This is a genomic window from Ruminococcus sp. AM31-15AC, assembly GCF_003462045.1.
Taxonomy (GTDB): domain Bacteria; phylum Bacillota; class Clostridia; order Oscillospirales; family Ruminococcaceae; genus Hominimerdicola; species Hominimerdicola aceti.
Genome location: NZ_QTYG01000022.1, coordinates 1 through 40,578, shown reverse-complemented (window position 1 = coordinate 40,578; position 40,578 = coordinate 1). Strand labels below are relative to the sequence as shown.

The 40,578-nt window shown below is 44.6% G+C and carries 39 protein-coding genes, 4 tRNA genes and 1 pseudogene; 11 read left to right on the top strand and 33 right to left on the bottom strand.

The annotated features are described in order from the left end of the window. Positions 1-324: 324 nt before the first annotated feature. Positions 325-927: a sensor histidine kinase gene (locus tag DW793_RS07960; protein ID WP_181988322.1), complete on the top strand. Its 603-nt coding sequence runs from the start codon at positions 325-327 to the stop codon at positions 925-927. Positions 928-1,267: 340 nt separating this feature from the next. Here DW793_RS07960 and ppdK read toward each other — a convergent pair. The 18 genes and pseudogenes from ppdK to DW793_RS07875 all read right to left on the bottom strand — a co-directional run bounded on the left by ppdK (position 1,268) and on the right by DW793_RS07875 (position 16,315). After that, positions 1,268-3,894, bottom strand: a pseudogene (gene ppdK, locus DW793_RS07955) (pyruvate, phosphate dikinase). 406 nt (positions 3,895-4,300) lie between these two features. Then, complete coding sequence (locus tag DW793_RS07950; RefSeq protein WP_118157573.1) at positions 4,301-5,527, bottom strand: class I SAM-dependent rRNA methyltransferase; 1,227 nt, start codon at positions 5,525-5,527, stop codon at positions 4,301-4,303. A 256-nt stretch (positions 5,528-5,783) separates the two neighbouring features. Next, positions 5,784-6,005, bottom strand: a complete 222-nt coding sequence (locus DW793_RS15360) for a peptidoglycan DD-metalloendopeptidase family protein (protein ID WP_252969742.1) — start codon at positions 6,003-6,005, stop codon at positions 5,784-5,786. Beyond that, the gene (locus DW793_RS07945; protein WP_252969741.1) at positions 6,002-6,451 is read right to left on the bottom strand and encodes a hypothetical protein; all 450 of its coding nucleotides are present in this window, start codon (positions 6,449-6,451) and stop codon (positions 6,002-6,004) included. The genes DW793_RS15360 and DW793_RS07945 overlap by 4 nt, the downstream gene beginning before the upstream one ends. A gap of 270 nt (positions 6,452-6,721) precedes the next feature. Further along, positions 6,722-7,111, bottom strand: coding sequence for a hypothetical protein (locus tag DW793_RS07940; protein ID WP_118157572.1), 390 nt, complete (start codon positions 7,109-7,111; stop codon positions 6,722-6,724). Further along, complete coding sequence (locus DW793_RS07935; RefSeq protein ID WP_118157571.1) at positions 7,090-7,734, bottom strand: helix-turn-helix domain-containing protein; 645 nt, start codon at positions 7,732-7,734, stop codon at positions 7,090-7,092. The genes DW793_RS07940 and DW793_RS07935 overlap by 22 nt, the downstream gene beginning before the upstream one ends. Before the next feature lie 297 nt (positions 7,735-8,031). Beyond that, positions 8,032-8,107, bottom strand: a tRNA-Gly gene (locus DW793_RS07930). A 3-nt stretch (positions 8,108-8,110) separates the two neighbouring features. Beyond that, positions 8,111-8,186, bottom strand: a tRNA-Phe gene (locus tag DW793_RS07925). A gap of 7 nt (positions 8,187-8,193) precedes the next feature. After that, positions 8,194-8,270: transfer RNA gene (locus DW793_RS07920), tRNA-Asp, on the bottom strand. Between the two features lie 101 nt (positions 8,271-8,371). Further along, a tRNA-Val gene (locus DW793_RS07915) sits at positions 8,372-8,447 on the bottom strand. Between the two features lie 273 nt (positions 8,448-8,720). Then, positions 8,721-9,743 (bottom strand): hypothetical protein, encoded by a 1,023-nt coding sequence (locus DW793_RS07910; RefSeq protein WP_118157570.1) that lies wholly within the window; start codon positions 9,741-9,743, stop codon positions 8,721-8,723. 127 nt (positions 9,744-9,870) lie between these two features. Continuing rightward, a complete protein-coding gene (locus tag DW793_RS07905) occupies positions 9,871-11,124 on the bottom strand; it encodes a transglutaminase domain-containing protein (RefSeq protein WP_118157569.1) in 1,254 nt (417 codons plus the stop codon). 48 nt (positions 11,125-11,172) lie between these two features. Then, positions 11,173-12,525 (bottom strand): hemolysin family protein, encoded by a 1,353-nt coding sequence (locus DW793_RS07900; RefSeq protein WP_117927671.1) that lies wholly within the window; start codon positions 12,523-12,525, stop codon positions 11,173-11,175. 197 nt (positions 12,526-12,722) lie between these two features. After that, positions 12,723-13,214, bottom strand: a complete 492-nt coding sequence (locus DW793_RS07895; protein ID WP_022288084.1) for a hypothetical protein — start codon at positions 13,212-13,214, stop codon at positions 12,723-12,725. A 16-nt stretch (positions 13,215-13,230) separates the two neighbouring features. After that, positions 13,231-13,734, bottom strand: coding sequence for a pantetheine-phosphate adenylyltransferase (coaD, locus tag DW793_RS07890; RefSeq protein ID WP_022288083.1), 504 nt, complete (start codon positions 13,732-13,734; stop codon positions 13,231-13,233). Then, entirely contained in the window at positions 13,734-14,288 is a 555-nt protein-coding gene (gene rsmD / locus DW793_RS07885; RefSeq protein ID WP_038670722.1) for a 16S rRNA (guanine(966)-N(2))-methyltransferase RsmD, read from the bottom strand. The genes coaD and rsmD overlap by 1 nt, the downstream gene beginning before the upstream one ends. A 176-nt stretch (positions 14,289-14,464) precedes the next feature. Then, positions 14,465-15,355 carry an NPXTG-anchored protein gene (locus tag DW793_RS07880; RefSeq protein WP_118157568.1) on the bottom strand — a complete coding sequence of 297 codons (891 nt, stop codon included), beginning with the start codon at positions 15,353-15,355 and terminating at the stop codon, positions 14,465-14,467. Positions 15,356-15,550: 195 nt separating this feature from the next. Beyond that, positions 15,551-16,315 carry an SDR family NAD(P)-dependent oxidoreductase gene (locus DW793_RS07875; RefSeq protein ID WP_118157567.1) on the bottom strand — a complete coding sequence of 255 codons (765 nt, stop codon included), beginning with the start codon at positions 16,313-16,315 and terminating at the stop codon, positions 15,551-15,553. A gap of 233 nt (positions 16,316-16,548) precedes the next feature. On the opposite strand from DW793_RS07875, the gene DW793_RS07870 reads away from it, so the two are divergent. From DW793_RS07870 to DW793_RS07835, 9 genes are all read left to right on the top strand, one after another. Next, complete coding sequence (locus DW793_RS07870) at positions 16,549-17,076, top strand: hypothetical protein (protein WP_118157566.1); 528 nt, start codon at positions 16,549-16,551, stop codon at positions 17,074-17,076. A gap of 50 nt (positions 17,077-17,126) precedes the next feature. Beyond that, complete coding sequence (locus DW793_RS07865; protein ID WP_118157565.1) at positions 17,127-18,035, top strand: nucleotidyltransferase; 909 nt, start codon at positions 17,127-17,129, stop codon at positions 18,033-18,035. A 213-nt stretch (positions 18,036-18,248) separates the two neighbouring features. Further along, entirely contained in the window at positions 18,249-18,575 is a 327-nt protein-coding gene (locus tag DW793_RS07860; protein ID WP_118157564.1) for a hypothetical protein, read from the top strand. Further along, entirely contained in the window at positions 18,572-19,111 is a 540-nt protein-coding gene (locus DW793_RS07855) for a GDSL-type esterase/lipase family protein (protein ID WP_118157563.1), read from the top strand. The genes DW793_RS07860 and DW793_RS07855 overlap by 4 nt, the downstream gene beginning before the upstream one ends. A gap of 17 nt (positions 19,112-19,128) precedes the next feature. Further along, positions 19,129-19,278 (top strand): hypothetical protein, encoded by a 150-nt coding sequence (locus tag DW793_RS15355; RefSeq protein WP_252969739.1) that lies wholly within the window; start codon positions 19,129-19,131, stop codon positions 19,276-19,278. A gap of 29 nt (positions 19,279-19,307) precedes the next feature. Further along, on the top strand, positions 19,308-19,643 hold the full coding sequence (locus tag DW793_RS07850) for a DUF4358 domain-containing protein (RefSeq protein ID WP_252969744.1): 336 nt from the start codon (positions 19,308-19,310) through the stop codon (positions 19,641-19,643). A 13-nt stretch (positions 19,644-19,656) separates the two neighbouring features. After that, complete coding sequence (locus tag DW793_RS07845; RefSeq protein WP_118157561.1) at positions 19,657-21,072, top strand: MBOAT family O-acyltransferase; 1,416 nt, start codon at positions 19,657-19,659, stop codon at positions 21,070-21,072. A gap of 15 nt (positions 21,073-21,087) precedes the next feature. After that, a complete protein-coding gene (locus tag DW793_RS07840; RefSeq protein WP_118157560.1) occupies positions 21,088-22,221 on the top strand; it encodes a DHHW family protein in 1,134 nt (377 codons plus the stop codon). Positions 22,222-22,318: 97 nt separating this feature from the next. After that, entirely contained in the window at positions 22,319-22,747 is a 429-nt protein-coding gene (locus tag DW793_RS07835) for an acyl-CoA thioesterase (protein WP_118157559.1), read from the top strand. A gap of 75 nt (positions 22,748-22,822) precedes the next feature. Here DW793_RS07835 and DW793_RS07830 read toward each other — a convergent pair whose 3' ends face one another. Both DW793_RS07830 and DW793_RS07825 read right to left on the bottom strand, forming a co-directional pair. After that, the gene (locus DW793_RS07830; RefSeq protein ID WP_117903958.1) at positions 22,823-23,254 is read right to left on the bottom strand and encodes a DUF1284 domain-containing protein; all 432 of its coding nucleotides are present in this window, start codon (positions 23,252-23,254) and stop codon (positions 22,823-22,825) included. Then, positions 23,235-23,810 (bottom strand): biotin transporter BioY, encoded by a 576-nt coding sequence (locus tag DW793_RS07825; protein WP_022288072.1) that lies wholly within the window; start codon positions 23,808-23,810, stop codon positions 23,235-23,237. The genes DW793_RS07830 and DW793_RS07825 overlap by 20 nt, the downstream gene beginning before the upstream one ends. Before the next feature lie 636 nt (positions 23,811-24,446). Here DW793_RS07825 and DW793_RS07820 point away from each other — a divergent pair. After that, positions 24,447-25,745, top strand: a complete 1,299-nt coding sequence (locus DW793_RS07820) for an O-acetylhomoserine aminocarboxypropyltransferase/cysteine synthase family protein (protein WP_022287991.1) — start codon at positions 24,447-24,449, stop codon at positions 25,743-25,745. Between the two features lie 201 nt (positions 25,746-25,946). On the opposite strand, the gene rpiB is transcribed toward DW793_RS07820, so the two are convergent. The 13 genes from rpiB to rny form a co-directional block, all read right to left on the bottom strand. Beyond that, entirely contained in the window at positions 25,947-26,384 is a 438-nt protein-coding gene (rpiB, locus tag DW793_RS07815) for a ribose 5-phosphate isomerase B (RefSeq protein WP_022287992.1), read from the bottom strand. Between the two features lie 12 nt (positions 26,385-26,396). After that, positions 26,397-27,086 (bottom strand): tRNA (adenosine(37)-N6)-threonylcarbamoyltransferase complex dimerization subunit type 1 TsaB, encoded by a 690-nt coding sequence (gene tsaB, locus DW793_RS07810; RefSeq protein ID WP_118157558.1) that lies wholly within the window; start codon positions 27,084-27,086, stop codon positions 26,397-26,399. After that, a complete protein-coding gene (gene tsaE, locus DW793_RS07805) occupies positions 27,067-27,522 on the bottom strand; it encodes a tRNA (adenosine(37)-N6)-threonylcarbamoyltransferase complex ATPase subunit type 1 TsaE (RefSeq protein WP_022287994.1) in 456 nt (151 codons plus the stop codon). Before tsaE ends, tsaB begins: the two co-directional genes overlap by 20 nt. 4 nt (positions 27,523-27,526) lie before the next feature. Further along, complete coding sequence (locus tag DW793_RS07800; protein WP_118157557.1) at positions 27,527-28,324, bottom strand: C39 family peptidase; 798 nt, start codon at positions 28,322-28,324, stop codon at positions 27,527-27,529. Further along, positions 28,324-29,502, bottom strand: coding sequence for a DUF3810 domain-containing protein (locus DW793_RS07795; RefSeq protein WP_252969738.1), 1,179 nt, complete (start codon positions 29,500-29,502; stop codon positions 28,324-28,326). Before DW793_RS07795 ends, DW793_RS07800 begins: the two co-directional genes overlap by 1 nt. A 670-nt stretch (positions 29,503-30,172) precedes the next feature. Continuing rightward, positions 30,173-31,843 (bottom strand): formate--tetrahydrofolate ligase, encoded by a 1,671-nt coding sequence (locus DW793_RS07790; protein WP_117927656.1) that lies wholly within the window; start codon positions 31,841-31,843, stop codon positions 30,173-30,175. A gap of 205 nt (positions 31,844-32,048) precedes the next feature. After that, a complete protein-coding gene (locus DW793_RS07785; RefSeq protein WP_118157556.1) occupies positions 32,049-33,509 on the bottom strand; it encodes an SPFH domain-containing protein in 1,461 nt (486 codons plus the stop codon). 96 nt (positions 33,510-33,605) lie between these two features. After that, the gene (locus tag DW793_RS07780; RefSeq protein ID WP_118157555.1) at positions 33,606-34,283 is read right to left on the bottom strand and encodes a hypothetical protein; all 678 of its coding nucleotides are present in this window, start codon (positions 34,281-34,283) and stop codon (positions 33,606-33,608) included. 17 nt (positions 34,284-34,300) lie between these two features. Beyond that, positions 34,301-35,401, bottom strand: coding sequence for a hypothetical protein (locus tag DW793_RS07775; protein ID WP_118157554.1), 1,101 nt, complete (start codon positions 35,399-35,401; stop codon positions 34,301-34,303). A 15-nt stretch (positions 35,402-35,416) separates the two neighbouring features. Continuing rightward, the gene (locus DW793_RS07770; protein ID WP_038670690.1) at positions 35,417-35,701 is read right to left on the bottom strand and encodes a hypothetical protein; all 285 of its coding nucleotides are present in this window, start codon (positions 35,699-35,701) and stop codon (positions 35,417-35,419) included. A gap of 198 nt (positions 35,702-35,899) precedes the next feature. After that, positions 35,900-36,769, bottom strand: a complete 870-nt coding sequence (locus tag DW793_RS07765) for a prohibitin family protein (RefSeq protein WP_051706308.1) — start codon at positions 36,767-36,769, stop codon at positions 35,900-35,902. A gap of 408 nt (positions 36,770-37,177) precedes the next feature. Beyond that, positions 37,178-38,677 (bottom strand): O-antigen ligase family protein, encoded by a 1,500-nt coding sequence (locus tag DW793_RS07760; protein ID WP_118157553.1) that lies wholly within the window; start codon positions 38,675-38,677, stop codon positions 37,178-37,180. A gap of 174 nt (positions 38,678-38,851) precedes the next feature. Beyond that, entirely contained in the window at positions 38,852-40,417 is a 1,566-nt protein-coding gene (gene rny / locus DW793_RS07755) for a ribonuclease Y (RefSeq protein WP_038670686.1), read from the bottom strand. Positions 40,418-40,578: the final 161 nt, after the last annotated feature.

Here is a 40,578-nt window from a genome sequence, read left to right as displayed (position 1 = left end):
AGCGTCCCTTTGGGGATGCACAGCTCATCTGCTGCTGCCTTGGTGCCAATCTCCTTTGCGAGCTTTATTGCCTGCTTTTTAAACTCTTCATCATATTGTTTTCCTGTTCCCATTGATGACACACTCCTTTGTTTTTATTATACTTTGATTGTTTTGTATGTGTCAAGTTTTATTATACAGGATTAGTTATTCTATGATAATAGAATAAACAGTTTCTTGACAGTACTGACCATTATAGCTTTTTTAACAATTATTATTTCATTTGTATTCAGCAGTATTTCACGTCAATACTATGAAAGCATATCAAGAATAATGGAAAAACAGATGGCAGGTCAAGTTGAACATTACCAAAAGATCAATAAGCTTACAGACGATTTAAGAGAATTTCGTCATGATTATAAAAATCATATGATATGTTTGCAGGCAACGCTTGAGAAAAGACAGCTTGATGAAGCACTTGACTATGTAAAAAGTATAACCAAGCAGGAGATAATTGATGCAAATAAGTTTTCAAGCGGAAATCAGATCGCTGATTCGATACTTTCGGAGAAAAGCGAATCAGCAGCATATGTGGGTTCGCAACTTAAATTCAGCGGTTTCATTTCCGATGAGATCCCTGCTGTTGATCTTTGCACGATGCTTTCCAATGCCTTGGATAACTCTATCGAGGCTTGTGAAAAACTCAGCTCATCCGATTCTGCTATTATAGCGGTGAAATGTGCAGTTGTACAGAATGTTCAGGTTATTAAAATATCAAATCCAACTTTGGATAACAAAAATTTCGCAGAGACTTCTAAGCATGACAAAGATAATCACGGCTTTGGGTTATACAACATTCGCAGGGCTGTCGAAAAACTTGGTGGTGAAATGAAAATTCCAAAACAGTTTCCAGAGTTTATTCTGGAATTGGAGTTTCCGATCAAATGATAAAAGCTGTTGTATGATTATGATGACATACAACAGCTTTGTAATAGCTCCTATTCGGTTTATCTTTATTTTTCTGCGTTAATGGCATAACGCAAGCAGATCATCTTTAATATAAAAAGACTTCACTTGACTATCTTTGCCTGACCTTCACACACTATAACATAAAACCTCCGCAGTTAAACTACGGAGGTTTTATCAGCATATTTATACATTCACCCAAACCTTAATGGTCAAATCTTCCCATTGGTTTCGTCTGAGATACGATCCCTGTGCTTTTCGGTAGTGCTGAGTTTCCTCAAAGCCAAAGGTGTACTCATATAAGGGCAGTTGTAAATTTCGCTTATTTCTGTGCGATAGCAGCCTGAGCAGCAGCAAGTCTAGCAATTGGAACTCTGAATGGTGAGCAAGATACATAGTCAAGACCGATCTTGTTGCAGAACTCAACAGATGTTGGGTCGCCGCCGTGCTCACCGCAGATACCGCAGTGAAGCTTTGGATTAACTGGCTTACCAAGTTCAAGAGCCATTTCCATAAGCTTGCCTACGCCGTTCTGGTCGAGCTTAGCAAATGGATCGTTCTCGTAGATCTTTGCATCATAGTAAGCATTGAGGAACTTACCAGCGTCATCTCTTGAGAAACCGAATGTCATCTGTGTAAGGTCGTTTGTACCGAAGCAGAAGAAGTCAGCTTCCTTAGCGATCTCGTCAGCTGTAAGAGCAGCTCTTGGGATCTCGATCATTGTACCAACCTCGTACTCAAGGTCAGAACCAGCAGCCTTGATCTCAGCGTCAGCAGTCTCAACAACGAACTTCTTAACATACTTAAGCTCCTTGATATCATTTACCAGTGGGATCATGATCTCAGGCTTAACTGTCCAGTCTGGGTGATTCTTCTTAACGTTGATTGCAGCCTTGATAACAGCCTTTGTCTGCATCTTAGCGATCTCAGGATATGTTACTGCAAGACGGCAGCCACGGTGACCCATCATTGGGTTGAACTCGTGGAGTGAAGCGATGATAGCTTGATAGTCTCAACAGGCTTGTTCTGTGCCTTAGCAAGAGCCTCGATATCAGCCTCTTCTGTTGGTACGAACTCGTGAAGTGGTGGGTCAAGGAATCTGATAGTAACAGGGTTACCCTCAAGTGCCTCATAAAGAGCCTCGAAGTCAGCCTGCTGCATTGGCTCGATCTTAGCAAGAGCAGCTTCTCTCTCTTCAACTGTGTCTGAGCAGATCATCTCTCTGAATGCAGCGATTCTCTCAGGATCAAAGAACATGTGCTCTGTACGGCAAAGACCGATACCCTCAGCACCCAGCTCTCTTGCCTTCTTAGCGTCAGCAGGAGTATCTGCGTTTGTTCTAACCTTCATTGTTCTGAACTTGTCAGCCCAGCCCATGATCCTGCCGAACTCGCCGGCGATAGTAGCGTCAACAGTTGGGATAATACCATCGTAGATGTTACCTGTTGAACCGTCGATTGAAATATAGTCACCCTCGTGGAACTCCTTGCCTGCGAGTGTGAACTTCTTGTTAGCCTCGTCCATAACGATATCTGAGCAGCCAGATACGCAGCATGTACCCATACCACGAGCAACAACGGCAGCGTGTGATGTCATACCGCCTCTAACTGTAAGGATACCCTGTGAAGCCTTCATACCTGTGATGTCCTCAGGTGATGTCTCAAGTCTTACGAGAACGACCTTCTCGCCTCTCTCGTTCCAAGCCTCAGCGTCATCAGCTGTGAATACGATCTTACCACAAGCAGCTCCTGGAGAAGCGCCAAGACCCTTGCCCATAGGAGTAGCAGCCTTGAGTGCCTTTGCGTCAAACTGTGGGTGAAGAAGTGTATCGAGGTTTCTTGGGTCGATCATTGCAACAGCCTCTTCCTCAGTTCTCATGCCCTCATCAACGAGGTCACAAGCGATCTTAAGAGCAGCCTGTGCAGTTCTCTTACCATTTCTTGTCTGAAGCATATAAAGCTTACCGTGCTCAACAGTGAACTCCATATCCTGCATATCTCTGTAGTGATCTTCAAGTGTCTTACAAACCTTGTTGAACTCAGCGAATGCCTCTGGGAACTTCTGCTCCATTTCAGAGATGTGCATTGGTGTACGAACACCAGCAACAACGTCCTCGCCCTGTGCGTTTGTAAGGAACTCACCGAACAGACCCTTAGCACCTGTAGCTGGGTCTCTTGTGAATGCAACACCTGTACCGCAGTCGTCACCCATGTTACCGAATGCCATGGACTGAACGTTTACTGCTGTACCCCATGAATAAGGGATATCGTTATCTCTTCTGTATACGTTAGCTCTTGGGTTATCCCATGAACGGAATACAGCCTTGATAGCTCCCATGAGCTGCTCCTTAGGATCAGTTGGGAAGTCAGAACCGATCTTAGACTTGTACTCAGCCTTGAACTGGTTAGCCAGTTCCTTAAGATCCTCAGCGTTCAGCTCAACGTCCTGCTTAACGCCCTTCTTAGCCTTCATCTCGTCGATAAGCTCTTCAAAATACTTCTTACCAACTTCCATAACTACGTCAGAATACATCTGAATGAATCTTCTGTAGCAGTCCCAAGCCCATCTTGGGTTACCAGACTGAGCAGCGATAGTCTCAACAACTTCTTCGTTAAGACCGAGGTTAAGGATTGTATCCATCATACCAGGCATTGATGCTCTAGCACCTGAACGTACAGAAACGAGGAGTGGGTTCTCCTTGTCACCGAACTTCTTGCCTGTGATCTCTTCCATCTTTACAATGTACTCGTTGATCTCTGCCATGATCTCAGGATTGATCTCACGGTTGTCCTCATAATACTGAGTACAAGCTTCCGTTGTGATCGTAAAGCCCTGAGGAACAGGGAGACCGATATTTGTCATCTCAGCAAGGTTAGCACCCTTACCGCCGAGAAGCTCTCTCATGTTGGCATTACCCTCAGAGAAAAGATAACAATACTTCTTTGCCATTGGTTTTTTACCTCCAAAAATTTTTTGAATTCCGAAGCGTGCGGACACAATTATCCCGTCGCCCACGGTTACATATATATTATAACAGATTTAAAGCCAAATTACCATAGGTTTTTCTCACTTTTATACATAAAATCTTATACAATATTTGCTCACTTTTTATGTGCAATATGACAGTTTTTAAATACCAACACATAAAAAAAGCCCTGCTGAAATCAACAGGGCTGAAATGTCTATTTTGTCGGTGGAAGCAGCTGCCTCTGCAGAAAATACCTACTTATGTCCGATACCGCAGACAAACGGCAATATATCACAAGCCGTACATTTATAATGCGCTGAACGGGGTGCGCCACGCTTATTTCTAAGCCACCTATATCATACCATATCCGCAAGCATTTGTCAACACCTACACCACCTGAAAAAGATAAAATTTCAGATAATCCGTTTCAGGCACATTGAGAAGTATCGGGTGGTCAGGGGCTTGCTGTCTTGCTTCAATAAGCTTGAGCTGAACGCCTGCGTCCTTTGCAGCATTCATTACCATTTTCACAAACAGCCTGTTCTCCATAAAATGCGAACATGAGCAAGTGGCAAGATATCCGCCCCTTGGCAGAAGTCTCATTGCCCTGTAGTTTATCTCCTTGTATCCCCTCTCAGCGCTTCCCACTGTCTTTCTGCTCTTTGTGAAAGCAGGCGGGTCAAGGATTATCATGTCATAATCAGCCTTTTCTTCAAGAAGCTTCGGGAGCAGGTCGAAAACGTCTGCACAAAGAAAATCCATTCTGTCCGTCAGACCGTTTCTCTCAGCATTCTCCCTAGCCGTATCAACAGCAAACTGTGAAACGTCCACCGCCGTAACGTGCCTTGCACCGCCCATTGCCGCATTGAGTGCGAACGAACCTGTGTGGGTAAAGCAGTCAAGGACCTTCTTGCCCTTTGCTATCTTCGACACTGCAAGTCGGTTATATTTCTGGTCAAGGAAAAAACCCGTTTTCTGACCGTTCTCAACATCGACCTCATAGCGTATGCCATTCTCCGTTATCTCAGTGATATTTGACGGTGGCTCAGGGAGAAATTCAGCCCTATACCAGCCCTTGTACTGCTCCAAGCCCTCCAGCTTTCTGATAGCGACATCGTTACGCTCCATTATGCCCGAAATTTTAACTCCGTCTTTCTCAAGTTCTTCAACAAGAAGCCTGAATATCATATCCTTTATCATATCCATGCCGTAGGAAAGCACCTGCGAAACAAGTATATCTCCATACTTGTCGATAGTAAGCCCCGGCATGCCGTCAGCCTCACCAAAAATAAGCCTGCAAGCCGAAAAATCGTCCCCCATAACAGTTTTTCTGTAATCTATAGCATAGCGGATACGTCTGCGGAAAAAGTTTTCCGAGAAATTTTCATTTGCGTTGTCAGATAAGATCCTTATCCTTATCTTGCTGTTAAGGCTGAGAAAACCCGTTCCCAAATATGAGCCTTTTTCAGAGAAAACATCGCAAAGCTCGCCGTTTTTCAAGCCCTCAGGCTCGTTTCTCAATTCGTCACAATACACCCATGGGTGACCGTTTTTCAGAGACATTTCCCCTTTTTTCGATATAGTGAACGCAGGATAGATTCTTTTGCTTTTCATTATTATACCTCACAATAATTTATACATTATCCACACAATATAAAACAGACCGCAGGGGACGACGCCCTCGGCGTCCCGCCACTCTATGTTCTGTGTAAAAACATCAGCAATATTGCCTTAAAGTATAATTATAGCACAATTCTCTCAATTCTGCAATACATATGTATCGCCGCACCCGAAAATTTTCAGATGCGGCGTTATATGGGGGATTATAACATCAGCACTTTGTATTACAAAGCGCCAAAATGAAGAAAGCTTATTTGTCCGCAGGGTCAATAAACTCGATAGGGTCTATCCACTGACCGTTCTTTTTCAAGCCAAAGTGCAGATGAGAAAGCTCTGCCACTTCCGCCTGAGCAGTGTCGCCCACAGCACCTATGACCTCCCCTGCATTCACCTCGTCGCCCTCCTTGACGGACATTTCTTTTGACAGATTGTAGTAATGTCCTACAATGCCGTTTCCATGGTCGATAGTCATGCAGTTGCCCCACAGAGGGTCGTCCCATATTTTTGTGACAGTACCTTGTTCATCGCCTTGACAGGCTCGCCAAGGTCAGCTTTGATATCAACTCCATCATGGGTTTTCCAGTAGCCGAGAGTTTCCGACTTCACAAGCTCGCCATTAGAAAACGGCTCTAATATCTCACCGTTCACAGGCATAACATTAGGCTGCGTCTGAATGTCCACATCCGTCTTGGAGCTTTCGTCCTTTTTAACGTCCGTTTTCTTGTTATCAGCCTGCTTTGGCGCAGTGCTGTCAACGCTCGAAATGGTCAGATTGTCGGTGATATCCTCCATAGCCTTGTTATATGCAGCTATACCCGCACCGCCAAGAGCCAGCAGACACGCCGCAAGTGTAATGTAAACACCCTTCGCTCCCAGAGCCTTGCCTGCGTGTGAATTTCTGATACTGAATTTTTTCATACACACAAAACCTTTCTCCGATATGATTTCCGCAGCCACTGTTGCGCCCACGGCAGTCTTATGCTATCGGCGGCATAAGTCCTCTGGCATTATTTTTGACATATACGGGTAAAATATTCACAGCAAAATAAAAATACCGCACCCAAGCTTTCACCCAAGTGCAGTATTTTCTATTTCCGAACACATTTATGTAGGGGACGGCGCCCTCGACGTCCCACAAAGTCCAAATTATCCCTATCCGTTTTGTATCTTTCTTTTATCTCCTCAGCACTACCTATCCTGCGACCTCTTTCTCGCAAACTTAAACACTACCCCTGCGATACCAAGCACCGCCGCAACTCCCGCCAGACAAAGGCAGACTATAACATCATAGCGGCTGTTATCAGCACCTTTCAGTGAAATTATGTCAGACAGTTCCATGCCGTTCCACGCATTGCTCAGCACAGTCATTGCCGCTACCCAAACCGCAGATGCCGCAAAGCAAAGCGCCCCCTTGAAAAAGCCATTCACTTTTAGATACCTTATAATAAGGAACACTGCCCACACCAACGCCACACAAGTTACCGTTGCGACCATGCCGTCACGAAGGTCTGCCACGTCACCATATTTCAGAGTACCATAAATAACGCAAGCAAAGGTCAGCACAGAATCCGCTGCCATGCAAATAAGCCCCTTGCAGTTCCTGCATACTTTTCAAACACATCACTCCTCAGTACAAAAGGCAGAAACACGATAGCCTCCCCAAGAAGCGTTCCAAGCACCGCCATAACAAACCAATCCCCGTGTGAATAAACGCACCCTGCGGCATAAAGAAGCATAAGCGAAACTGTTGAAGCCCCAAGCGTCCACAGCGCCCTATTCTCCTTCACAAGCACAGGCACATTGATGAAAGAAAACGTTAGCATCAGCGACGTGATAAGCACCATGAACCAACCTATACCGCCATGAGCCACATTATAAATAAAGCTCGGTATTATCGCCGCAAGATAGCCTATTCCAGTTATAATAGTGTACCCCCGAACAAAGCGTTTATAGCTTTTCACCATAAGGTCGGATTCCCTCTGCTGACGATCCTCGCTTGCAGTGCAAAGCTCATGCTCAGAAATGTGCAAGACCTCGCATATGCCTGATATCATGGTTATGTCAGGATAAGAAATACCACGTTCCCACTTTGACACAGCCGACTCTGTAACATAAAGCGCCTTTGCAAGCTCTTTCTGTGATAAGCCAAGTTCTTTCCTTTTTGTCTGAATAAATTTCCCCAGTGTAGATTTATCTTCCATTTTCATCGTCACCTTTCAGCATAATTCAGAGTGCGCTCTCTATGGTCAACATTATAGCCCACGGCTTTGAAAAAGTCAACAAAATCGAGCTGGACTGTCAGTCAAGCCGCCTATTTACGCACTTTGCAGCACCTCCGCCAACACGCAGGAATAAAAAATCGCCCTGCTAAAAAGCAAGGCGTTACTGGAGCGGGTCAGAGGGGTCGCACCTCCATCTCCTTTCAGGAAGAAAAGTATTCTGGTAATTGAAATAAACCCGCAAAAATATGAAGTCCTTACTCATCGTAAGGACTTTTTTGGAGCGGATTACGAGGCTCGAACTCGCTACCTCCACCTTGGCAAGGTGGCGCTCTACCAGATGAGCTAAATCCGCATTTGGTGCTTCCGGACGGAATCGAACCATCGACACGAGGATTTTCAGTCCTCTGCTCTACCGACTGAGCTACAGAAGCAAAACAATGGCGACCGGAATGGGGCTCGAACCCACGACCTCTAGCGTGACAGGCTAGCGTTCTAACCAGCTGAACTACCCGGCCATTGAAAAAAATAACTTCAAACTTTTCGAGTTCAGCTCTCCGAGAATGAAGAATAATTATTATCGTTGACAGGCAAATCTCTTTACCTGTCACGAAATAATTGGTGGGAACAACAGGGCTCGAACCTGTGACCCTCTGCTTGTAAGGCAGATGCTCTCCCAGCTGAGCTATGCTCCCTTTTAGCTGGTTTGTTGTTTTCAGGACTTTGTTTTGTTGTGTCCCTCACAACAGTATCTATTATACACTATCCCGCCCTGTTTGTCAACACCTTTTTTGATATTTTTTATGTTTTGTATCATTTTACAATGCTAGTCCGATATTTTTAAAAACTTATGTGCATTTGCAACATCAAAGCCGCACTTTTTGCCTTGAAATGGGCTTTTTTCATCAGGCTTTCCCCCAAAAAAATCCGCCGAACCACACGCCCGACGGATAAATTTTTTTCAAGAATTATTTTTTATCAAGCTGTTTTTTGAGCTTTTCCTGCTCCTGCTCCATAAGCTTCATAAGTTCCTCCAAGGAAGCTGACGCTGTCTTTGTCTGCTGTGCAGGCTTTGCCGCAGGTTTTGCCTTTGGCACAGGTTTTTTCTCAGACTCAGGGGCTACAGTGCCCTCAGTTGAAGCCGCCTCGTCAAGAAGCTGTGAAGCTCTCTCGTAGTAAGAACGGTCTATCTCAGCACGCTCTTCCTTTTCCGCAGGTCTTTCAAATATAGTTTCCTCGACCTCTTCTACTTCCTCGATAACTTCCTCCGTTTCAGCCTTCTCTTCACCCTCAGGCTCAGCCTTGTGGTGAGAAGCTATCTCGTCGTCAACGTGCTTGCGATGTTTTGCGATCTGCTCGCCCTCATTCTCGCCGCCGAACAGGAAATCGTCAAGAGTAACGCTCTCTGCAGGTTCTTCCTCGTCATCGTCCTCTTCCTCATCATCTGAAGAATGAGTAGCGATAGCAATTATAAGCTCGATAACAACGAGCAGGAATATAGGAACAACAGCGCACACTATCATGCCGAATGTTGACGACATAAACGTAAGCACCTTGCCTGCTGTCATGTAATATGTAGAAGCTACGCCCACAACGTTCTTTGAGCTTATCTCATAAAGCTTTGCAGGGTCTTTTTCCTGATAAACAGTGTAAACAACGCCGTTGTTATCGTCAGTTGAAGTGATGTCATAAAGCCAGAACACGCTTGTTCCAATATCAGGCACGTTCTCGCACACAACTGCCTCGCCTATCTTGTCTGTGCTAGGGGTCATGTTCGATGTGATAACAAGTGAGCCGTCAGGAACTCTGTCACCCATGCCGTCACCATTCATTATGTACAGGCTGTAGCCTGCAATGCTCGGTGTAACGTTCTTGTTTTTGAAAACACGTCCCACTCCCACAACGATAAGCATTTCCAGAATAATAAAAACAATAAAGAATATCAGCACGTTCTTGCCTGCTGATGACTTCTGCTTAGTAGCACTGCTCATACTAAAAATAACATTCCTTTCCAAGATATATCCAAAATATCATATTTTATCGCATTAATACATTCATTATATCACAAAGCGCCGCAAATTTCAACACATTTGAGCATATTTTTTGCTTTTGAGAAAATTATTCATTTTTGTAAAGTATTATTGTGATAGTATACAGTTCATCATTTTTTATGACTGCATATTTCGAGGTAGACCAATCTCCCCCAGCCTGACTGTACGCACGCCTCAGCACGTCAAAGATAACACCGCTATTCTCATCAAAGAGAGTATCCACAGCCTTGTCATACATTTCACTGTCAGCACATTTTAACCTTGCATATCCACTGTCAGTCATTGCTTCCGCCACAGAACGGCACATCATCTGAACGACATCATCACCGCTTTGAGCATACAGACCGTTTCTTCTGTAATAATTTGCCCCCGTGGAAAATGCCTCAGGATAGTTCAAAAACTTGTTGTCGTCCGCTGTATGGTCTTTTGCACACTCGGCGTCAGTGATGCCAAAATAGTCATAGCGGATATAGTCCTCCCCTGCGTCTGTCACAGGATCGTCCCAAGTGAGGTCAACATTCGTCCATTCACCGTCTATCATGACCTTGTTCCACAAATGTGGCTGAACAGCTCCGCCGTCATAGGCTTTGCCTGCCACAGGTATACACTTTATACCCGCCTTGGTACAAAGTATCTGCATAGCCTTTGCATACCCCTCGCACACAGCCTTGCCCTCTACAAGACAGCCATATGCAGAATAGCAATTTTTTGCTGTATCGTCATAGTTACACTCAAGAATTATGCTGTCGTGGAAATACAGCACCTTGTCATAATCCGACCAGCCCTGCTCAATGCCTGCAAGTATCTCCCCGACCTTTTTATCCAGCTTTTCTTTCTCAGCCTGCGCTTCCTCAGCGGTCTTGTCATATGTGACCTCCACAGATGTCACATATCCATCTCCGTCAATGCAGATAGTATACTGTGAACCCATATAGTCGATATAAGGACAAGCCGAAGTAAGCATGGAGATAAACGCGCCGATATCGTCCTTGCTTATAACTCCCTCAGCCAGCTCCACAGAGCTTTCAAATCCGCTCAGCCCTTTGTAAAGCTGTGAAAACACACGTTTTTCGTCAGCACAAAGAAAATCGGCGATATACTCTGCCGTGTCAGGTATCTCAAGTGCCGTAAAACTCTCGTTTCTGCTGTCAAGCCCTGTTTCAGTATGTCTTTCCGAACTGGCTTCAAAATACGCATGAGTGTTCACAAAAGTATTTTTTGAACGGTTTTTATTTTTCTCTCCCGTTCCGCCTAAACTGCACCCCGATGTGCAGATAAGCACTGCCGCTGTAAGTGCGGCGACCATTTTCTTTTTTTTCAATTTTTGTCCTCGATTTTTACACAAAATTCTGTCTGTATCTTTCAGCCCTTAGTCCGTGACCTCTTCATTATCTCTTTTTATCACAGCCCTGAGCCGTTCTATTTTCTTTTCATGTATCGACAGCACCTTGAACTCCACGTTTTCCCAATGCACCGTCACCTTTTCGTTATCCTCAGGCACATGACCCAGCAGGTCCATAACAAATCCACCGATAGTGTCATAATCCACCTCGCCGTGATACTCCTTGCCAAGAGCCTCCATAACGTCGTCAAACGCTGCTGTGCCTACCATATCATAGCAGTCAGAAGATACCTTCTGTATCTCCTCCGTTTCGTCATCATATTCGTCCTGAATACTACCCACGATAGTTTCAAGCAGATCCTCCATAGTAATGATACCGGCTGTTCCACCGTAATCGTCCACCACAACTGCTATCTGTGTCTTATCTTCAGTGAACTCTTTGAAAAGCTCACCACACTTGTTGCTTTCAGGCACAAAGGTTATATCTCTCATAAACTCCTTTACAGGACGTTCTTTTTTATCCTCTTCAAAAACCAGCCTGAGCAAGTCCTTTGCGAATATAACACCACTTATGTTGTCGGCATTGTCGCAGTAAACAGGTATTCTCGAAAAGCCCTCGCCTATAACAAGCTTCACAGCCTCCGAAAGCGTGGAATTTTCTTCTATGGCAACCATTTCTGTGCGGTGTGTCATAACTTCACGAACTTCAATATCGTCAAAATCAAAAATGTTGCTTATCATTTCCGCCTGACTTTCCTCGATGCCGCCCGTTTCGTTTACAGCGTCCACCATCATGAGTATCTCTTGCTCAGTGACAGAGTCTGCCTTGTTTGTGGACTTAATGCCGAACAGCCTTAAAATTCCTGCCGAAACCGCTCCGCTCACAGCAGCCAATGGGCTGAATACCGCAAGAAACACTTTGTATACGCCGCAGTTGTTTAAAATGAACTTCTCGCCCACCTTGCCTGAAATGCAAAGCTTTTTCGGTATGCCTATGCCAAAAGTGCATATAACAAGGGCAAGCAGACAGCTTATTATAACAAATGAACATATGCCGCTAACATAATACGGTGCCTGATAGTTAAAAAGCGTATAAAGCCCGTCAGAAATCGGCTCGTAGAAGAATATGACTCCCACCACCGAAACTACGATTATCATAATAGAACGTGCAATGAGGTTTGTTGCAACTACCCTGCCCGTTCTTTTCAGCAAAGCCGCAAGTTTTATAGCTTTCGGGTCTTTGTCCTCCTCAGCCATTTTCTTTAGCTTAGCGTCATTGAACTCCACAGCCGCATTTTCGCACAAGGTAAGAAAAGCCATAAGCAATATTACCGCCGCACAAACACCTATTCCCGTCCACAGTCGCCCGACATCGTCCATAAAAAAAATACCGTCCCTTTCACATAGGCGAAAAAGCTCGCCTTTTTATCATACACTATTTATTATAGGCAACATATGCTTCTTTGTCAATAGATATTGTCACAATTTTTCACATTCTGCCTGAATTTCATATGGGCAATTTTAGTTATGAAAAAAGCAGACAAGCCGCAAAGCCCATCTGCTTACATCAAACAATATTATTTCTCTGCCGCACCTATCTTGGAAACTGCGTCCCTAGTAGTGTTTACGTCCTTAAGGCTCTTTGTAAGCACCTCAGCCGCCTCAGAAAGCGACTTGTTAAGATTTTCAGAAAGTGCCTCACGAATAGCCTTGTCCTTAGCCTTAGCCTGCTCAACGATATCAGCCGCCTGCTTGTTAGCCTCTGCAGCTATCTGCTTTGCATAGTCAGCCGCCTGCTTGATGATCTCCTCCTGAGCCACAAGCTTCTTAGCCTCGTCCTTAGCCTTCTTTACGATCTCCTCGGCTTCCTTGTTGGCCTCAGTAAGGATATTTTTCTTATCTCTTGTCATATCCTTTGCACGCTTTATCTCACCCGGAAGGTTAAGTCTTATGCTGTCGATGTATTCACGCATCTGCTCAACATCGATCATTTTTTTCTGTGAAAACGGTACGCTTGAAGACTTGTCAAGCAGTTCGTCCATAAGTTCAAGTATTTCCTCTACCGTCATTTTAAACACCCTTTCATTACTGATCTATATTATTGGCAGGCTTATAGAGCCTGTCAGTGATCTTGCTCTGTATCTGTTTCGGCACGAAGCCTGTGATATCTCCGCCGAAGCTCGCGATCTCCTTTACAACGCTTGACGAAAGGAACATATTCTCTCCCGTAGTGGTGAGAAACACCGTTTCAGCGTCATTGTAAAGCTTTTTATTTGCAAGAGCCATCTGGAACTCATACTCAAAGTCAGACACAGCCCTAAGTCCCTTTACGATAGCATTAGCACCCGTCTTTTGCAGATAATCCGCCAGCAGACCGTTATAACAATCCACCACCACATTATCAAGGTGCTTCGTGACTTCAATTATCATTTCCATTCTTTCTGTAGGTGTGAAAGCAGCCCTTGATTTATTAGCATTAAAGGACACCAGTACTATCACCTTATCGAAAAGCTTTGAAGCTCTGTCGATTATATCCAGATGGCCCAGCGTAACAGGGTCAAAGCTTCCCGGGCAAACAGCGATACGCATCAATAGTCCACTTCTTTCATTGGTATCTTATAGACCGTCAAAGCGGTCTTACCGTATTTATATCTCTTATGAAGCTTAAGTCTGCCGTAGCTTTCTCCAAGCTCAAGCTCCTTTTCATGCTCGCACACAATGATAGCACCATCATTGAGCTTGCTCTCCACAAGCTCCAAAGCCTTTTCAACTATGCCCATTCTGTAAGGCGGGTCGATAAAAACTATATCAAGCCCGGCTTTGGCAACTTTAAGATATTCCAGACTATCCATGCAAAGCACACGGGATTCCTTATTGAAACCGCATGAATCCACATTATCCTTGACGATAGCCACAGCCTCAGGATTGCTGTCCACGAAAACGCAGTGACTAGCCCCACGGCTGAGAGCCTCTATACCCATTTGACCGCTGCCTGCAAAAAGGTCAAGCACCGAGCTTGCGGGTACATCAAACTGAATAATGGAAAAAACAGCCTCTTTTACCATATCTGTAGTTGGTCTTGTATCCAACGACTCCAAAGTTTTAAGCTTTTTTCCTCTGCATGAACCTGTAATAACTCTCATAAAAAATAACTCCAAAATAAAAGTATACAATCATTATACTATATTAATTACCATTTGTCTAGACTATTCGCCGATATTTTTTTATTTTTTATACCACACACAAAAAGGGACTTCACAGTGGAAGTCCCTTTAGTTATTTTAATTATGTACCCTAAGAAACAAGTCCTCAGTTAAGATTACTTTCTCTTAGAAACTACGATAGCTGCACCTGCGAGAGCGATACCTGCAAGAGCGATACCTGCTGTTGCGCCTGTAGCTGCTGTTTTGTCAGAAGCTGCATTTGAAGATGTAGCAGTTGTTGTGCCTGTTGTACCAGTCTTTGAAGAAGTTGTTGCGGCTGTGCTGTTAGCCTTTGAATCAGTCTTGCTGTCAGACTTGCTGTCTGCTGTTGAGTCAGTCTTGCTGTCAGTGCCGCTTGATGTGTTATCTCCGCCCTGATCCGGGAATGTCAGACCAACTGTGTACTGACCATTGCCTGTTACCTTTGCAAGTGTGAACTGAGTTTCTGCAGGGTTAAGATCTGAGCCATCCTGCCAGAATGTTGTGTTGAATGCAGCACCATCAAGTGAGAAACCGCCGCCGAGATATGCCTGACCAGTTGTAGACTTGTCACAAGCAGCTGCTGAAAGATCGCTTGTAAGTCCGCTGATAGTAAATGTTACTTCAATTGACTTAGCCGGCATTGTTGAAAAGAGCTGATCGTTCATTTCCTTCTGCTCACCGTAAACGTCTGGATTGTAAACATTAGCAAGTTCAAGCTTAAGCTCGCCGCTCTGCCAATAAAGGAGCTTTGGCTGATCGTTGATAGTTGCATCCTCACCATCGATCTTTACACCGTCAACAGTAACTGTGATAGGGAGTGAAGCCCAATCATCCGGACCCTTGCCGTTCTCATCTAGAATGCCATTAGCCTTAGCCTCATCCTCTGTCATTGGGATATAAATGCCAAATACAGAAACGCCATTTGATCCGTTAGGGCCCTTATCAGCTGCGAAAGCTGTTGTTGCCATAGCTGTTGCAGCTATAGCTGCTGCAGCCATGCCTGCGAAAATCTTTGTAAGTTTCATTTCTAAAACTTCCTTTCTTAAATAACTTTACTTACATTGTACTTTATTTTCCGAAAAAATTCAATCGGCCGATTTACCAAATATGATAACGTTTTCTTATGCAATCACAACAATTTGTACTATTGATTTTTAGAAGTATAGCCCAATTTCCGCACTTTACAAAACTTTTTTATCTTATGTAAAAATACTAAACCGTCATTTATCAAGCTTTTTCTTCTGCACCTTTCCAGTCATTTTCAGTACGATACCTCTAGGAGCAAATTTAGCCCCTGCATAAAGTGCCTTTATAGACTTCTCAGGGATAATGATGAGTTTTCTGCCGAACATTCCCTCAAGAGCCTTTTTTGCACAAAACTGTGGTGTTATGGAGCTTACGCCGAACTTGCAGTTTGCAACGTCATTGAACTCCGTATCCACAGGACCCGGGCATACCGCACAAACGTGTACCCTGCTGTTTCTCGCCCTCAACTCCTCATATATTGCGCTGGTAAGGCTCACAACATAAGCCTTTGAAGCATAGTATGTTGCCATCATAGGGCCACCATACATAAGCCCTGCCGAGGAAGCTATATTCATTATATAACCCCTGTCAGCGGCAACAAAGTCTTTCAAAAACAGCTTTGTAAGCATATGCACCGCCGTAACGTTGGTGTCTATCATTTTAAGCTCAGTGTCCAGAGGAAGCTCATCAAAGCTGCCCACTGCTCCAAAGCCTGCACAGTTAACAAGCACCGATATTTTCTCGCTCTTTGTTTCCTCATAAAGCCGCAGACATTCTTCCCTGTCGGAAACATCGCAAACTATCACCCTTGTGTTGTCACCAAGCTCCGACGCAAGATCTCTGAGCCTTTCCTCACGTCTTGCGCTGAGTATCACACGAAAGCCCCTTGCAGACAGATCTCTCGCTATCTCTCTGCCAATTCCCGAGCTTGCGCCTGTTACCAAAGCCGTCTTAGCCATTTATATCATCCTCCGCCCTTTTCAGGGATATTATTTGATTTTTGTCATATCAGTATATCACATTAGTATCACCCTGTCAAGTGTAAGAAAGTTGTAAAATACGCAGAAAAGCATTGCAAAAAACTGAATAAAAATGTCAAAATCTCTTGACATTTACTTTAAAGTATGGCATAATGTTAATATAATTTTAAGAAATAGAATAAAATTTAACTTGAAAGTTGTAGGGAGAATTTATGAATAACTATCAAACGGGCAATATAAAGCTCGAAAAGCTCGCAAAAGAAAATTCAGCTTTTCAAAACTGTCAGCCCGATATGTCTGACGTAAACTTTGAGATAGGCAAAAGCAGCAGCACAGTTAAAATATTTGCCGCCATAGCAGCTTTCGCACTGATATATGGCATAAGATTTTTCTTACGCCGCTATGTTGGAAACCCGAATGGGTCGATGTCTGCCGGAGATATCGTTTTTTGGTGCTTTATAGGCTTGATAATCGTCCTTGTAGTTGTGACAACGGTCAAGGAAAAGAATAGTCCCACTATTTCAGTTATGGGCAAAAAACTGTTCTATAAAGGAAACTGTTGGTCAAGCGATGAGATATCTCATGTTAAATGCACAAAATGGTTAGAGAGAGTCGAAGTGTATTCATCAGGCAAAAAAGTCCTGACTTTCCCATGGGAAAAGGATAACTCCGAGCTTTTTATAGCTTGGGTGAAAAAGTGCGGGATAAAATTTGAAGATAACCGTATGCACTTATTCTGATAAAAATCAAATAAAAAAATATAAACCAAAGAACAAGGAGATAAAAAATTATGAGTTGTACCCTTTGCATACTTGCCGCAGGTCTTGGAAGTCGCTTCAAAGGCGGCATAAAACAGCTTGAACCTTTCGGCCCAAACGGCGAGATAATAATGGATTATTCTATCTATGACGCCGTTGAGGCAGGCTTTGACAAGGTCGTATTCATTATAAGAAAGGATATCCGTGATGCCTTTGATAAAATGATAGGCGACCGTATCTCAAAATACGTCAAGATAGATTACGTTTATCAGGAGCTTGACTGTCTTCCGGAGGGCTATTCCGTTCCTGAGGGGCGTGTTAAGCCATGGGGTCACGGTCACGCAGTCTGCTGCTGCAAGGGCGTTATAAATGAGCCTTTCGCAGTAATAAACGCTGATGATTTTTACGGTAAGGAAGCTTTTGTGAAGCTCCACGATTTTCTCTGCAATGAAAACTCAGATCGCAAAAAACTTCATCTCGGCATGGCAGGCTTCATACTGAAAAACACTCTAAGCGACTTCGGTGCAGTGAACAGAGGCGTCTGCGAAGTGAAAGACTCTATGCTCACAGACGTTGTTGAAACCTACAATATCCGCCGTGAGAATGACGGCGAGGTCTATTCAGGCAAGGAAGAAACAGCCGAGCTTGACGAGAACTGCTATGTGTCAATGAATATGTGGGCTTGCCCTGACGGCTTTATAGATAAGCTCAATGGTATGTTCACAGACTTTATGAAAGAAAATAAAGACAGCCTGACAGCGGAGTTTCTCCTCCCTGCAGGTATCGATACAATGATAAAAACAGGTGTTGCAGACTGCAAGCTTCTGGAAACTCACGATAAGTGGTTCGGCGTTACATATAAAGAGGATAAGCCAACCGTTAAAGCCGATATCGCAAAGCTTATAGAGGCTGGCGTTTATCCTGAAAAGCTTTGGAAATAAAACTTTTTCAAACAAATAAAACAGAATAATTTGTCAACAATAAGTCGGGCAGAACAAATTCTCCCGACTTTTTTGCGTCTGTTTGTAAAAAGTGAAGAAAATCCTTAATTCGACTAAAAAGCACTTGAAAAAGGCTGTAAAATGTGTTATGATAATCTTTGAAACGGATCTGCTTTTTTGCAGGTCAGGAGAGATAATATAAGAGGTAGTATAATGGAGAGCCAACACGGTAGCAATTTGAAAAATATAAGAAAAAAAAGAGCCACAGCACAGCAAAGCATAGTGTCATTGAGTTGTCTTGTGTGCATAGCATTTGCGGCAATATGGGGCTTCCATGCAGGAAGCGGCAACAGCAGGGCTGTGGAAGCAAAGAAGATGTCAGCTTCAAGCTCTGTGGCAGAGAGCGAAAGCTCCGAGAGCAATGCAGACAACTCTTCTCAGGCAGAAAGCATGGTCGATGAGAGTGGCATAGATGAAAGCCTTACTGACAGCTCAGTTACCCATGATGACGCCGACGACCTTTCCGACGCAGTTTCATAGGCGACTCGCGAACAGTTGGTCTGCAAAACAACTGCGATAAACCAAAAGCAACATTCCTTTGCTCTGTGGGAATGCACATCGACACCGTTATGACAGACCAGAACATCACCCTTTCAAACGGCAATGCAGGCACTGTTATCGACGCTCTTGGAGAAAGACAATATGGCAGAGTGTATATAAACCTCGGAACTAACGAGCTTGGCTGGCCTTATATCGACACCTTCAAGGATTATTATACACAGCTTATCACAAAAATTCAGGAGATACAGCCTGACGCTGTTATCTATGCTGAATCTATCCTCCCTGTAACAGCTTCAAGAAGCTTACAGGGCGACGCCATAAATAACACAAATGTAGCCACATTCAATCAGGCTATCTCAGAGGTGGCACAGCAGACAGGTATAAATTATCTTGACTGTACCTCTGCTGTAGCAGGCGCAGACGGCACTCTTCCGGAGGAAGCCTCCTCAGACGGAATACACCTTATGAGCGAATACTGCGACAAGTGGCTCAACTATATAATCGACAACACATAAGAAAGGAAAGAAGAATTATGAAAACAAAGAAGATACTCTGCACTCTTATGGCAGTTATGTGCATTGGCACAGCAGCACTTACAGGCTGCGGCTCAGGCTCCGACAGCAGCACAGCAAGCTCCGCAAATTCAGCGGCAGCCGCTCAGACAAACGAGGCGTTGACGTAACAGCCGTTGCTGACAAGCTCAAGGACGGCATAGAGTTCAAGGACGAGCTCGCAGAGCTTGACGAAGCAAAGATAGAAAAGATAATCGGCATATCAGCAGACAGCTATACAAAGGCTAAGGTCTATGTAAGCTCGTCAGGAGGAACAGCCGAGGAGATAGACTGCTTTGAAGCCAAGGACGCGGACAGTGCAAAGGCTATCACAGATACACTTACAGCAAGAGTTGAAAGCCAGAAAAAGGTTTTTGAAAACTATGTCCCTGAGGAAATGACAAAGCTTAATGACCCTGTTCTTGTAACCAACGGCAATTATGTTTACCTCTGTCTTTCAAACGACAACGATAAAGCAAAAGAGATAATAGGCTAGGAGTAATAAATATATGCTTTTTTCAAGTACAACATTTCTGTTCGCTTTCCTGCCTATTGTACTGATAACGTATTATATCGTCCCACGCATAACACGCAATCTGGTGCTGTTTATTTTCAGCCTTGTGTTTTACGCATGGGGCGAACCTGTTTATATCGTCCTCATGATAGCTTCCACTATCGTTGCGTATATAACAGGACTATTGGCAGACAAACAGCGTAAAAACGCAAAAAAATACACTCCGCTCATCGCAATGATAGGAGCGGTGGTGTGGAACATCGGGCTTCTTCTGTTTTTTAAATATACCGACTTTTTCATCGGTGCAGCAAACAGCATTTTCGGCACGCAGATAAAGTCCTTGGGTCTTGCCCTCCCTATCGGTATCTCATTCTACAGCTTCCAGACCCTTTCCTACGTTATCGACGTTTATAAGGGCGAAGTAAGAAGTCAGAAGAACTTCCTTGACCTTGCCACCTATGTTGCCCTTTTCCCACAGCTTATCGCAGGTCCTATCGTAAGATACATCGACGTTGCGGAACAGCTCAAAAAGCGTAACGAGAGCATAGAGCATTTTGCACAGGGCGTCTGGAGATTTTCCATAGGTCTTGGCAAAAAAGTCATTCTCGCAAATACTATCGGCGAGCTTTTCGACACTATCTCAAACTCAGCACAATCCGAACTGAGCGTTGCCGCAAGCTGGCTGGGCATAATAGCCTATACCTTCCAAATATACTTTGACTTCTCAGGCTATTCCGATATGGCGATAGGTCTTGGCAAAATGTTCGGCTTCGACTTTCTTGAGAACTTCAACTACCCTTACATCTCCACCTCTATCACAGATTTCTGGAGACGCTGGCATATGTCACTTTCAAGCTGGTTCAGAGATTATGTCTATATCCCTCTTGGCGGCAACCGCAAGGGCAAAGCAAGACAGTGCCTAAACATTATGATAGTGTGGTTTCTCACAGGCTTCTGGCATGGTGCAAACTGGAACTTTATGCTATGGGGCGTGTACTTCGGTGTGATACTCCTATGTGAAAAGCTTTTCTTGGGCAAAGCCCTGAAAAAGATACCTGCATTTTTCCAGCACCTCTATGCACTTCTTTTTATAGTCATAGGCTGGGGAATATTCTCCTATGAAGATTTCGGCAAGCTCACACAGAACTTCAAAAATATGTTCGGCGCAGGGGGACTTCCTCTCATAAATCACCAAACAGTGTTCTGGCTCGCACAGTATGCAGTAACAATAGTGATACTTGTGATAGCTTCAACACAGCTTCCTAAAAAGCTCGCCTTGAAGCTTCAGATCAAGTGTCCTGAGATATGCGGCTGTATACTCCAACCGCTGTTCGCATTAACACTTTTGGCAGTTTCCACCGCCTACCTTGCAGGTAATTCATTCAATCCGTTCCTGTATTTCAGATTTTAAAGGAGGACGGCAGATATGAAAAAACAACTTAAAAACTATATTATAATAGTGTGCTTTCTGCTGTTCATATTCGGATTTGCAGTGGCAAGCTTTATTTCCGAGGACCGTGAGTTCTCCGAAAATGAGAACCGCTATCTCCAGCAAGCCCCTGAGTTTTCGTGGAAAAAGCTTGAAAAAGGCGAGTTCACATCGGATATCGAAAGCTATATGTCCGATCAGATATTCATGAAAGACCAGCTTGTGAGTCTTAAAACAGTCACCGACCGCACGCTTCTGAAAAACTATCAGAACGGCGTATATTTCGGCAAGGACGGCTATTATCTCCAAGACTATCAGGAAAACAGACCTCTTATCGAGAAAAATATAAGCTGTCTTAACGATTTTGCTGACAGCCTCGATAAATCCGTCGACGTAAGCTTTCTTCTTGTGCCGAATGCAGTTTCCGTTATGTCAGACAAGCTCCCTGCGGTCACACAGACCGACGATCAGCTTGAAAGCGAAAAGTATATAAGCTCTATCCTCAGCGACAGGATAAACCTCTGCTTCCCATATGACCAGCTCAAAGACGCTGCAAAGTCCACGCAGGTTTTCTATAAGACCGACCACCACTGGACAGCCGAGGGCGCAAAAGTGGGATTTGACGCACTTATGACAGCCATGAATGAAGATATCCCACAGGTATCCTACAATATAGAAACTGTAAAGGACTTTCATGGCACACTTTATTCAAAAGCCCCAACAGACTTCTCCGCTGCTGACGAAATGCACTTCTACACAAATCCTGACAACAGCGTAAAGGTAAATTATGTTGAAGAAAGCAAACAAACAGACACCCTTTTTGACGATTCATTCAAGACCAAAAAGGATAAATACTCCACATTCATGGGTGGAAACTTCGCCCTCACGGAAATAGAAACAAACGGCGAAAGCGATGAACACGTCCTTATTATAAAGGACAGCTACGCAAACACAGTTATGCCATACTTTGCCGACAAGTATAAGCACATCACAATGATAGATATGCGTTATTACCACATCATGGATAAGACCGTCAGCGAGTATGTAAAAGACAACGGCATAACAAAGGTCATTTTCCTTTATAATATGGACTTTGTGAACACCGATAACAACTTCATATGGCTTGAATAACTCAGCAACAATTAGGGGCGGCCATTGGTCGCCCGCTATTTTTATCACACCCATATATAAAACGTCAACGTCAAACCCACAGAAAGAAGGACATAAAATGACACTTACCCCCTACAAAAGAAAAGCCTTTTATTATGAAACAGACCGCATGGATATAATCCACCATTCAAATTACGTCCGTTGGCTTGAGGAAGCCCGTGTTGACCTTATGGAACAGCTTGGCTGCCCTTTCCACCAAATAGAAGAACGTGGCATAGTTTCTCCTGTCCTCTCTGTTGAAACACACTATAAATATCCCGTCCGTTTCGGAGATGAGTTTGAAGTGCGCTGTAAGCTGTCAAAGTTCAACGGCTGTGCCTATGAGCTTGACTACGAGATCTTTGACCTTACCACTCAGAAAACAGCCTGCCTTGCCCACACCTCCCACTGCTTCACCACCTCCGACCTTAAGCCTGTAAGACTAAAAAAACATTATCCCGATATCTACGAGAAATTCCTATCCGCATATCAGGCAAGTGAAGAATAAGCAAAAAAATGTACAGCTCCCGAGTTTCTTCTCAGGAGCTGTACTTATGTGTAAAAAAATGACAGACGTGACCTGTCACGAAGAAAGCAATCCATCAACGCCCTCACGCCACTTTTCAAAGCTGCACAAACCAAGCTTTGCCCAGCGGCATTCCGAGCATAGTATATCAAATGCCTTTTTATCCATTTTGCTTCTCAGCCTTGTCAGCGCACTGCGATAATTCTCCACTGAGTGACATTTTATCTCAGAAAGTCTGCAAACCTCGCTGTCTTTCTGTGCCACCGTTCCGCCACAGCCGTCAAGCAAACAACCGTCCTCCGTCCTGTTTGGGCAGTGCTGACATATCATATCTCCGCTGCACACAAACCGCACCGCAGTGTCCTCGCTCTCCAATCTGTCTTTCACAGACTGCATATTCACCGAAAAACCGTCACTGTAGCCTTTTCCCTGAAAAAGCGGCAGGCACAGCAGATGATGAAATCTAAGCTCAGGCTCTCTTGTAAGCATAGCAACCTGTCTTTGCAAGTCTGCTTACAAGCTCGATGCTGATAAGGTAAGCAGCAACAACAGAGATAACGTCCTTTACAAGATAAGGAACAGAAACAAGAAGGATAGACTTGCCAATAGAGATATTAGCAACGATAGCGTACTGGATAGCACCGAGCAGGTGGTCGCAAGCAAGACCTGCGATACCAAGCACGATAGCGATGACCTTACCGCTTATCTTGTCAGAGCAGAACTTTGCGCCAAGACCGCAAAGAAGAGCCATAACGATAAATCCGTAAATGAATCCGCCTGTATATCCTACGATAACGGAAAAACCGCCTGACCAGCCTGCAAACACAGGCACACCGATAGCGCCCAGCAGACCATAGACCAGAGCAGACACAGCACCGCCCTTCCAGCCGAGAAAATATCCTGCCAGAGCCACAGCAAAAGTCTGGAGCGTAACAGGAACGTGAGTAGGCAGCGGAATAGTTATCTGTGAAAGCACAGCGATTATAGCCGTCATAACTCCGATACCGACTATTTGTTTTGTTTTGTTTTTAGCATTGTTATTCATTGTAAACCTATCCTTTACTTTTTATTTGACAATTAATATTGTATCACATACCGAACCTATTGTCAACCGAAAATATTTATTTTGGTATACAATTATAAAGTGTCGGTAAACGATAGTTTTATACAAATTTAATAACAAACAGTAAAAACACGGCATTGCCCTTCCGAACGGGACACAGAGGGCATCGTCCCCTACAATATTTCGGGCAACTTCCTACCACCGCAAATCGCTACGCTCGGTGCTATCTTTTACTTCATACTTGAGCACAACTCTGTTCAGCTTTGCCAATTCCTCATTCCTCACTCCCCCTTGTGCATTTTGCCCTTAAATCCTACAAAATCGATAGAATTAATATCAATTTTCACAAAAATGCGAAAAATCATCTTAAACCTATTGACATTCCTCTATGGGTGTGGTATAGTATAGATACGCTAAAACATACTAAACGACTAGGATTAATATGAATTTGAAATGAGGCGTTGAAAATGAGTGTAAAAATACTGAAACTGAAAACAGCGTACGATTCACGAATGTGTATGTGCTGTATGTGTTGCTGTTAAAATCAGCATAAAGTTCAGTAACAAAAATTTTTATCGGATTTAAAAAACATCAATTTAATGAAAGAGGTAATTTAAAATGAGCGCAATAAACGAAAGAAATCTTAAATTTGAAACACTTCAGCTCCACGTTGGTCAGGAAACAGCAGACTCTGTAACAGACGCAAGAGCCGTTCCTATTTATCAGACATCATCATACGTTTTCCATAACTCACAGCATGCCGCTGACAGATTCGCTCTTAAGGACGCAGGCAACATCTATGGCAGACTTACAAACCCAACTGAGGACGTTTTTGAAAGACGTATCGCAGCTCTTGAGGGCGGCACAGCAGCTCTTGCAGTTGCATCAGGCGCAGCAGCAGTAACATACGCTATTGAGAACGTAGCCCTTGCAGGCGATCATATCGTAGCTGCAAAGAACATCTATGGCGGCACATATAACCTGCTTGCACACACTCTTGTTGATTACGGCATCACAACAACATTTGTCGATCCGCTTGACCCGGCTAACTTTGAAAAGGCTATCAAGGAGAACACAAAGGCTCTCTATATCGAAACTCTTGGCAACCCTAACTCAGACGTAGTTGATATCGAAGCTATCGCAAATATCGCACACGCACACAATATCCCACTTCTCGTTGACAGCACATTTGCTACTCCATATCTCGTAAGGCCTATCGAGTACGGCGCAGATATCGTTATCCATTCTGCAACAAAGTTTATCGGCGGTCACGGCACAACAATCGGCGGAGTTATCGTTGAAAGCGGCAAGTTTGACTGGAAGAAGTCAGGCAAGTTCCCACAGCTCACAGAACCAAACCCAAGCTACCACGGTGTAAGCTTTGCAGACGCAGCCCCTGGCGCAGCATTTGTAACTCGTATCCGTGCGATCCTTCTCCGTGATACAGGTGCAACACTTTCACCTATCCACGCATTCATCTTCCTGCAGGGTCTTGAAACACTGTCCCTGAGAGTTGAACGTCATGTTGAGAACGCACTTAAGGTAGTTGACTTCCTTAACAAGCACCCAAAGGTAGAAAAGGTAAATCACCCTTCAGTATCAGACGATCCAAGCCAGCAGGCACTTTACAAGAAGTATTTCCCTAACGGCGGTGGTTCTATCTTCACATTCGAGATAAAGGGCGACGCAAAGACAGCTCAGAACTTTATCGACCACCTGAAACTCTTCTCACTACTTGCAAACGTAGCAGACGTTAAGTCACTGGTTATCCACCCAGCATCAACAACACACGCAGAGCTTAACGAAGCAGAGCTTGCAGATCAGGGTATAAAGCCAAACACTATCAGACTTTCTATCGGTACAGAGCATATCGACGATATCATCTACGATCTCAGCGAAGCATTCGACGCTATCTAATAAAAACCTTGCCATTACGGTTTTTACCTAAAAATACAAACCCCAATATAGAAACGGCTGACAGGCGAAAAAGCTTGTCAGCGTTTTTGTACCCATAAAAAAAGCAGGGCAACAACAAGCCGCCCTGCTCCATAAAGCAAAAAGTCAGAAAAAATCCTTCGTCATAAGGCGATACCTTAATTTCTCACTCCTAACTTCTCACTACTTCTCCAACTCAGAGATCTTATCAACTCTCCTCTGATGTCTGCCACCCTCAAACTCCGTTTCAAGGAAAACGTCAACCAGCTCGATAGCCAAGCCTGCACCCAGCACTCTCGCACCAATGCAAAGCACATTTGCGTCATTATGCGCTCTTGTATACTTAGCAGAGAAATAATCCGAACAGCAAGCCGCTCTTATTCCCTTTATCTTGTTTGCGCTCATCGACATTCCAATACCAGTTCCGCATATGAGTATTCCCATTTCGTATTCGCCCGAAGCCACTTTCTCGCAAACTTCCTTTGCCTTGTCAGGATAGTCCACTTTCTCTCCTGCCTGAATACCAAAATCAGTGTATTCCACACCCTTTTCGTCCAGATGTGCCAGTATCTCCGCCTTAAGCTCAGGACCTGCATGGTCGCAGCCGATAGCAATTTTCATATTAATTTCCTCCTATTTATCCCTATGTGCCTTATCCTTTTCCGCCTTTGTAGCTTGCAAATATGATACCTCCAGCCTGTCCGCCGAAACCATTATCTCAGGCTGAGCCTCCACCGCAAGACACAGCGACGATGCCCTCTGCAGCCTGTTCACATAGCTTGCAAGCTGAACATTTTCGTTGTCAGCGAAATATTTCGCCTTTATCTCTGTCGCACAGTCACCCACAAGCATGGTTTTTTCAGAAAATTCTTCCGAAAAAACTTCCTCCTCAGGGCAAACTCTGTCAGCGGATATCCTCGTGACAACGCCATTTTTGCACTCAAACTCGCCTGCGTAAACTATCTTAGGCCTTGCCCTCATAACAGAAATTATCCTGCCCTCAAAATCTATGCAGTTGTAAGCCAGCGAAAGCAGAGTGGAAACTCCTGCGCTTTTTAAACTCTCACAGCCAAAGCACATTCCCTTTACAGCCGCCACGCCTATCCTAAGACCGGTGTATGACCCCGGACCCTTTGCGATAGCCGCACAGTCAAGGTCAGTATAAGTAAGCCCTGTTTCCTCTAGTGCCTGCTTCACCATAGGCAATATCACCTGGGAATGAGTGAGCTTTGTGTATACAGATTTCTCCCAAAGAAGCTTCTCTCCTTCCGTCACCGCCACTGAAGCGACCTTTCCGCTTGTGTCAATAGCTAATATCTTCAAATCTATCATCTCCCTCAGGTGCAGTTATGCTTATCTCCCTGCTGTCCTCGTCAATGCGCTGAATATCTATCCTCAAAGCGTCCTCAGGCAGCTCCTCCGCAATATTCTCCGACCATTCCACCGCAAGCACAGTGTCTTCGTCCATGTAGTCAAAAAAGCCTGTAGTTTCCAGATCGTCCGCCGAATTTATGCGGTACATATCAAAGTGTATAAGGCTGAGCCTGTCCCCACGGTATTCGTTCACCAATGCAAAGGTCGGCGAAGTCACCTCGTCGCCAAGTCCCATGCCAATAGAAATTCCCCTGGTAATAGTAGTCTTTCCTGCACCAAGACCACCGCTGTAAGCGATAAGATCGCCGCCTTTCAGCCGTCTGCCTATCTCCTCACCCAAAGCGATAGTTTCCGCCGCAGATGATGTTTTGTATACCTTTGTCAACCTATCACCTCATTTGACCGTCATCTTCCGTGTAGCCCACAATAAAAAGGCTGTTTTTATTCATAAGCTGATAAATGCTCTCCACCTCTGTCTTGTCCGCCGCTGAATTGTAGCAGTTGTAAACATACAGCCTGCCCTCCTCTTTAACAGCGAAAACCGTGTGGATACCGCTGAAAATATTCAACCCGATATGGTAAGAAACTATCACAGGCTTGCCCTCGTCAACAGCCGCCTGAGCCTCCTCAGCCTTATAAAATCTTTTGTATCCCACTCCCATTGCCTTAAAAAGACCGCTTATTTTTCTAGGATTAGACCCCAGCGACCCATCCGCCGCAATAAGAGCATTTTTCTCAAAATCATAAGCAAGCTTTGCCATGTCAGGCTCAAAGCCCTCGTATGTGAGATAATTATAAGCCGCAATGACCTCACAGCCTACCCCTGCGAACTTGGTTTCGCCAAGTATCAGATCGCACACAGGGGGATTTTCCTGCCCGTATTTCACAAAGCCATCTATCTTTATGCCATTGTTGTGAGCATAATTTTCCGCAGCCCTGCCGCTGTCAGTTTCCTTATAAGTGTCCTCAAAAAGCCGCCACTTCATATCGTCCTCCGAGCTGTCGCCCTTAATACCGCTCTCATTACCGACATGTGAGTTTTCGTCAACTTCCATGCTGTCACTATCCACCACAGAGCTTTCCGCAGTAGTGGTAAAAGCCGAATCATTGAGTCTTTCACTGTCCGCCTTGTTTCCGCATGAACTGAGCATTATCCCGAGAAACAGAATGACCGCAAGAATTTTCATCACAGCTCACCCTTGTCCTTGAAGTAGTTTAGCATAAGATCCACCATTCTGCCATAGGACTGCTTGCCGTCCTCAACGCCGTTGAGCTTCAGAGATTTTTCCATTGCCTTGTCAGATATCTCCCCCACTGCCTCACTGTCGAAAACAGTGTCCTTAGCCTCGTCAACGCTCCGCCAGTAGTCCCAGTTTGCTTCCATATCAGCCCACACCTCGTCGCAGATAGAGCTGTCAAATTCTATCTTCTTATCGTCAGAAGCGTAGTCAAAAATCTTGTTTCTAACCTCGCCAAGCGCCGCCAGATAGCCCGAATAGCGGTAATCAGCATTGTCCGATCTATCGCACGCCATAAAGGCGATAAAGTTCGCCTCGTCCTCCTGAATATAGCCTTTCGTGTGAGCAAGCTCATGGCAGATAGTGTCAGGAAGCTTCGCCTTATACATATCCTGATTGTAGTTAGCCTCCATAGAGAATGGGAAATAGATGCCCATAAGGTCCATTTGGCTCATAAAGAACGAGCATTTTATAGCTTTCGGAGTTACATAAAATCCCCCGAGGTTTTTAAATTCGCTTCCAAGCCCACGCATAGCCTCCTGAGCCGTCTTGTCAAGGTCAGCGGTCAGCACGAATTTTCCCTCGCCGTCACGCTCCACCTCTTTGCTAAGCGCATTTATCTCCGTAACAAGCTTGTTGCCAAGTGCTTCAAGCTCCGTCCTAGTGTGCTGTTCCGAAGGTATGCCGTTAAGTTCCGCAAAGCTTGAACAATGATAAATAACAAAGCAGTTAAAGGTCTGCACCGTCACAACAAAAGTGACTATCCACATATAAACAAGCCCGAAAATTTTCGCAGTTTTCTTTCTCTTGCCTTTTCTGACTATCACAAGCACCAGCATAGCCACCAGCGAAAGCGGAATACCGAAAACTGCTACCGCAATAAGCAGTTCGCCAAAAGAGAACGGCAACAGCGAAGTGAGCCTGCCATATGTATTTCCCCAAATTGGAAAAACGTGTGCCGTATACCAGTCGCAGAACGCCGTACTTTTCCAGGCGACCACGTTCAGCACCACGCTGACTGCCACAAGGCAAACGCAGGCAACGGCCTGCCAAGATAGATGTTTTTTCTTGCCGTTCTCAGGCATTTTCACACTTTCCGCACTCTTTTTCACCGCTGTATCTGTCACTGCCGCTCACCTCGGTTCGTATATTTTCACTTGCTATCAAAACACATTTGCTTGCCCGCCGAAGTAACAAGCCAACGGTAACAACATGGTTAGAATAACCATAAAAACTATCCTATCACATCTGTAGGGGACGACGCCCTCGGCGTCCCGTTATTTCTCGTCCGTTGAATTAACGGAGAATATCACAACAATGTCGCCCGAATAATTCGACATCAAGAATATGACAATCACGGCATTACCCCTCCGAACGGGCTGTCGCATTTCTGAATATCACGCCACTCTGCACACACGGGCGAACGCTGTTCGCCCCTACAATGTTTCAGGATAGTTTGCTCCGCCGCAAAATCGTTACGCTCTTTGCGGAGTTACATTTGCTAAGGGAGAGGGTAGGCGGTGCAGATTTTTCACTCCGATATTACTTTGTGATAAGGCACAACTTTTGCGTGCTTTTTTTCATTAAATCTGCACCTAGTCGGCTTACGCCGAATGAGGCTCTGCCTCATACTCCGCTTAGGGCTTTGCCCTAAGAACCCACAAGCCCTCTAACGCCGGGCTTGAGCCTGCGTTTTAGTGCTCGCTACGCTCGGTTCTGAATGATCGGCTCGGTTCAGCTATGCCAATTCCTCATTCCTCATTCCTTATTTAACCCCCTGCTCCTCACTTAAACGGCTTAGAACAATCCGTAGATATTGCCCTCATTATCGCAATCGATATTATAAGCCGCAGGCTTCTTAGGCAGACCAGGCATTGTCATAATATCGCCCGTATAAGCTACCACAAATCCTGCACCGGCTGAAAGCCTTACATCTCTTACTGTTATCTCATAATTCTCAGGCTTTCCAAGCTTTGTCGGGTCGTCAGACAGTGAATACTGCGTCTTAGCCACGCAAACAGGGATATCCCCGAATCCAAGGTCAGTGATCTCCTTTATAGCCTTTTCAGCCTGCTTTGTATAGATCACGCCGTTTGCACGGTATATCTCTTTCGCAAGTATATCAAGCTTATCCTTGATAGGCAGCTTCTCGTCATAAAGCGGCTTGAACTCAGACGGCTTTGTTTCGATAGTCTTGCAAACCTTCTCCGCAAGGTCGATACCGCCCTCAGAGCCTTTAGCAAATATCTCAGCCAGTGAGAACTCAACACCCATTTCACCGCAAACTCTCTCGATAACAGCAAGCTCAGCCTCAGTATCAGTATGGAATCTATTTATAGCCACCACTACAGGCACACCGAACTTGTGCATATTCTCGATATGAGTTTTCAGGTTTACGATACCCTTTTCGAGAGCCTCAACATTTTCGTTAGTAAGCTCAGTTTTCGGAACACCGCCATTGTATTTCAATGCCCTTACAGTAGCCACCAGAACTACGCAACTTGGTTTAAGACCAGCGTATCTGCACTTGATATCAAAGAATTTCTCAGCGCCAAGGTCTGAGCCGAAACCAGCCTCAGTGATAGTGTAGTCAGCAAGCTTCAAAGCAAGCTTTGTGGCTCTTACTGAGTTACAGCCGTGAGCGATATTAGCGAATGGACCGCCATGGATAAGAGCAGGATTGTTCTCAAGCGTCTGAACAAGGTTAGGTTTCAGAGCGTCTTTCAGCAAAGCAGTCATAGCACCGCAACCGCCTATATCCTTAGCATAAACAGGCTTTCCGTCAGTTGTGTAAGCAACGAGTATCTTCTCAATTCTAGCCTTAAGGTCAGCCAGATCGGAAGCTAGGCAAAGAATAGCCATTATCTCAGAAGCGACAGTTATCTGGAAAGAATCCTCTCTAGGAATACCATTCACCTTTGAGCCAAGACCGATAACAATATCTCTCAGCGCTCTGTCATTCATGTCAAGGCAGCGCTTGAAAAGTATCCTTCTCTGGTCAATGTGAAGCTCGTTTCCCTGCTGCATATGGTTGTCGATAAGGGCGCAGAGCAGGTTGTTAGCCGCAGTTATAGCGTGCATATCTCCTGTGAAGTGCAAATTGATGTCTTCCATAGGAACGACCTGAGCGTATCCACCGCCAGCCGCACCGCCCTTGATACCAAAGACAGGACCAAGCGAAGGCTCTCTCAGAGCGAGCATAGCTTTCTTGCCTATCTTGTTCATAGACTCAGCCAATCCAACGGAAATAGTGGTCTTGCCCTCTCCTGCAGGCGTAGGGTTTATAGCGGTAACAAGAATAAGCTTACCATCTGGATCATTTTTAGTTTTAGCATAAAGCGACTCAGAAAGCTTAGCCTTGTAGTGACCATAAGGCTCATATTCATCTTCTGAGATGCCGAGCTTAGCAGCGACCTCCCCAATTTTGAGCATTTTCGCCTGCTTTGCGATTTCGATATCTGACAGCATTTAGATCAAGTCCTTTCGGAAAAATTTTTAGTATATCGGTAAAGACCCATATAAAATATCATACGCTATATATTATATCACATATCCGTGATAATTTCAATATTTCATATGTAAACAAACTATATAAACCGACACATTTCCGAACATCGCCCCACAAAAAGAGCCGCCCCGCATTCCGCAGGACGGCTCAAAATAACTATAAGAATTATTTCTGAATATCGTTATCGTTAAATGGATCTCCACATTCCGGGCAGAACTTAGGAGGATTTTTCGGATCTTCAGGCTCCCAGCCGCACTTGTCACACTTGTAAAGCGGCTCTGATGCAGGCTTTGGCTTTCCGCACTCAGCGCAGAATTTGCCCTTGTTTACTGCTCCGCATGAGCAGGTCCAGCCTACCGGCTGCTCTGGCTTTGGCGAACCGCAGTTTGCACAGAATTTTCCTGTGTTCTCTGTGCCGCATGAACACTTCCAGCTGTCTGCTGCCGGCTTTGGCTCAGGCTTAGGCTGTCCGCAGTTAGCACAGAATTTTCCTGTGTTTGTTGTTCCGCAAGCACAAGTCCAGCCGTTCTCAGGTGCAGCCTGTGTTGGTGCAGCTGCTGGAGCTGCCTGCTGTGGAGCTGCCTGTGCAGCCTGCTGATTCATCATGTTCTGCTGCATCTGCTGCTGATACATTGTTGCGTCCATTGGCTGACCCATCATGCCGCCTGCCATGCCCATGCCCATAAAGCCTGCCATAACACCGTTTGCGTTGCTTGCCGCTGCCTCTCTTGCCTTGTTGATAGACATTCTGTCCATAGCATAGAGCATTGAAGGATCACTTCCAACAGTTTTTGCCTCCTGGAATTTTGCGATTCTCTGCTTTGACTCTTCGTCCACGTTCAGCTCAATAGAAAGGCTTGTTACCTTAACACCCTTTGTAGCCCACTTTTCTTCAAGCTCTGCATTCATTGCTTCAGCAAGCTCATCAGGATAAAGACCAAGCTGATCGTATGGTATTTTCTGAGCAGATATCCTTGTAAGAGCCTTCTGGAACTTAGGTGTCATGTCAGCCTTAAGCTGGCCGAGAACTGCCACGCCGTCAGGGCTGTCAACAGTAAGTACCTTATTTACGTTCTGAACAACGTTCTCATAGAAGTTCATAGGGTTTACGATCTGAAGTTCATACTGACCATGACCCTGTGCGTTAAGAGTGAGGTTCATTTCGCCGTCTCTGAAAGGTATCTTGCCGAAGCCTATCTTGTTTCCAGGCAGAGGTCTGAGGTTTATGTAGATAAGACGCATGGTGTTCATAGCCTGACCACCTGCTGTAAATCTTCTGCCTATCTCCTTGATAGAAGCGCCAAGGTCGCCCCAGCCGCCGCCAAGAAGTGACGGAGATACAGTTGAATCATACTTATACTGACCTGCTGTTTCCTGTGTACCGATAACAAAATCGTGTACTCTGCCGTTCTCGATAAGCAAAGCCGCCTGATTTACCGCAACGTCAAAGCGTGAACCGTTTGAGATAACGCCCTCTGTGCCGTTGTTCACAGTCTTTCCTCTCTTAACAAGAGTAGCCGGCTGGCAGAGTATCTTAGTTGACATATCCTCACATCTGAAGTACTCTACTACCTGATCGGCAAATGTTGAGCCGACTGCTGATGTAAACATCTTAATAAGTCCCATAGTTAAATTCCTTTCGTTGTCTGTATTATTTCACCCCAAGGGGTTTTAAACTTGTCTATCTCAGCATGGATACCCTGCTGACTTTCCATGTGCGCTCTACAGAGCTGTGTATCTCAGAACCGCAGTAAGGACAAACCGAGCCTGCGGTGTCCACAGGCGCTCCGCAGAACTGACATATAAGGCTGGCGTTTTCGCCTCTATCCCCATTGAAAGATAGTATGAATAATCCGCCTCATAAATGTGCTGTGCCTTTATCCCGTTGAGCTTGTATTCAAGAGATACCTGAAACTTTGCCGTTGCAGCGTCATGATCTCTATGATAAGACGCCACCTGCGACTTGTGGATATGTATATCGTCATAATGCTTTGGCGTAACCGTTGAGGAGTTGTCTTTTGCCATCGTGGCTGCTCTCTGCTTGAACGCTTCGGTACAGTATTCAAGCTGATTCTCGCTTGCTTCTCCGTTTATAACAAGAAAATATTTCATCACAGTGTTTTCCACTATGCTCCTTGCTATATTTTCATCATAGTCAGGAAAATCTCTCTTTATGTTGTTCACCACATTAGGATCAACATAAGTAAACTGCATGGCGTTGTTCTGTCTTTCCTCAGTTGCGTCATTTATGGTCCTTAGCAGGTCGTTGGCACGGCTCAGTTGTCTGCCAATGGCGTTCGATACCGCTTTTTTCACAGAATATATCACCGCTATACCACCGCCTATGGCGACCGCTATAACTATTATTTTTATTATAAGCGCCGTTGATATTTCAGGCATTTAGCTGATACCCCCTACTAGAATATTCCCATTATCTGAAGTATAGCTCCGATAATATATCCGCCCACGCCCCCAAGAAGCGAGTAAGCCACAAGCTTTCCCTTGCTTATAGGCAGGTTTCCGATAAATTTACCTGTCTGACCATTCATTGCAAAGAAATAAGGCTTATCCTGATAGGTTGTATACAAAAGCCATGTTGGAAGCATAGCGTATTTAACGTCCTTTATCTCGGTGTGCTTTTCATATGACTGAACGTTTACGCTGTTGTAGTTACAAGTATTTCTAAGTTCGTCACGAGTCGTGTTCTCGATACGTTCTTTAGCCCTGGGCAGGCACTTATCCTTATCATCATCATATCTCTCTGCAAGATATCCCGAAAGATAACCCGGATTGAACGCTGTCATTTCCGAGTAGTCAAAAGGTTCGATAGAGTCCATAGCGTCATCGTCAGTCTTTGAAGAAGCGTCCACAGGAACAGCTTTGAAATCGAGGGTTCCGTTTCTGTAAACTGAATAATACTTTTTCTCAGTGTATCTGTAGTTTCCGGAAGTCCATGTTCTTGTGTTTATACCCTCCGCAGTAATAGAGCCTTCGCAGTTTCCTGAATAGAGCCAAAACGGGATATAAACGCCCTGCATCTTGTCCACTACCTTGTCGCAGTTGAAATCTTTCGGTGTAAGAGGCTTCTTGCTGAATTTTTGGAAAGCGTCCATTACCTGATTTTTCGGCACTTTGAAAGGTATAACATAGTCAGGGGAGAAATTGTCTATTATCTGCTCTCCCATTATTACCGCATTTCCGCAGTAAACGCAAACTGTTGCTGCAGTTGAGCGGTCAGTGATTATCTCCGCTCCGCAGTGTGAGCAGGTGTATTTTACAAGGTCGCTTCCTACTGTGCCGTCATTTGAAACCTTGTATTCGTCCTTATCGACCTCTTCATGCTTTTCAACGTTATCCTTGTTGAGTTCCTCCGCCTTTTTAGCGTCACCGCCTGCTTCTTCAAGGTCTTTTAAAGTAAACTGTCCGTCGCAGTATTCACATGCCCAGCAGTTTTTGTCAGCGCTCCAGAAAAGCTCCGCTCCGCAGTTGGGGCATTTATAAGAAATATTAACAGCCATTTTCCGTACCCCCTATCAATCGTCTTTTATCTTAGTCTTATCAGTGGTGGTACGCAGATAGGTGTCGTTACGCCCATTGAGTTTAAGATTACTCTTTATGTATTTATCTGCCTTGGTAGCTTTCTGTTTTGTGCGGCTCATTGAAACAAGCACAAAGCCTGTTATAAGTCCTCCCGGTATAGCAAAGCACATATTTGTTCCCACGCTCACACTGCTGTCGGCATATGCCATGACAGGGGTGAAAAACAAATTGCAGGAAATAAGTGCAAAGCCTAATGTGCGGTATAGCTTTTTCAACATTTTTTCTCCTCCCAACTCCATATTTTACATAAAACTAAAATATGTTCACATATATTTATGATAACAGAAAACGCTTTTCATGTCAAGAAATACGTCATACAACGTTCAAAAAAAGTTCTTTTTTGTCCATTTGAACATATTTTTATACCTTTCATTGGTGTTTTTAACGATTGACAGCCGTTCTGTCAGGAATCAGCGTTATTCAGCGGTTTTCTGCTCGTCAAGGTCAAGAGATATCAGAGGGTTTGCGTCATTAGCCACCTTAGGCAGAACGCCGTCCCACTTATCGATGGTCTGATACTTTATAAGCTCGTTTGAAAGAGATTCAGAGATAGTCTTGTTGGCTTCTGCCTGAGCCTCAGCCTTGGTCTTTATGGAAGTTGCCTCAGCGTCTGCGGCAATAACCTTTTTCTTAGCCTCCGCCTCAGCTACAACTATAGCCTGCTCCTGCTCGGTCTTTGTTTTCAAAAGATTCTGCTCTGCTACCTGCTTTGCCTCTATGGCTTCATTAAATTCAGATGAGAAATCAAAATTCACAATGTTGAATTTCTCTATCTCGATACCGTATTCGTCCACCTTTGAAACGAGCTGTGCCTTTATTTCCTCGCCCACCTGCGCTCTGTCAGTGATAAGCTGTTCAGCCGTATATTTTGCACATACCGACTTCATACATTCCTGCACTGTTGGCATAAGGATAACATTCTCGTAATCTGAGCCGATATTCTTGAAAATGCTTGCAGAAGAAGCCGACTTTATTCGGAAGTTCACCGCTATGGTAGAGTTCACAGTCTGCAAGTCCTTTGAAACTGCGTCAGCGTCAGCCTGATAAACTTGTATCTTGTTTGACACTGTTGTTACACGCTGTGCAAAAGGCACTTTCAGATGCAATCCTTCGTTGAGTGCAGTGTCTGACACCTTGCCAAAGGTCGTCACAACTCCCGTACAGCCTGCCGGAACTATGGACACGGAGGATACGACCACTATTATAGCCGCAACTGCCGCCGCACAAATGCCAACGATCTTTCCTGTTTTTCTTGTTGAAATGTCAATGACCTTTTCTTTGCTCATGATTTTTTCCTTTCATATAAAACAAAGTCTTTCGACTTGCCGTCTAACCAAAGGCTTTCTGTCCTTTGGTTTAATATGATTATATCATAAGCCTTACAAATTAGCAAAGTCCGACAAAGTTCGGGGAAGTCATCGGAAGTCAGCAGTGAACAGATTTTTTGATTTAGCTCGCTGTATCTCTTGCGATCTCGCCTATTCTCGCTCGCTCAAAACCGCTCGTTATTTATGGGTGAAAAATTTCACACAGGTCTATAGCCATATTTCAATATATGTAAAAGCTAATATGTTTATATCATCGCCTGCAAAAATGGCATAAAAAAATCGGACTCATTTTACTGCGTCCGAATTTTTTATCAATGTATTGATGAAAGAGCGGGCGACCAAAGGTCGCCCCTACAGATAGGTTTGTTAGCTCTTTTTCTTTGCACTGGATTTTACCGCTGTGAAACTCCACACAAGTCCAGCCGCGATCCAGAAGTATGGTGATGAGGTAACAGAACTTATGTTGAAAAAGGCTTGTATCAAATAGCAAAGCACTGCCGCTGATATTGCACAGCCTGTCCAGCCGTTTTTGTCTTTCATAAAGCCTGCTACGAGCTTGCACATTTTTACTATAGTCATAATAAGGAATACTATTGTAAGTGCGAAAATGATGAGTCCTCTTGACTGCAAAAGGTCGATATACTCATTATAAGAGCGGTCTATTATAGCACCCGACTCGAATATCGTTCCCCAGTTGTCTGGACCGGTTCCCCAGATAAGGTTTTGCTCGGCAGTATACATTCCGTCGTCCCACAGATAAGGATATATCCACTGTTCGGTATCATCGCCTCTGCCTGTGCCTGTGATAGAAAGTCTGTCGAAACTGTCATGGAAGATTATTTTCTCGTCCATAAGTCTGAACTCGTTTGAGGCGAAAAGTCCGGCAAAGATCCCTCCTGCGACTATAAAAGCCACAAGGCAGGCTATAAAAGGCTTCTTATCCTTTGCAAAGCCCGACTTTACAGCGGCAATAATAAGAGATATAACATAAACCGCACCAAGTCCCAAGATAGCAGGGACAACGCAGGCGAGGATATCAGCCGCTGTCATAAGGGCAAGGGAGATAGCATAGAATATCTTTCTTGCCTTTTTATCATCATAGAGCATACCATTAAGTGCAAAGGCAGATATCACTGTAAGCACTGCCGCCAATGCAAAAGGCGTACACAAAAAACCTGTTGCGATATATTCATTTGTGTAGGTCATACCGCCTGATGAGAAGCCCGAGAATATCTCTTTGAAATAGTTTGGAACTATTTTTGCGGTGGCAGGTATAGCCTGCAAAATTCCCACGATAGCTTCAAATGCGCCTATTCCTACGATAAAGTCTGAAAGCTTTATCCTGCGGTCATCAGCCGTAACTGTCATTCCTGCGGCAAAAAGTCCCCAATAGCCAAGTATGGTGAGCATACCCTCGGAACGGTCGAGATAGCCGTAGAAAGATGTGAAGATATCCGCTGAAAGCAAGCAAGATATCACCGACAGAAGCACCACCGCAAGTGGTACGATAAGGCTCTTGTTGTCTTTAAGCTCCACCTGCTTTTTCATGTTGGCAATAAGGAAAATGATAAATCCCACAAAGCCGACCGCAAGCACAGCGGCAGATATAAAGAATATAAATTTTTCGTTCAGATAAAGAGTACGGTTGACGCTTTCGTCCATACCGTATTTGATATTCTGTGTGAAATAATACGGAATTGTGATAACGCACAGAACAAGCACAGCAATAATGCTGTAAACTCCGCACAGCTTTTGTGCAGATTCGGCAGACATATTCAGAATAAAATCCGACTTTTCCGAACTGCCGAAAAGGTGCTTTTTACCTTGATTGGTAGTGACCTCTTTTTTCTCTTTTGCTTTTGACATAAAAAAATCCCCCAAAAAGCATAGATATTTTATTATTTTATGATTGAAAATTAAAAATACATCGCCGCAGGCGATACCTTAATTCCTCATTCCTCACTCCTCATTCCTCATTAAAAACAGAGCGGGAAATAAAAAAGCAGGCAAACCCTAAAGTCTGCCCGCTGTTTACACAATTTACTTTGCGTATTCGATAGCTCTGCTCTCACGGATAAGATTGACCTTGATCTGTCCCGGATAATCCATTTCAGTTTCGATCCTCTTAGCGATTTCACGAGCAACGAGCACCATTTTTTCATCGTTGATCTTCTCAGGCTGTACCATGATACGAACCTCACGGCCTGCCTGTATAGCAAAGGATTTCTCAACGCCCTCGTAGGACGTGCAGATCTCCTCAAGCTTCTGGAGCCTCTTGATATAGTTCTCATAGTTCTCGCTTCTTGCTCCCGGTCTAGCTGCGCTTATTGCGTCTGCCGCCTGAACAAGTGCCGCAACAACAGTTCTTGTTTCAACGTCGCCATGGTGAGCCTCGATAGCATGAATAACTTCAGGACTTTCCTTGTACTTCTTACATACGTCAACACCTATCTGAACGTGCGAGCCTTCTATCTCATAGCTGAGAGCCTTTCCTATATCGTGGAGCAGTCCTGCTCTTCTTGCCAGATTTGCGTCAACGCCAAGCTCTGACGCCATCATTCCTGCAAGGTGAGCGACTTCAATAGAGTGGTTAAGCACGTTCTGTCTATAGCTCGTTCTATAGCGCAGACGGCCAAGAAGCTTAACAAGCTCGTGGTTCACGCCGTGAACATTGGTTTCGAGAATAGCTCTCTCGCCCTCCTGCTTGATCTTCAGCTCGACTTCACGCTTAGCCTTTTCTACCATTTCCTCAATGCGTGTAGGGTGTATACGTCCGTCCTGGATAAGCTTTTCAAGTGCGATCCTTGCGACCTCTCTTCTCACCTGATCAAAGCACGAGATGGTGATAGCCTCAGGGGTATCGTCAATGATAAGATCAACGCCTGTGAGAGTTTCGATAGTTCTGATATTTCTTCCCTCACGTCCGATTATCCTGCCCTTCATCTCATCATTGGGCAATGCAACGACCGAAACTGCCGACTCAGACACCTGATCTGCGGCACACCTTGAGATAGCAAGCGAGATATACTGTCTGGCCTTAGCCTCACAGTCATCCTTCACCTGATTTTCAAAGTTTGTGACCCTCACAGCCTTTTCATGCACCAGATCTTCGTCCAGCTTTGAAAGCAGATAATCCTTAGCCTGATCAACAGTGAACTGAGATATCTTTTCAAGCATATCCAGCTGTGACTTCTTGATCCTGTCAGCCTCAGCTACCTTTTCGTCAGCATTTTTCAGCTTGTTCTGGAGAGTTTCTTCCTTTTTCTCCAAATTATCGAGCTTTCTGTCGATAGACTCCTCTTTCTGCTGAACACGTCTTTCCTGTCTGGAAACTTCGATCCTTCTCTCTTTAAGCTCTTTTTCCGTTTCCTGGCGTGACTTGTGGATCTCGTCTTTCGCCTCGATCAATGCCTCTTTTTTCAGAGTTTCAGCGTTTTTCTTTGCGTCGTCAACAATACGCTCCGCTTCCTTTTCCGCAGAGCCTACAGCAGCTTCGGCTGTCTTTTTGCGATAGCTTATACCCTGTTTGAAGCAGATAAATCCGCTCACACCGGCACCAAGAACAAGAGCAACTACACATAGTAGAATAGCAATACCTGGTTCCATGTATAGCTTTCCTCCTTCTTAGAAAGTATGGATATCCATATTTTGTGCGTAAAAAACGCATGAAAAAAAAGATATCCACCTGATATTAAATTGTAAAGATACAAAATTGCAAAATTTATTTTATAAAAAACATCAGAATAATACAAAAAACTATACTTCAT

What these genes read in the sequence shown, in the direction of transcription:
- DW793_RS07960 (WP_181988322.1), top strand. Translation starts at nt 325, where the DNA reads ATGGCAGGTCAAGTTGAACATTACCAAAAGATCAATAAGCTTACAGAC.
- DW793_RS07950 (WP_118157573.1), bottom strand. Translation starts at nt 5,527, where the DNA reads ATGAAAAGCAAAAGAATCTATCCTGCGTTCACTATATCGAAAAAAGGG.
- DW793_RS15360 (WP_252969742.1), bottom strand. Translation starts at nt 6,005, where the DNA reads ATGACTATCGACCATGGAAACGGCATTGTAGGACATTACTACAATCTG.
- DW793_RS07945 (WP_252969741.1), bottom strand. Translation starts at nt 6,451, where the DNA reads ATGAAAAAATTCAGTATCAGAAATTCACACGCAGGCAAGGCTCTGGGA.
- DW793_RS07940 (WP_118157572.1), bottom strand. Translation starts at nt 7,111, where the DNA reads ATGGCAGCGGATTCTGTGCTGACCTTTGCTTGCGTTATTTATGGTACT.
- DW793_RS07935 (WP_118157571.1), bottom strand. Translation starts at nt 7,734, where the DNA reads ATGGAAGATAAATCTACACTGGGGAAATTTATTCAGACAAAAAGGAAA.
- DW793_RS07910 (WP_118157570.1), bottom strand. Translation starts at nt 9,743, where the DNA reads ATGAGCAGTGCTACTAAGCAGAAGTCATCAGCAGGCAAGAACGTGCTG.
- DW793_RS07900 (WP_117927671.1), bottom strand. Translation starts at nt 12,525, where the DNA reads ATGGACGATGTCGGGCGACTGTGGACGGGAATAGGTGTTTGTGCGGCG.
- DW793_RS07895 (WP_022288084.1), bottom strand. Translation starts at nt 13,214, where the DNA reads ATGACGGTAGAGGAAATACTTGAACTTATGGACGAACTGCTTGACAAG.
- coaD (WP_022288083.1), bottom strand. Translation starts at nt 13,734, where the DNA reads ATGCGTATCGCTGTTTGCCCGGGAAGCTTTGACCCTGTTACGCTGGGC.
- rsmD (WP_038670722.1), bottom strand. Translation starts at nt 14,288, where the DNA reads ATGAGAGTTATTACAGGTTCATGCAGAGGAAAAAAGCTTAAAACTTTG.
- DW793_RS07880 (WP_118157568.1), bottom strand. Translation starts at nt 15,355, where the DNA reads ATGAAACTTACAAAGATTTTCGCAGGCATGGCTGCAGCAGCTATAGCT.
- DW793_RS07875 (WP_118157567.1), bottom strand. Translation starts at nt 16,315, where the DNA reads ATGGCTAAGACGGCTTTGGTAACAGGCGCAAGCTCGGGAATTGGCAGA.
- DW793_RS07870 (WP_118157566.1), top strand. Translation starts at nt 16,549, where the DNA reads ATGAATAACTATCAAACGGGCAATATAAAGCTCGAAAAGCTCGCAAAA.
- DW793_RS07865 (WP_118157565.1), top strand. Translation starts at nt 17,127, where the DNA reads ATGAGTTGTACCCTTTGCATACTTGCCGCAGGTCTTGGAAGTCGCTTC.
- DW793_RS07860 (WP_118157564.1), top strand. Translation starts at nt 18,249, where the DNA reads ATGGAGAGCCAACACGGTAGCAATTTGAAAAATATAAGAAAAAAAAGA.
- DW793_RS15355 (WP_252969739.1), top strand. Translation starts at nt 19,129, where the DNA reads ATGAAAACAAAGAAGATACTCTGCACTCTTATGGCAGTTATGTGCATT.
- DW793_RS07845 (WP_118157561.1), top strand. Translation starts at nt 19,657, where the DNA reads ATGCTTTTTTCAAGTACAACATTTCTGTTCGCTTTCCTGCCTATTGTA.
- DW793_RS07840 (WP_118157560.1), top strand. Translation starts at nt 21,088, where the DNA reads ATGAAAAAACAACTTAAAAACTATATTATAATAGTGTGCTTTCTGCTG.
- DW793_RS07835 (WP_118157559.1), top strand. Translation starts at nt 22,319, where the DNA reads ATGACACTTACCCCCTACAAAAGAAAAGCCTTTTATTATGAAACAGAC.
- DW793_RS07830 (WP_117903958.1), bottom strand. Translation starts at nt 23,254, where the DNA reads ATGCTTACAAGAGAGCCTGAGCTTAGATTTCATCATCTGCTGTGCCTG.
- DW793_RS07825 (WP_022288072.1), bottom strand. Translation starts at nt 23,810, where the DNA reads ATGAATAACAATGCTAAAAACAAAACAAAACAAATAGTCGGTATCGGA.
- DW793_RS07820 (WP_022287991.1), top strand. Translation starts at nt 24,447, where the DNA reads ATGAGCGCAATAAACGAAAGAAATCTTAAATTTGAAACACTTCAGCTC.
- rpiB (WP_022287992.1), bottom strand. Translation starts at nt 26,384, where the DNA reads ATGAAAATTGCTATCGGCTGCGACCATGCAGGTCCTGAGCTTAAGGCG.
- DW793_RS07800 (WP_118157557.1), bottom strand. Translation starts at nt 28,324, where the DNA reads ATGAAAATTCTTGCGGTCATTCTGTTTCTCGGGATAATGCTCAGTTCA.
- DW793_RS07790 (WP_117927656.1), bottom strand. Translation starts at nt 31,843, where the DNA reads ATGCTGTCAGATATCGAAATCGCAAAGCAGGCGAAAATGCTCAAAATT.
- DW793_RS07785 (WP_118157556.1), bottom strand. Translation starts at nt 33,509, where the DNA reads ATGGGACTTATTAAGATGTTTACATCAGCAGTCGGCTCAACATTTGCC.
- DW793_RS07780 (WP_118157555.1), bottom strand. Translation starts at nt 34,283, where the DNA reads ATGCCTGAAATATCAACGGCGCTTATAATAAAAATAATAGTTATAGCG.
- DW793_RS07775 (WP_118157554.1), bottom strand. Translation starts at nt 35,401, where the DNA reads ATGGCTGTTAATATTTCTTATAAATGCCCCAACTGCGGAGCGGAGCTT.
- DW793_RS07770 (WP_038670690.1), bottom strand. Translation starts at nt 35,701, where the DNA reads ATGTTGAAAAAGCTATACCGCACATTAGGCTTTGCACTTATTTCCTGC.
- DW793_RS07765 (WP_051706308.1), bottom strand. Translation starts at nt 36,769, where the DNA reads ATGAGCAAAGAAAAGGTCATTGACATTTCAACAAGAAAAACAGGAAAG.
- DW793_RS07760 (WP_118157553.1), bottom strand. Translation starts at nt 38,677, where the DNA reads ATGTCAAAAGCAAAAGAGAAAAAAGAGGTCACTACCAATCAAGGTAAA.
- rny (WP_038670686.1), bottom strand. Translation starts at nt 40,417, where the DNA reads ATGGAACCAGGTATTGCTATTCTACTATGTGTAGTTGCTCTTGTTCTT.